This is a genomic window from Curtobacterium sp. ODYSSEY 48 V2 (genome assembly GCF_023712625.1).
In the GTDB taxonomy this organism is placed as follows: domain Bacteria; phylum Actinomycetota; class Actinomycetes; order Actinomycetales; family Microbacteriaceae; genus Curtobacterium.
In genome coordinates this window covers 1-56,790 of record NZ_JAMAXX010000004.1, presented here as the reverse complement: position 1 = coordinate 56,790, position 56,790 = coordinate 1, and the positions used below count along the sequence as shown (strand labels likewise).

At 70.1% G+C, this 56,790-nt stretch carries 56 protein-coding genes and 1 rRNA gene (1 of these 57 only partly in view); 27 read left to right on the top strand and 30 right to left on the bottom strand.

Annotated features, from left to right (window positions below; genetic code table 11):
• Both M3666_RS07310 and M3666_RS07305 read left to right on the top strand, forming a co-directional pair.
• Positions 1–1,081: the 3' portion of a glycosyltransferase gene (locus M3666_RS07310; RefSeq protein WP_251154903.1), read on the top strand. 122 nt of this gene lie to the left of the window's left edge; only the last 1,081 of its 1,203 coding nucleotides appear in the window; the start codon falls outside the window, past its left edge; the stop codon is at positions 1,079–1,081.
• Positions 1,078–1,839: a hypothetical protein gene (locus M3666_RS07305; protein WP_251154902.1), complete on the top strand. Its 762-nt coding sequence runs from the start codon at positions 1,078–1,080 to the stop codon at positions 1,837–1,839. The genes M3666_RS07310 and M3666_RS07305 overlap by 4 nt, the downstream gene beginning before the upstream one ends.
• A gap of 303 nt (positions 1,840–2,142) precedes the next feature.
• On the opposite strand, the gene M3666_RS07300 is transcribed toward M3666_RS07305, so the two are convergent.
• Positions 2,143–2,571 (bottom strand): hypothetical protein, encoded by a 429-nt coding sequence (locus M3666_RS07300; RefSeq protein ID WP_066653613.1) that lies wholly within the window; start codon positions 2,569–2,571, stop codon positions 2,143–2,145.
• A gap of 123 nt (positions 2,572–2,694) precedes the next feature.
• Here M3666_RS07300 and M3666_RS07295 point away from each other — a divergent pair, with 123 nt between their 5' ends.
• The gene (locus M3666_RS07295) at positions 2,695–4,200 is read left to right on the top strand and encodes an APC family permease (RefSeq protein WP_251154901.1); all 1,506 of its coding nucleotides are present in this window, start codon (positions 2,695–2,697) and stop codon (positions 4,198–4,200) included.
• Positions 4,201–4,455: 255 nt separating this feature from the next.
• The gene (locus M3666_RS07290; RefSeq protein WP_066653611.1) at positions 4,456–5,070 is read left to right on the top strand and encodes a hypothetical protein; all 615 of its coding nucleotides are present in this window, start codon (positions 4,456–4,458) and stop codon (positions 5,068–5,070) included.
• Positions 5,071–5,072: 2 nt separating this feature from the next.
• Here M3666_RS07290 and M3666_RS07285 read toward each other — a convergent pair whose 3' ends face one another.
• The 3 genes from M3666_RS07285 to M3666_RS07275 form a co-directional block, all read right to left on the bottom strand.
• Positions 5,073–5,513 carry a hypothetical protein gene (locus M3666_RS07285; RefSeq protein ID WP_251154900.1) on the bottom strand — a complete coding sequence of 147 codons (441 nt, stop codon included), beginning with the start codon at positions 5,511–5,513 and terminating at the stop codon, positions 5,073–5,075.
• A gap of 139 nt (positions 5,514–5,652) precedes the next feature.
• A complete protein-coding gene (locus M3666_RS07280) occupies positions 5,653–6,141 on the bottom strand; it encodes a hypothetical protein (RefSeq protein ID WP_251154899.1) in 489 nt (162 codons plus the stop codon).
• Entirely contained in the window at positions 6,141–6,527 is a 387-nt protein-coding gene (locus M3666_RS07275) for a hypothetical protein (RefSeq protein WP_066653598.1), read from the bottom strand. The genes M3666_RS07280 and M3666_RS07275 overlap by 1 nt, the downstream gene beginning before the upstream one ends.
• A gap of 112 nt (positions 6,528–6,639) precedes the next feature.
• On the opposite strand from M3666_RS07275, the gene M3666_RS07270 reads away from it, so the two are divergent.
• The gene (locus M3666_RS07270; RefSeq protein ID WP_251154898.1) at positions 6,640–6,972 is read left to right on the top strand and encodes a hypothetical protein; all 333 of its coding nucleotides are present in this window, start codon (positions 6,640–6,642) and stop codon (positions 6,970–6,972) included.
• Positions 6,973–7,048: 76 nt separating this feature from the next.
• Here M3666_RS07270 and M3666_RS07265 read toward each other — a convergent pair whose 3' ends face one another.
• Positions 7,049–7,540 carry a DUF427 domain-containing protein gene (locus M3666_RS07265; protein ID WP_251154897.1) on the bottom strand — a complete coding sequence of 164 codons (492 nt, stop codon included), beginning with the start codon at positions 7,538–7,540 and terminating at the stop codon, positions 7,049–7,051.
• A gap of 46 nt (positions 7,541–7,586) precedes the next feature.
• On the opposite strand from M3666_RS07265, the gene M3666_RS07260 reads away from it, so the two are divergent.
• Positions 7,587–8,996, top strand: coding sequence for an amino acid permease (locus tag M3666_RS07260; RefSeq protein WP_251154896.1), 1,410 nt, complete (start codon positions 7,587–7,589; stop codon positions 8,994–8,996).
• 538 nt (positions 8,997–9,534) lie between these two features.
• Positions 9,535–10,458, top strand: coding sequence for a hypothetical protein (locus tag M3666_RS07255; protein WP_251154895.1), 924 nt, complete (start codon positions 9,535–9,537; stop codon positions 10,456–10,458).
• Positions 10,459–10,511: 53 nt separating this feature from the next.
• Here M3666_RS07255 and M3666_RS07250 read toward each other — a convergent pair whose 3' ends face one another.
• The 3 genes from M3666_RS07250 to M3666_RS07240 form a co-directional block, all read right to left on the bottom strand.
• The gene (locus M3666_RS07250; protein ID WP_251154894.1) at positions 10,512–10,799 is read right to left on the bottom strand and encodes a hypothetical protein; all 288 of its coding nucleotides are present in this window, start codon (positions 10,797–10,799) and stop codon (positions 10,512–10,514) included.
• A gap of 72 nt (positions 10,800–10,871) precedes the next feature.
• Positions 10,872–11,321 carry a BLUF domain-containing protein gene (locus M3666_RS07245; RefSeq protein WP_235426535.1) on the bottom strand — a complete coding sequence of 150 codons (450 nt, stop codon included), beginning with the start codon at positions 11,319–11,321 and terminating at the stop codon, positions 10,872–10,874.
• A 64-nt stretch (positions 11,322–11,385) separates the two neighbouring features.
• Positions 11,386–11,949, bottom strand: a complete 564-nt coding sequence (locus M3666_RS07240) for a hypothetical protein (protein WP_251154893.1) — start codon at positions 11,947–11,949, stop codon at positions 11,386–11,388.
• Between the two features lie 95 nt (positions 11,950–12,044).
• On the opposite strand from M3666_RS07240, the gene M3666_RS07235 reads away from it, so the two are divergent.
• Complete coding sequence (locus tag M3666_RS07235) at positions 12,045–15,365, top strand: DEAD/DEAH box helicase (RefSeq protein ID WP_251154892.1); 3,321 nt, start codon at positions 12,045–12,047, stop codon at positions 15,363–15,365.
• 351 nt (positions 15,366–15,716) lie between these two features.
• A complete protein-coding gene (locus M3666_RS07230) occupies positions 15,717–16,133 on the top strand; it encodes a PIN domain-containing protein (protein WP_251154999.1) in 417 nt (138 codons plus the stop codon).
• Positions 16,134–16,152: 19 nt separating this feature from the next.
• On the opposite strand, the gene M3666_RS07225 is transcribed toward M3666_RS07230, so the two are convergent.
• Complete coding sequence (locus tag M3666_RS07225) at positions 16,153–16,932, bottom strand: aldo/keto reductase (protein ID WP_251154891.1); 780 nt, start codon at positions 16,930–16,932, stop codon at positions 16,153–16,155.
• Positions 16,933–17,026: 94 nt separating this feature from the next.
• On the opposite strand from M3666_RS07225, the gene M3666_RS07220 reads away from it, so the two are divergent.
• From M3666_RS07220 to M3666_RS07210, 3 genes are all read left to right on the top strand, one after another.
• Positions 17,027–17,923, top strand: coding sequence for an HNH endonuclease family protein (locus tag M3666_RS07220; protein ID WP_251154890.1), 897 nt, complete (start codon positions 17,027–17,029; stop codon positions 17,921–17,923).
• Positions 17,924–18,048: 125 nt separating this feature from the next.
• Entirely contained in the window at positions 18,049–18,840 is a 792-nt protein-coding gene (locus M3666_RS07215) for an SDR family oxidoreductase (RefSeq protein WP_251154889.1), read from the top strand.
• Between the two features lie 181 nt (positions 18,841–19,021).
• Positions 19,022–19,462, top strand: coding sequence for an SseB family protein (locus M3666_RS07210; protein WP_251154888.1), 441 nt, complete (start codon positions 19,022–19,024; stop codon positions 19,460–19,462).
• A gap of 149 nt (positions 19,463–19,611) precedes the next feature.
• Here the strand turns inward: M3666_RS07210 and M3666_RS07205 are convergent, their stop codons facing one another.
• The 3 genes from M3666_RS07205 to M3666_RS07195 all read right to left on the bottom strand — a co-directional run bounded on the left by M3666_RS07205 (position 19,612) and on the right by M3666_RS07195 (position 24,557).
• A complete protein-coding gene (locus M3666_RS07205) occupies positions 19,612–20,373 on the bottom strand; it encodes a nuclease-related domain-containing protein (RefSeq protein WP_251154887.1) in 762 nt (253 codons plus the stop codon).
• Positions 20,374–20,543: 170 nt separating this feature from the next.
• A complete protein-coding gene (locus M3666_RS07200; RefSeq protein WP_251154886.1) occupies positions 20,544–24,029 on the bottom strand; it encodes a TM0106 family RecB-like putative nuclease in 3,486 nt (1,161 codons plus the stop codon).
• A gap of 51 nt (positions 24,030–24,080) precedes the next feature.
• Positions 24,081–24,557, bottom strand: a complete 477-nt coding sequence (locus tag M3666_RS07195) for a hypothetical protein (RefSeq protein ID WP_251154885.1) — start codon at positions 24,555–24,557, stop codon at positions 24,081–24,083.
• Between the two features lie 1,227 nt (positions 24,558–25,784).
• Between M3666_RS07195 and M3666_RS07190 the strand changes: the two genes are divergently transcribed.
• The gene (locus tag M3666_RS07190) at positions 25,785–26,747 is read left to right on the top strand and encodes a site-specific DNA-methyltransferase (RefSeq protein WP_251154884.1); all 963 of its coding nucleotides are present in this window, start codon (positions 25,785–25,787) and stop codon (positions 26,745–26,747) included.
• Here M3666_RS07190 and M3666_RS07185 read toward each other — a convergent pair.
• The 7 genes from M3666_RS07185 to M3666_RS07155 all read right to left on the bottom strand — a co-directional run bounded on the left by M3666_RS07185 (position 26,744) and on the right by M3666_RS07155 (position 34,959).
• Positions 26,744–28,129 carry a hypothetical protein gene (locus tag M3666_RS07185; RefSeq protein ID WP_251154883.1) on the bottom strand — a complete coding sequence of 462 codons (1,386 nt, stop codon included), beginning with the start codon at positions 28,127–28,129 and terminating at the stop codon, positions 26,744–26,746. The genes M3666_RS07190 and M3666_RS07185 overlap by 4 nt on opposite strands.
• Positions 28,126–29,094: an McrB family protein gene (locus M3666_RS07180; RefSeq protein ID WP_251154882.1), complete on the bottom strand. Its 969-nt coding sequence runs from the start codon at positions 29,092–29,094 to the stop codon at positions 28,126–28,128. Before M3666_RS07180 ends, M3666_RS07185 begins: the two co-directional genes overlap by 4 nt.
• The gene (locus M3666_RS07175) at positions 29,087–29,701 is read right to left on the bottom strand and encodes a hypothetical protein (protein ID WP_251154881.1); all 615 of its coding nucleotides are present in this window, start codon (positions 29,699–29,701) and stop codon (positions 29,087–29,089) included. The genes M3666_RS07180 and M3666_RS07175 overlap by 8 nt, the downstream gene beginning before the upstream one ends.
• 456 nt (positions 29,702–30,157) lie before the next feature.
• Positions 30,158–31,000 carry a hypothetical protein gene (locus M3666_RS07170; protein ID WP_251154880.1) on the bottom strand — a complete coding sequence of 281 codons (843 nt, stop codon included), beginning with the start codon at positions 30,998–31,000 and terminating at the stop codon, positions 30,158–30,160.
• Positions 31,001–31,025: 25 nt separating this feature from the next.
• Positions 31,026–31,541, bottom strand: coding sequence for a MazG-like family protein (locus M3666_RS17035; RefSeq protein ID WP_308301844.1), 516 nt, complete (start codon positions 31,539–31,541; stop codon positions 31,026–31,028).
• 117 nt (positions 31,542–31,658) lie between these two features.
• On the bottom strand, positions 31,659–32,813 hold the full coding sequence (locus M3666_RS07160) for an McrC family protein (protein ID WP_251154879.1): 1,155 nt from the start codon (positions 32,811–32,813) through the stop codon (positions 31,659–31,661).
• A 25-nt stretch (positions 32,814–32,838) separates the two neighbouring features.
• Positions 32,839–34,959 (bottom strand): AAA family ATPase, encoded by a 2,121-nt coding sequence (locus tag M3666_RS07155; protein WP_251154878.1) that lies wholly within the window; start codon positions 34,957–34,959, stop codon positions 32,839–32,841.
• Between the two features lie 144 nt (positions 34,960–35,103).
• Here M3666_RS07155 and M3666_RS07150 point away from each other — a divergent pair, with 144 nt between their 5' ends.
• On the top strand, positions 35,104–36,369 hold the full coding sequence (locus tag M3666_RS07150; RefSeq protein WP_251154877.1) for a hypothetical protein: 1,266 nt from the start codon (positions 35,104–35,106) through the stop codon (positions 36,367–36,369).
• Positions 36,370–36,390: 21 nt separating this feature from the next.
• Here M3666_RS07150 and M3666_RS07145 read toward each other — a convergent pair whose 3' ends face one another.
• Together M3666_RS07145 and M3666_RS07140 are read right to left on the bottom strand one after the other, a co-directional pair.
• Positions 36,391–36,594, bottom strand: coding sequence for an HTH domain-containing protein (locus M3666_RS07145; RefSeq protein ID WP_251154876.1), 204 nt, complete (start codon positions 36,592–36,594; stop codon positions 36,391–36,393).
• A 60-nt stretch (positions 36,595–36,654) separates the two neighbouring features.
• On the bottom strand, positions 36,655–37,629 hold the full coding sequence (locus M3666_RS07140; RefSeq protein ID WP_251154875.1) for an AraC family transcriptional regulator: 975 nt from the start codon (positions 37,627–37,629) through the stop codon (positions 36,655–36,657).
• A 122-nt stretch (positions 37,630–37,751) separates the two neighbouring features.
• Between M3666_RS07140 and M3666_RS07135 the strand changes: the two genes are divergently transcribed.
• The 4 genes from M3666_RS07135 (at position 37,752) to M3666_RS07120 (ending at position 41,185) form a co-directional block, all read left to right on the top strand.
• Entirely contained in the window at positions 37,752–38,525 is a 774-nt protein-coding gene (locus M3666_RS07135; RefSeq protein ID WP_251154874.1) for an SDR family NAD(P)-dependent oxidoreductase, read from the top strand.
• Positions 38,526–38,655: 130 nt separating this feature from the next.
• Complete coding sequence (locus M3666_RS07130; RefSeq protein ID WP_066653505.1) at positions 38,656–38,934, top strand: hypothetical protein; 279 nt, start codon at positions 38,656–38,658, stop codon at positions 38,932–38,934.
• Positions 38,935–39,029: 95 nt separating this feature from the next.
• A complete protein-coding gene (locus M3666_RS07125) occupies positions 39,030–40,676 on the top strand; it encodes an alpha/beta hydrolase (protein ID WP_251154873.1) in 1,647 nt (548 codons plus the stop codon).
• 122 nt (positions 40,677–40,798) lie between these two features.
• A complete protein-coding gene (locus tag M3666_RS07120) occupies positions 40,799–41,185 on the top strand; it encodes a hypothetical protein (protein WP_144411268.1) in 387 nt (128 codons plus the stop codon).
• Positions 41,186–41,225: 40 nt separating this feature from the next.
• On the opposite strand, the gene M3666_RS07115 is transcribed toward M3666_RS07120, so the two are convergent.
• On the bottom strand, positions 41,226–41,441 hold the full coding sequence (locus M3666_RS07115) for a DUF1653 domain-containing protein (RefSeq protein WP_235426534.1): 216 nt from the start codon (positions 41,439–41,441) through the stop codon (positions 41,226–41,228).
• Between the two features lie 219 nt (positions 41,442–41,660).
• Here M3666_RS07115 and M3666_RS07110 point away from each other — a divergent pair, with 219 nt between their 5' ends.
• The 3 genes from M3666_RS07110 (at position 41,661) to vsr (ending at position 43,537) form a co-directional block, all read left to right on the top strand.
• Complete coding sequence (locus M3666_RS07110) at positions 41,661–42,413, top strand: hypothetical protein (protein ID WP_251154872.1); 753 nt, start codon at positions 41,661–41,663, stop codon at positions 42,411–42,413.
• Between the two features lie 49 nt (positions 42,414–42,462).
• Positions 42,463–42,984, top strand: a complete 522-nt coding sequence (locus M3666_RS07105) for a hypothetical protein (RefSeq protein ID WP_251154871.1) — start codon at positions 42,463–42,465, stop codon at positions 42,982–42,984.
• Between the two features lie 103 nt (positions 42,985–43,087).
• On the top strand, positions 43,088–43,537 hold the full coding sequence (gene vsr / locus M3666_RS07100; RefSeq protein WP_251154870.1) for a DNA mismatch endonuclease Vsr: 450 nt from the start codon (positions 43,088–43,090) through the stop codon (positions 43,535–43,537).
• Between the two features lie 28 nt (positions 43,538–43,565).
• Here the strand turns inward: vsr and M3666_RS07095 are convergent, their stop codons facing one another.
• The 5 genes from M3666_RS07095 to M3666_RS07075 all read right to left on the bottom strand — a co-directional run bounded on the left by M3666_RS07095 (position 43,566) and on the right by M3666_RS07075 (position 48,500).
• The gene (locus tag M3666_RS07095; protein ID WP_251154869.1) at positions 43,566–44,210 is read right to left on the bottom strand and encodes an ABC transporter ATP-binding protein; all 645 of its coding nucleotides are present in this window, start codon (positions 44,208–44,210) and stop codon (positions 43,566–43,568) included.
• Positions 44,204–46,090: a hypothetical protein gene (locus tag M3666_RS07090; RefSeq protein ID WP_209683262.1), complete on the bottom strand. Its 1,887-nt coding sequence runs from the start codon at positions 46,088–46,090 to the stop codon at positions 44,204–44,206. Before M3666_RS07090 ends, M3666_RS07095 begins: the two co-directional genes overlap by 7 nt.
• 29 nt (positions 46,091–46,119) lie before the next feature.
• A complete protein-coding gene (locus M3666_RS07085) occupies positions 46,120–46,500 on the bottom strand; it encodes a lactococcin 972 family bacteriocin (protein ID WP_066653484.1) in 381 nt (126 codons plus the stop codon).
• 174 nt (positions 46,501–46,674) lie between these two features.
• A complete protein-coding gene (locus tag M3666_RS07080) occupies positions 46,675–47,607 on the bottom strand; it encodes an NADP-dependent oxidoreductase (RefSeq protein WP_209683268.1) in 933 nt (310 codons plus the stop codon).
• 74 nt (positions 47,608–47,681) lie between these two features.
• Positions 47,682–48,500, bottom strand: a complete 819-nt coding sequence (locus M3666_RS07075; protein WP_251154868.1) for a hypothetical protein — start codon at positions 48,498–48,500, stop codon at positions 47,682–47,684.
• 106 nt (positions 48,501–48,606) lie between these two features.
• On the opposite strand from M3666_RS07075, the gene M3666_RS07070 reads away from it, so the two are divergent.
• Positions 48,607–49,071, top strand: coding sequence for a hypothetical protein (locus M3666_RS07070; RefSeq protein ID WP_209683273.1), 465 nt, complete (start codon positions 48,607–48,609; stop codon positions 49,069–49,071).
• 24 nt (positions 49,072–49,095) lie between these two features.
• On the opposite strand, the gene M3666_RS07065 is transcribed toward M3666_RS07070, so the two are convergent.
• Positions 49,096–49,419, bottom strand: coding sequence for a hypothetical protein (locus M3666_RS07065; protein ID WP_251154867.1), 324 nt, complete (start codon positions 49,417–49,419; stop codon positions 49,096–49,098).
• On the bottom strand, positions 49,394–50,236 hold the full coding sequence (locus M3666_RS07060) for a hypothetical protein (protein WP_251154866.1): 843 nt from the start codon (positions 50,234–50,236) through the stop codon (positions 49,394–49,396). Before M3666_RS07060 ends, M3666_RS07065 begins: the two co-directional genes overlap by 26 nt.
• Before the next feature lie 215 nt (positions 50,237–50,451).
• On the opposite strand from M3666_RS07060, the gene M3666_RS07055 reads away from it, so the two are divergent.
• The 5 genes from M3666_RS07055 to M3666_RS07035 all read left to right on the top strand — a co-directional run bounded on the left by M3666_RS07055 (position 50,452) and on the right by M3666_RS07035 (position 56,585).
• Complete coding sequence (locus M3666_RS07055; protein ID WP_251154865.1) at positions 50,452–52,887, top strand: excinuclease ABC subunit UvrA; 2,436 nt, start codon at positions 50,452–50,454, stop codon at positions 52,885–52,887.
• A gap of 158 nt (positions 52,888–53,045) precedes the next feature.
• The gene (locus tag M3666_RS07050; protein ID WP_209683285.1) at positions 53,046–53,891 is read left to right on the top strand and encodes an ABC transporter ATP-binding protein; all 846 of its coding nucleotides are present in this window, start codon (positions 53,046–53,048) and stop codon (positions 53,889–53,891) included.
• Positions 53,888–54,703, top strand: coding sequence for an ABC transporter permease (locus tag M3666_RS07045; protein WP_251154864.1), 816 nt, complete (start codon positions 53,888–53,890; stop codon positions 54,701–54,703). Before M3666_RS07050 ends, M3666_RS07045 begins: the two co-directional genes overlap by 4 nt.
• 53 nt (positions 54,704–54,756) lie before the next feature.
• Complete coding sequence (locus M3666_RS07040; protein ID WP_251154863.1) at positions 54,757–55,962, top strand: sensor histidine kinase; 1,206 nt, start codon at positions 54,757–54,759, stop codon at positions 55,960–55,962.
• Complete coding sequence (locus M3666_RS07035) at positions 55,959–56,585, top strand: response regulator transcription factor (protein ID WP_251154862.1); 627 nt, start codon at positions 55,959–55,961, stop codon at positions 56,583–56,585. Before M3666_RS07040 ends, M3666_RS07035 begins: the two co-directional genes overlap by 4 nt.
• A 114-nt stretch (positions 56,586–56,699) precedes the next feature.
• Here the strand turns inward: M3666_RS07035 and rrf are convergent.
• Positions 56,700–56,790, bottom strand: a 5S ribosomal RNA gene (gene rrf / locus M3666_RS07030); the annotation flags it as partial.

Genomic DNA, 56,790 nt, shown 5'->3' with positions numbered 1-56,790 from the left:
CCTGGCCGACCGCGGCCACCAGGTGGAGATCATCACGCGGCGGTCGGCGCCCACGCAGCCGGACAGCGTCTCGCTCGTGCCGGGCGTGTGCCTGCGGTTCCTGTCCGCCGGGCCAGCGGAGCCGGTGCCGAAGGGCGAGCACGACGCGTTCATCGAGCCGTTCCGGGCGGGCCTCGAGGAACTCGGCCCCTACGACGTGCTGCACTCGCACCACTGGTTCTCCGGCGTCGCCGCCCTGCCCGTCGCCCGCGAGCGGGGCATCCCGCACGTGCAGTCCTTCCACTCCATCGCGGCCGAGTCGGACACTCCCCTGTCCGAGGGCGAGCGTCCCGAGTCCGCTGGCCGTCCCGCAGGTGAGCGGATGCTGGCGCGCGACTCCGACGCCGTCGTCGTCGTGTCGTCCGCCGAGGCGTCGACCGTCCGCACGCGTCTCGGCGGCGACGAGTCGCGGACGTGGATCGTCCCGCCGGGCGTCGACGGGTCCGTCTTCCGCCCCGCCGGCGCCGGCGCGCGCCGTGCGGAGACGCCCTACGTCGTCGCGGCGGCACGCGTGCAGCCGCTGAAGGGGCTCGACCTGGCGATCGAGGCGGTCGCGGGCATCGGCGAGGAGGTCCGCCCCACCCTCGTCATCGCGGGCGACGCCTCGAGCGAGGCAGGCGACTACGTGGACGAACTGCGTCGGCTCGCCGCCGCGCACGGCATCGCCGACCGCGTGACCTTCGTCGGTCCGCAGTCGCGTGCCGACCTGGCGTTCCTGTTCCGTGGCGCAGCGGCCGTGCTCGTACCGTCGCACTCGGAGACCTACGGACTCGTGGCGCTCGAGGGCTCCGCCTCCGGGGTACCCGTCGTCGCGGCGGCTGCCGGTGGGCTGCGGGAGGCCGTGGTCGACGGGGAGACCGGGGTCGTGCTCGAGTCCCGCGAACCGGGCGACTGGGCTGCGGAGATCGAACGGATCCTGACCGATCGGACGTACGCGGCCGGGCTCGCCGCCGCGGGTCGGGAGCACGCCGAGCGCCTGAGCTGGGAGCGCTCGGCGGCCGGACTCGAGGACGTGTACCGGCGGGTGCTCGGACGCTCGTGACGGCCGGAGGCGCGGGGATCGAGCGGCCGGAGTCGGCTGGCGGGCTCGACCCGTCGGGGTCGGCTGGCGCGCTCGCCCCGGCGGCGTCGGCTGACGGGCTCGACCTGACAGGGCCGGCTGGCGGGCTCGACCTGTCGGGGTTCTGGGCTGCGCTCGACGCCGTGCCGGTGGCCGAGGACGCCGAAGCGCTCTACTCCACCGACTCGGCCGAGGGGCGACTCCGACGTACGAACCTGTCGGCCTACCTGTCCCACGTCGGGGCAGCGGCCGACACCGTGCTCGTCGCCGAGGCCCCCGGCTGGCGCGGCATGACCAACACGGGCATCCCCTTCACGAGCATGCGGGAGCTCGGCACGCTCGGCTTCGACGTCCTCGTGCCGCCGGAGCCGACCGCGCCGTGGGAGGCGTCGTCCCGGGTCGTGCACGCGGCGTTGCAGGACTGGTCGGGTCCGCTCCCCCTGGCCTGGGCGATCTTCCCGCACCACCCCTTCGTCGCGAGCGACCGGCAGACGAACCGGACCCCGCGTCCGGCCGAGGTCAGCGACGGTGCTCCGGTCCCACTCGCGCTGCTCGAGGCGCTGCGGGACGCTCGTGCCGCCGATCGTGCCGGTCGCCGCCGGGACGTGCGGGTCGTCGCGGTCGGGCGGAAGGCGCAGGGGGCGCTCGCGCTGGCGGGCATCGACGCCGTGGCGGTGCGGCACCCGGCGCAGGGCGGCGCGGCGCAGTTCACGGAGCAGGTGCGGGCGCTGCAGGGGTAGCGCGGTCCCCGCCGGGCGGCCGTTGCGCTGGGGCAGGGCGTGCACACGCGGACTTCGACACCGCACCCGTCGATCGACGGGTGCGGTGTCGCACCATGCGCACGTACCAGGTGCCTCCACATGGGTCGACGTTCCGCGTGTCGATCGAAGCGTGCAATGTCGCGCTGCGGTCCTGGGCGGGTGTGCGCGCACGCTCGCCGTGCGGGCGGAACGACGATGCCGCTGTCGGACGACAACCCCGGTGTCGCGCGGGCCCGCGCGCAGTGTGCGGCTGCGATGCCTCGGCGCCCGAGCGTCGCGGGCTCAGGCGGAGCGGACCTCGACGCCCTTGGCTGCCAGGCGCTCGGTCACGTGCGCGGGCAGGGGCGCGGCGGCGTACACGGTCGTCAGCGCGGGGAGGTCGAGCACGTCGTCCCAGTTCTGCGGGTCGTAGCGGTCGTCGGACCCGTCCCACCCGGGGTGGACGTCCTGGAGGACCTCGAGGTCGGAGTCGACGGTGAGCTCGGTCACCAGCGCCAGGTGCGACGGCAGCAGGTCGAGGTCGTCGTAGTACTCGCGAGCGCGGTCGTCCTGTCCCTCGACGTCGAGGTCCTCACCGGCGTCCTCGTCCTCGGCGCCGTCGTAGGGCTCCAGCACGTCGAGGTCGTAGCAGAGGACGTCGAGCACGAGCAGCTTGGCGTTGAAGTCGGCGAACTCGACGGGCTCTTCGGTGGTGTCGGAATCGTCGTGCATGCCCCGGAGCGTAGCCACCGGAGCCCGTGAGCGACCGCGCGATCGGATCACGGGCGTGTTGCAGCCGGCGTCGATCTTCCTGTGAGAGTAGACAGAGTGCCATCCCTCGGGAAAGGCTGACGTATGACCACCACCAAGTCGGACGCGACGCAGCAGGAGCAGCCCACGCTCAAGCGCGTCATCGGTCCCAAGCTGCTGCTGCTCTTCATCGTCGGCGACATCCTGGGGACGGGCGTCTACGCGCTCACCGGCCAGGTCGCCGCCGAGGTCGGCGGTGCCGCATGGCTCCCCTTCCTCATCGCCTTCGCGGTCGCCCTGCTCACGGCGTTCTCGTACCTCGAGCTCGTGACGAAGTACCCCCAGACGGCGGGCGCCGCGCTCTACGTGCACAAGGCGTTCGGCATCCACTTCGTCACCTTCCTCGTCACGTTCATCGTGATGTGCTCGGGCATCACGTCGGCGAGCACGGCCTCGCGGGCGTTCGCGGCGAACCTCGGCGCCGGCTTCGGCCTCGAGCTGCCGAACGGCGTCGTGATGCTCATCGCGATGGGGTTCATGCTCGCGGTGATGGCGGTCAACTTCCGCGGGGTCAGTGAGAGCGTCAAGACGAACGTGGTGCTCACCCTGGTCGAGCTGTCCGGTCTGGTGATGGTGATCCTCATCGGCTTCTGGGCGATCGCCGGTGGCAACGCGGACTTCTCGCGCGTGGTGATGTTCGACACCCCCGAGGACAAGACGCTGCTGCTGTCGGTGTCGACCGCGACCTCGCTGGCCTTCTTCGCGATGGTCGGTTTCGAGGACTCGGTGAACATGGCCGAGGAGACCAAGGACCCGTCGCGGATCTTCCCGAAGGTGATGCTCACCGGCCTCGGCATCACGGCGGTCATCTACGTGCTCGTGTCGATCTGCGCCGTCGCGGTCGTGCCGATCGGCGAGCTCGCCGGCAACGAGACCCCGCTCGTCACGGTCGTGCAGACCGCGGCGCCGGACTTCCCCATCGCCGACCTGCTGCCGTTCATCTCGATGTTCGCGGTCGCCAACACCGCGCTGATCAACATGATGATGGCGTCCCGGCTGCTGTACGGCATGAGCAAGCAGGGCGTGCTGCCAGGCTTCCTCTCGCGAGTGTCGCCGGCGCGTCGCACGCCGTCGACCGCGATCGTCTTCACCACCGTCATCTCGCTGCTGCTCATCGGCTGGGTCTCGCTCGACCCGGACTCCCCCATCGTCGTGGTCCTCGGCGGCACGACCTCGTTGCTCCTGCTCTCGGTCTTCACGGTCGTGAACCTCTCGGTGCTGGTGCTCCGTCGCGACCGCGTCGGGCACAAGCACTTCCGGGCCGGTGTCGTGATCCCCGTCATCGGCGTGGTCACCTGCCTGTGGCTCGTCCTCCCCTTCTCGTCCGGTCGTGACCCGCAGCAGTACCAGATCGCCGGCGCACTGCTGGGGCTCGGCGTCCTGCTCTGGCTCCTCACGTGGTTCACGCACGGCCGGAAGCAGACCGAGAAGGCGCCCACCGGACTCGTCACCGAGCCGACCGCGGTGGTCCGACCGGGCACCGGCCACCGGCACCACGAGGACGGCGACGGCGGACACGGCGACGCGGACGGCCACCGCCGGGACGGCTGATGGAGGCGTCCGAGGTCATCTTCGCGATCTCCATCGGGACGATCGTCCTGCTCTCGCTGTCGGCTGCGTTCCGATCCGGCCGCCGACGCAACTGACCGGAGACGGGCGCCGCCGACAAGACCGACCGGGAGCACGGGGCCGCCGACACCCCCGATCGGGCGGCTGCGGTTCCCAGCCGACGCCCGTACGCTCGTCGTGCCCTGCACCCGACCGTCCGGTACTCGCGACGGACCGCCCGCCCGGAAGGACCCCGACATGCGCCGCGCCGGCATCACCATCGCCTCGGTGTTCGGGGCAGGCGTGGTCGCGGCCGTCATCGGCGTGGTGGTCGTCGTCGTCATCGCGGTGCACTCGCTGACCGGCGCAGCGAAGACCGTGACCGCGGCGCCCGCCTGTCCCGACGTCGCCTCGCGCACGATCGGCGGCATCGTGGTGCCCGCAGGCCCGGTCGCCGGCTTCTGCCAGGACCGCCTGGTGAACGCCGCGTACGTGATCGAGGCCGCTCAGGCGCTCGGCATCGGCCCGCACACCCAGGCCGTCGGCGTGATGACCGCGATCGGCGAGTCGAGCCTGGTGAACCTCGACCACGGGGACGCCGCAGGACCGGACAGCCGCGGGCTCTTCCAGCAGCGCGACAACGGCGCGTGGGGCACGTACGAGCAGCGGATGGACCCGTACACGGCGGCGACGATGTTCTACGCGAAGCTCGTGAAGACGCCGGGGTGGAAGACGATGACCCCGACCCAGATGGCGCACGCGGTGCAGATCAACGCGGACCCGGACCACTACGCGAAGTTCTGGCCGGAGGCGAAGGCCGTCGTCGAGGGTCTCACGGGGCAGTCGGTGCCGGACACCGCTCCCCAGGGCTGAGGTCACCGCAGCACCGGCCCGAGCTCCTCGGCGTCGTGGAGCTCGACCATCGACGCCCCCGTGGCGTTCACGACGACCTGCCCCCGCAGCCGCACCGCCCGCTCGGCGAAGGCGCACGCGCAGGCGTCGATCCACTCCCAGTCGACCGGGAACAGCTGCGTCTCACCCGGCCGTTCCCACGCGAGCACGACCTCGGACGCAGCGTTGTCGACGCAGACCTCCGCGACCAGCGTGGCGAAGTCCTCGACGTGCTCGTCCGGCTGCAGCGGCAGGTCCGACACGGGCAGCAGGAGCGGGATCGGCAGCGCCCGTTCGTCGAGGAAGAGCACCCAGCACTGCCGCCGGATCGGGGGCCCGACGACCCCGGAGACGAGGGCGACGACGTCGGCGTCGGTCCGTGCGGACGTGGTGAACAGCTGGTCGAGCACTTCGGTTCCTGACATGCTCCGAGCCTGCGGCCCGAGCCCGGCGGGCAGCAGCGTCGACCGACGATCTGTGGACGACGATGCCGAGACCAAACCCTGTGCAGGAAGACCGGCAGCAGCCCGGCAGATCCCCGGCAAGAGCCCGGCAGGACGAGCGTCAGAACCCGTGCTGCACGGCGGAGTCGACGAGCAGCAGGGCAGCGAAGAACACGACGACCTGCGCGGCGATGCCGACCAGCACCAGGGGCCACGCGAGCCGTCGCCGGACGAGCCGCACGACGCAACCGACGACCGTCCCGACGAGCACCAGCACGACGAGCACCGGACCGACGGTCACCACCCCGCCGCCGAGCCCGGCGTCGCAGGTGTTCCCCGGCGCCGCACACGAGTGGAAGGCCATCGACAGGAAGACGATGCCGCCACCGACGGCCACCGACTCGACGGCCAGCAGGACGAGCAGCAGCACCGTGGCGACCACGTCCGCGACGCGACGGTGGGTGCGTGCAGCGAGCCGTGCCTCCCGGCCGACCGCGACCACCGCGCCCGACCCGGCCCCGACACGCGACGCGACCGCCCCGTCCGACCCGGCCACGCCGACGGACCCGGACGACACGTCCGGGTCCTGCGACGCCGCCGGGACAGCCATCAGCGCCCCGTACCGGACCCGCGGGTCGACCAGAGCGCCGCCCAGATGAGCAGCGGCTGCCCGAACAGACGGGCGACGCGCTTCTCGTCGGAGTCGAGGCCGAACGCGTCGCGGCGGTTCACCCACTGCGACAGGTTGCCCGGGAAGATCACCGTGAAGAACAGGGCCGCGACCGTGCCGACGGTCTTCCGGCGGCTGCGCGGCGTGAAGAGCAGCGCGCTGCCGAGTCCGATCTCCGCCACACCGGAGGCCAGCACGGTCGTGTCCGTGTCGAGCGGCACGAAGTCCGGCACCTGAGCGCGGAAGTCACGACGGGCGAAGGTGAGGTGGCTGGTGCCCGCGAAGACGAGCGCAGCACCGAGGAGGACACGGACGAAGGAACGCATGACCTCATCGTGCTCGCTCGCGCAGTGTCCGTCCGGCGCGTCGCGCGGCGATGCGCGGACCGGCCGTCCCCGGAGCGAGCGCACCGGGCCACGGGTCGGTACGTTCGGACCCATGGCAGCCGTCGCTCGCGACCACGAACCGCCCGCCGTCCTCGCGACCGTCGCCGCGCTGCTCGCTCCCCTCTCGCTCTGGATGGGCATCATCGTGCCCGCCGCCGACATGGCGCGGCACGTGCTCCTCGAGGCCGTGTTCGGCATCGTCTGCGTGCTCTGCGGCGTCCGCGCGGTCCGGATCGCCGGTCGGCGTCGCGCCGTGCGCGTCTGGGCGTGGATCGGGATGGTGCTCGGCGGCCTCGGCCTGGTGATGACGGCCTGGCAGCTGCTCACCTTCGCGACGGACGGCGGTTTCCCGCCGCCGTTCTGGTCGCCCTACGCGCGCCGCTGACCGCGGTCATCCACCACCGGTCGACGGCCTGGAGGCGCGGCGGACCTCCGCCCCGTCGCCGCCGCCGGGCGGGCGGTCACCAGCCGAGCGTGCCCGGCCCGCCCTTGAAGGGTCCGACCACCCGCGAGGTGATCCACCCGCCGTAGAAGTCGCCCTCCTGCGCCTGCACGGTCTCACCACCGACCTCGCACGAGTCCATCGCCGACGGGTAGATCGCCACCCGGTCGCGGAGGTCCTCGTACCCGGGCTCCGGCGTCGGGTAGTTCCACGCCGCCCGGGGCGCGACGACGCCGTCCCCGCCGACCACGTCGAAGTAGCGCGCACGCCCCTTGAACTCGCACATGCTCGACCCCTGCGCCGGACGCAGCTCGAGCCCCGCCATCGGGACGTAGTACACCGGCGGGTGCGAGGTCTCGAGCACCCGGACGGCGTCGGTCGTGTCGACCACGACCGTCCCGCCGAGCCGCACGACGACGCGTTCGGGTACCGCCTCGACGGCGGGAGGACGCGGGTAGTCCCAGACGGACTCCTGGCCGGGACCGGGTTCGACACGAGCAGCACGATGCATGCAGCCGGGTCTACCACCGCCGCCGCAGAAGGAGCAGAGTGGGCGCGTGACGACGACGACACAGGGGATCTTCCGGCGGAAGCCCATCGACACGATCGACGACGACCCCGAGGGCGAGGGCGGCCTGAAACGGCACCTCGGCCTCTGGCAGCTCACGGCCATCGGCATCGGCGGCATCATCGGCGCGGGGATCTTCACCCTCGCCGGCACGGTCGCGAACGGCGTCGCCGGGCCCGCCGTCCTCATCAGCTTCCTGATCGCCGGTGTCGCCAGTGCCGCCGCCGCACTGTCGTACGCCGAGTTCGCGGGGATGATCCCGAAGGCCGGCAGCGCCTACACGTACGGCTACGCCGTGCTCGGCGAGGTCGTCGGGTGGTTCATCGGCTGGGACCTGCTGCTCGAGTACACCGCCATCGTCGCCGTCGTCGCGATCGGCATCTCCGGCTACGTCGGGTTCCTCGTCGGCCAGTTCGGCATCGACCTGCCCGCGTGGATGCTCGGTGCACCCGGCACCGGCGACGGCCATGTGGTCGACGTCTTCGCGATCCTGCTCTGCCTGCTCACGGCCTTCGTCCTCACCCGGGGCATCCGCAGTGCCGCGCGGTTCGAGCTCGTGGCCGTCGCGATCAAGGTCGCCCTGGTCGTGCTCATCGTCGTGCTCGGGGTCTTCCACATCAACAGCGCGAACTACTCGCCGTACTTCCCGTTCGGCTTCGGCGGCGTGATGACCGGCGCCGCCACCGTGTTCTTCGCCGTGTTCGGCTACGACGCGATGTCCACCGCCGCCGAGGAGTCCACCGACGCGCGGAAGCACATGCCGAAGGCGATCCTGCTGTCGCTCGGCATCGCGATGGTGCTCTACGTCCTGGCGACGCTCGTGCTCACCGGCATGCAGAAGTACACCGACATCGACCCCGCCTCGGGGTTCTCGTCGGCGTTCGCGTCGGTCGGGCTCGGCGGGGTCGCGAACGTCATCGCGATCGGGGCGATCGTCGGCATCGTGACCGTGCTGGTCACCTTCATGCTCGGGGCCTCGCGCGTCTGGTTCTCGATGAGCCGGGACGGGCTCATGCCGAAGTGGTTCGCGAAGACCGACCCGAAGCGGCACGTGCCCACGCGGGTGACGTGGATCCTCGGCATCGCGTCGGCGGTGCTCGCGGGGCTGCTGCCGATCGGCGTCGTCGCGGAGCTGACGAACATCGGGATCCTGCTCGCGTTCGTCGTCGTCTGCTCGGCAGTGATCGTGCTGCGCTACCGGCAGCCCGACCTCGACCGGCAGTTCCGTCTCCCGTTCATGCCCGTCGTGCCGATCATCGGGGTCGTCGCCTCGCTGTGGCTCGTGACGTTCCTGCAGTGGGAGACGTGGGTGCGCTTCGCGATCTGGTTCGCGATCGGGCTCGGGGTGTACTTCGGGTACTCGCGGAAGCACAGCAAGCTGGCCACAGAGCAGCGCTGAGGCTCCTCGCCCCGAGGGCGACGGTGCGCGTCCTCCCGTCAGGAGGGCACGCGCACCGCCGGTCCTGGTCGAGCCAGCGGACCTCGGCCTGATCGGGAACGAGTCCATCCGCCCAGCCGACGTCCTTCCGCTCGCCGTCCCCCGACGGGGCCGTGATGTCGGACACCCACGCCTCCGTCGCCAGCCACTGCGCCGTCGCACCGCCGAAGAGCGCCGAGTACTCCCGCAGGAGGTAGCGTCGACCGAGTACCGGGCCGCCGGGCCGGTCCCGGTAGAGGATGACCGCCGCGTCCGGCGGCTGCACGCCACCGGCGACCCACTCCATGCCGTCACGCAGGAGTTCGCTCTCGTGGAAGCGGGCCCGGACAGCCGCCACGAACTCGTTCGCGAAGGGCTCGTCGATCGTCTCGGATGTGCTCACGACGGTCATCCTGGGCGTTGTTCGGCCGTGTTGTCACCTCGGCAGGACGTCGCCGCTGCGGTGCACCCGTGCTGAGCAGCCGCGTCGTCCTTGCTCCTCGACGGTTATGGTCGACCCGTGGTGGGGGAAACGGCACGGGCCGTCGACGGGGCGCGCCCGGTCACGGTCCGCGGCGGCGTCATCGCGCCGGTCGTGTGGACGGCACTGTGCGCGGGCGTCCTCGCGCTCGGGGTCTGGCTGGCCTCGACGCGCCTGGTGTTCGGAGGTGCCTGGTTCACCCAGCTGTGGACGAGCGGCCTGGTGCTCGTCGCCGGCGTCCTCGGCCTGTACCTGAGCGTCGGGAGCATCCGGAACCGCATCCGTGTGTTCCCCGATCGACTCGAGGTGGTAAGGCACATGCGGCGGACCGTGACGATCTCGCCCGGAGAACTCGTCGGGTTCAGCGCCTCGGGAACGGGCAACACCACCATCCGCGGCCGGACCGCACGTGGTCGTGGCTTCTCCACCGACCGGTTCCACCGCCACCACGACGTCCTCGTCCGCTGGCTCGAACAGAATGCCACCGGACCGTGGACGGCGTTCACGGCCTTCTTCGGCAAGCTCACCGTCGACCGGGAGCCCCGACGGGTGCGCAACCTGCTCTTCACGCTGTTCTCCGTGGCCTTCTTCGTCACAACGCTGTCGATGTTCCCGGGGCTGCCCGTCATGATCGCCTACGACGACGCGCACCAGGAGCAGGTGACCTGCACGATCACGTCGGCGCGAGCCGTCACCGTGTCCAACCGCTCGTTGAAGGGTGTGGGGTCCTCGCACCCGGCCGTGTCGCTCGAGACGACGGACTGCGGGCACCTCACCCTCTCCCGGGGCGTCTTCGCCGACAACCGGGATGCCGTCGCACGACGGTACGACCGGGCCCCCGGCCCCTACCGGCTCACCGTGGGCGGTGGCGGCTTCTGGCTCCGGCAGCACGCGTCCGTGCCCGTCCCGGAGCCGACGGTCTACAGCGTCGACGAACCCGCGACGGGCGCGCCCACCGGCTGAGGAACGAGCAGGAGGAGCAGGAGGAGTAGGAACGAACGAGGGCGCCGGACGCGCTACTCCGCCACCACCCACACGTGCTGCGCCTGCCACCCCTCCGGCACGGTGTTCCGGTACGCCGCCAGCGCCGCCTCGTAGTTCGGTCCGGACGCCTCGTGCTCCCGCGTCGCGGTCGACCGCGCAGTCGCCTTGATCGTGGTCTCCCCCGTCGCCTTGCTCTCGACCGCGTTCGTCTGCAGCAGCGCGAACCCGTCCAGGTCGAGTGCGGCGACGGCTGCCTCCTTGGCCGCCACGACGGAGTCCGCGTAGCCCTCGGCCTCGCGCGTCTCGGTCGAGCGGATCATGCCTCGCAGTGTCGTCACCGAACCAGTATGACCCGATCGATCCGGGTCTCCGAGCGCGACGGCGGCAGGGCGTCAGGCGTCGCGCCGGTGCTTGCCCTTCGCCGCCGTCGGGTCCGCCATCGGGTGGTTGCGGAACCACCGCAGCAGCTCGCGGGGGCGGCTCTGGTCGGCGCTGTCGTCTCCGCGGTCGAGGAAGGTGCTGAAGCCCTCGGGCACCTCGACACCGTCGGTCTCGCGGTCGTACGCCATCGACCACTCCGGGAACCGCCGCGTGTGGATGGACTCCTCGACGAGCAGCCGGACGTCGTCGTGCCGCTCGTCCGCGACGATGCGCGCGTACGTCGCCATCACCGCGTCGTACGGCCCCTCGAGCAGCTGCATGAAGCGCCCGCCGCGGTGCACGAGCATGCCGGTCAGCCCGTCGGCGGTGTTCCGTGTCCGGGCGTGGTCGAGCACCGCCTCGAGGTCACCCTCGTCGAAGGGCTCGGTGGCGGAACTCATGTACACCAGTGACTGCAGCACGCATCGATCCTGCACCTGAGCCGCTGTCAGCGACGCCCCCAGAACGGGACGCGGACAAGTCACGTCAGTCGAGCGGCGTCCAGTCGAGGACCTGGCCGTCCTGGGTGCAGTACGTCGTGTCCGAGTCCTCGGTGGTGGTCTTCGACCACGACGGCGACCAGTACGAAGCGTCGATGTCCCGCTGCTTGGGGAAGACACCGACCACGGTGCCGGCCGACGTGTCCGGGTCACCGGGCACCGGATCGACGTCGAGGGTGTCCGGGTCGAACCATCCGTAGGTGGTCGCCCCGGTGATGCTGTCGAACTCGATGTACATCGTGATGTGGTCGTCCTGCGACGCGGTGCCGAGCTGCACCTGGTACTCCTGCCGCGCCCCGTCGTCGTCCGTCGGCACGCCGGACCACTCGACGCGGTAGGCGTCCGCGGTCTCCTCGATCGACACCGACCCGGTCCCGGAGGCCAGGTCGCAGGACGCCGTGCCGGGCGTCGCCGCCGTCGTCGCGGTCGCGCTCGGAGCCGGCGCCTCGGCCGTCCGTGTCCCCGCGCCCAGCACGCTGCACCCCGACAGGGCGACCACCGTCGCCACCGCCCCTGCCACCACGACTGCGCCGCGCGCTGCGTTCCCCATGCGATCCCCCTCGTGTCGCGCGCCCTCCGGCGCCCGCCCACGCTAGCAGCGGAGGGCCAGCAGCGGAGGTCGGTGGCGCCTGGCACGATGGACCCGTGCCCGCCGCCCCGATGATCGACGCCGTCGACGTCATCCGGTTCGTCGGGCCGCAGACCTTCGGCCGTGCGCGCGACGTCGTCCGCGCGGGCCTGGTCGAGGACGCCACCTGGCACGACGAGGACGGCACGGTCACCGCGACCGTCTCCGGCTCCGCCGACGACCCCTACGAGCTCCGCGTCGAGACCACCGTCGCCCGCGGCGAGTTCGTCCGCCCCGTCCGCAGCACGTGTTCCTGCCCCCTCGGCGGCGACTGCAAGCACGTCGCCGCCGCGCTCCTCACCATCAACGCGCGTGCCCTCGCCGCCGAACCCCGAGCAGCGGCTCCCCTCGCCCGACCACCTGCCCCGGACTGGAGGCTCGACCTCGCCCGCCTCGCCGGTGACGACGACCGGGCGGTCACCCCGCAGGGCACCCCCACGGGTCTGCAGTTCGAGTTGCGCGACGCGGTCCCCGCCGCGCTCGCCTCCCGTGCGCGCGCCGCCGGCCGGGCGCTGCCGTCCCGTGCCCGCAGCGTCCGGCTCGGCGTCCGCCCGGTGACCCGCAGCGCCGCCGGCAACTGGGTCCGCGGGCAGCTCACCTGGGGCACGCTCCCCTACTCGATGAACCGGCTCGGCATCGCGCCCGAACAGCACACCTGGTTCCTGCAGTTCTCCGCGCTGCACCGCGCCGGGCAGCTCGCGGGACTCCCCGGCGAGAGCGACTGGGTGCACCTCGACGACTTCGGCAGCCCCCTGCTCTGGCCGCTGCTCCGGCAGGCAGCCGGACTCGGGATCGCCTTCGTGACGGGCAAGCGCGAGGGCGGCGCGGTCCTCGGCGGCGACGCGCGCGTACTCCTCGACGCGGCCCGGCACGACGGCGCGCTCGTCATCGGTGCGAGTGCGGTCGTCGACGGGCGCCCGGTACCCGACGGCTCGGCGCGAACGATCGGCGACCACGGTGTCTACGCCTTCCGCGAGAGCCCCGAGTTCCAGGTCACCCTCGCCCCGACCCCGGCTCCGGTCCCCGAGGACCAGCGCCGCATGCTCGTCGACGGCGCGCGCGTCACCGTGCCGGCCGATGCCGTCGACGAGTTCCTGGCCGACTGGTCGCCGCGGCTCCGCGGCGCGCTCGGTCTCGTCAGCTCCGACGGCTCGGTCGAGCTCCCCGAGCGGACACCGCCCGAGCTCGTCCTGACGGCGACGTTCGAACCCGCCCGGGCACCCCGGACCGACGACCGCCTGCACCTGCAGTGGCGGTGGCACGTCGACGGACGGAAGGACCCGGTCACCCTGCACGGTCCGCTCCCCGACCTCAGCGGGCTGCACGCCGCCGACGAGTCCGAGACGACCGGCCCTGGCGGCGGTCTCGCCTGGTTCGAGGACGGCACGGTCGACGGGGCGGACGTCGCCGTCTTCGCGGCCGAACTCCTGCCGGCCCTGCCCGCGCTCGGTGTCCGGACGGTCGTGCAGGGCGAGCCCGGCGACCACGAGCGGCTGACCGGGCGACCGCACATCCGCGTCACGACGATGCCGTCCGAGAAGCACGACTGGTTCGACCTCGGCATCTTCGTCACCGTGAACGGGCGGCAGATCCCGTTCACCCCGCTGCTCCGGGCGCTGGCGAAGCGTGATCGCCGCATGAAGCTCATCGACGGGTCGTACCTGTCGCTGGCCGACCCGACGTTCGACCGGCTCAAGGAACTCATCGAGGAAGCGCGCGAGCTCGACGAGTGGGAACCCGACCAGGCCCTGACGGTGACCCCGCTGCAGGCCGGGCTGTGGTCGGAGTTCGACCAGCTGGCCGACGAGACGGAGCACGACGAGCGCTGGCAGCGGATCGCAGCGGGTCTGCTCGACGCCGCACCGCAGGACGAGGTCCCCGTGCCGGACACCGTGCACGCCGAGCTCCGCCCCTACCAGCACGCCGGCTACGCCTGGCTCCGGTTCCTGCGGGAGCACGGCATCGGCGGGGTGCTCGCCGACGACATGGGCCTCGGCAAGACCCTGCAGGTGCTGTCCATGATCGCCGCCGCCCGCCGGTCCGAGCCCGACGCTCCGCCGTTCCTCGTCGTCGCGCCGACCTCGGTCGTCGGCAACTGGGCGGACGAGGCAGCCCGCTTCACCCCCTCCCTGCGGGTGACCGCCGTCACCGCGACCTCGCTCAAGGACCACGCCCGGGTCGCCCGGGCGGCGGCGGAGTCCGACGTCGTCGTGACCTCGTACGCACTGCTCCGGCTCGACGCCGCCGAGTACACCGGAGTGTCCTGGTCGGCGCTCGTGCTCGACGAGGCGCAGTTCGTGAAGAACCCGCAGTCGCAGACGCACCGGGTCGCGGCCGAGCTGCCCGCGCCGGTGAAGTTCGCGGTCACGGGGACCCCGCTCGAGAACGGGCTGACCGACCTCTGGGCGCTGTTCCACGTCGTCGCGCCCGGGCTGCTGTCGTCGTGGTCCCGGTTCGGCGACGACTACGTCAAGCCGCTCGGCTCCCCCGACCTGCGCGGGGACGCCCGCAAGGAGCTCACCGACCGGCTCCGGCGTCGGATCCGACCGCTCATGCTCCGCCGGACGAAGGAGAGCGTCGCCGCCGATCTGCCGCCGAAGCAGGAGCAGGTCGTCCGGGTGACGCTCGACCCCGCGCACCGCGCGCTGTACGAGCGGACCCTCAACCGGGAGCGCCTGAAGGTCCTCGACCTCATCGACGACCTGGCGCGCAACCGGATGATCGTCTTCCGGTCGCTGACCCTCCTCCGGATGCTCGCCCTGTCGCCGGCACTCGTGCAGCAGACGGACCACGACGCCGACGACGACGTCGCTGCCGGTGCGGATCCCATCCCCTCGGCGAAGCTCGACCTGCTGCTCGACGAGCTCGAGCAGCTCGCCGCCGAGGGCCGCCGCGCCCTGGTCTTCAGCCAGTTCACCACCTTCCTGCGCATGGTCGCCCAGGCACTCGACGCCCGCGGCATCGGGTACGAGTACCTCGACGGCTCGACCCGGAAGCGCCCGCAGGTCATCGACCGCTTCCGGACCGGCGCGGCACCGGCGTTCCTCATCTCCCTCAAGGCCGGCGGCTTCGGGCTGACGCTGACCGAGGCGGACACCGTCTTCGTGCTCGATCCCTGGTGGAACCCGGCCGCCGAGTCCCAGGCGGTCGACCGGACGCACCGCATCGGGCAGACCCGCTCCGTGAACGTGCAGCGCTTCATCGCCGAGGACACCATCGAGGAGAAGGTCCTCGCCCTCGCCGCCAAGAAGGCCGAACTCTTCGCGACCATGATCGACGACGACGCCCTGTTCGCCGACGACCTGACCGCCGAGGACATCCGCTCGCTCCTCACCTGAGCCGCGACATACGAACTCCTTCGCGTCCGGACGCCCGTGTCGGTACCGTCGCCGCATGTTCGTCGAGACCAGCAGCTCCGCCCAGCCCCGTCCCGCTCCGCAGGTCCCGGTCGCGGGCCTCCTGACACCGACTCCGGCCGATCCGGACGTCGAGCCGCACGCCGATCTCGAGTCCGACGCCGATCCTGCGCCGCCGCGAACAGGAGTGGTCCGGCGCGACGGCGCCACGGCGACGTCCACCTTCCGGCTGCGCAACGGCGCCGAGGTCACGCTCGGCGGCTCCTTCGGCGGCAGCCGAGGCGTCTGGTCGAGCGCGTCCGAGGGGCATCGGCGGAGGCGGCCGGCACGGTGATGGTCCTCGACGCGAACGTCGTGATCGCGCTGCTCGACGAGGGCGACGGCCTGCACGAGCGGGCGTACGACCTGGTCGAGGACCACGCGTGGGACGAGTTCTGCACCTCGGCCCTGACCCTCGCCGAGATGCTCGTGCGACCGGCGTCCCGTGGGCACGCCGACCGTGAGCGCGGCACCATCGAACGACTCGGCGTGTCGGTCGTCCCGGTCACGGGCTGTACCGCACGCCGGGCGGCGGACATTCGCGCCAGCCGCCGGCTCGGCATGCCGGACGCGGTCGTCCTCGTCACGGCGCAGGCCGTGCACGGCCAGCTCGCCACCTTCGACCGGAAGCTCCGCCGCATCGCCCAGGCCGAGGGACTCGACCTCGCCGAGCCCTACGACGACGGCGGGCCCTGGCCGTTCCCGACCTGAGCCCGCCGTCGCGACCGGGTCAGCCGGCGAGACCGTCGATCCGCGACACCTGGTCGGCGGTCAACTCGAGGTGCGCCCCGAGCGCGTTCGACCGGATGCGCTCCGGGTTGGACGACTTCGGGATCACGACGAACCCGTGCGCCACGTGCCACGCGACGACGACCTGCGCGCTGTCGGCGTCGTGCGCCTCCGCGATCTCGACGAGCGTCGGGTCCTGCAGGTTGCTCGCCTTGAACGGGCTGTAGCCCTCGAGCACCACGCCACGTTCGTGCAGCCCCGCGGCGACCTCGGCGTCGTACTCGGCGGGGCTCCACCGGATCTGGTTCACGGCCGGGGTCGTCCCGGTCGCGTCGGTCAGCTCGTCGATCTGCGCGAGCGAGTAGTTGCTCACGCCCACCGCCCGGGTCAGCCCGTCGGCCTGCGCCTGGACGACCTGCTCCCACACGTCGGGTCGGGCCTCGCCGTTCGGCGGCCAGTGCACGAGCCACAGGTCGAGGTGGTCGAGCCCGAGCTGCTCGAGGCTCTCCTCGATGGTCTGGCGCACCCGGTCGGCGTTGTCCGGCGGGAGCTTCGTGGTGACGAAGACGTCGTCGCGGGCGAGGCCGGCGTCGGCGAGTGCCTTCCCCACGCCGCGCTGGTTCGAGTAGCCCGTGGCGGTGTCGATGTGGCGGTAGCCGGCCTCGAGCGCAGCGCCCACGGCGGCGGGAGCGTCGGCGTCGGGGATCTGCCAGGTGCCGAAGCCGAGGAGCGGCATCGGTCCACCGGTGACGGGCACGGAGGGGTTCGCGTGATCGGTCATGCCCCGTGTCTACGCCCTGGTTCGTCGGTGCCGCACGGGATGATCGAGGACGGTCCACCCGGGCCCGCTCCACCGCACCACCGAAGGCCTCCCCATGACGTCCCGTCGACGCCGTCCGCGTTCCACCCGTTCCACCTCCTCGCGCCGCAGGGCTCGGGCATCGCTGACGTCGCTCGGCCTCGTCGCGGTCGTCGCCCTCGCCGGCTGGCTGCTGCACACCACCGGCGTGACCGACGCGGACGCCGACGCCGCCGCGGACGGGACGTCCTCGTCGACGGCCGCACCGACGATCACCACCGCACCGACGGCCGACGCGGGTGGTGGGGTCGAGGCGGGCGGCGCCTCCCGGCCGACCGTCGACGCGACCGAGCCGACCAGCCCGACCGAGGCGACCGAGGCGCCCAGCCCGACCGACGCGACCAGCCCGACCGACGCGACCGCAGCCGCGACCGCCCGCAGCGAGCTCGCTACCCTGCCGGTGAAGGGCAAGGCCGCCGCGACCGGCTACGACCGCGAGGCCCGCTTCGGCACCGCCTGGCTCGACGTCGACCACAACGGCTGCGACACCCGGAACGACGTGCTCGCCCGCGACCTGACGGACATCGAGCGGCAGGGGCCCTGCAAGGTCCTGCGCGGCACGCTGGTCTCCCCGTACACCGGCGAGCGGGTGGACTTCGTCCGCGGGAACCGGACCTCGACCCTCGTGCAGATCGACCACGTCGTCGCGCTCGAGAACGCGTGGCGCACCGGCGCACAGCAGCTGACGCAGGAGCAGCGCGAAGCCCTGGCGAACGACCCCGCGAACCTGTTCGCCGTCGACGGCCACTCGAACGCGCAGAAGCGTTCGGGCGACGCGGCGACGTGGTTGCCCGCGGACACGGCGTTCCGCTGCACCTACGTCGAGCACCAGATCACGGTGAAGACGACGTACCGGCTCTGGGTGGCGCCCGCGGAGCGCGACGCGATGGAGCGGGTGCTCGCGCGCTGCTGAGCGGATGACCGCGGAGCAAAACGACAGGTGTAGCCTAGAGCTATCGATGCAGATGCATCGAACGGACTCGTCGACCCACCGCTGGACCCGAGCCCTTCATCGTCGAAGACCGCAGGAGGCCATCCATGACATCCACCACCCGCTTCACCGACCGCGTCGTCCTCATCACCGGCGGCGGCTCCGGCCTCGGCCGCGCGACCGCCGTCCGCCTGGCCGCCGAGGGCGCGCAGCTCTCACTCGTCGACGTCTCCAGCGAGGGACTCGAGGCCACGAAGGCCGCCGTCCTCGAGGCGACCCCCGACGCCCAGGTGCTCACCACCGTCGCCGACGTCTCCGACGAGGCCCAGGTCGACGCCTACGTCACCGCCACCACCGAGCGCTTCGACCGCATCGACGGCTTCTTCAACAACGCCGGCATCGAGGGCAAGCAGAACCCCACCGAGTCCTTCACCGCCGCCGAGTTCGACAAGGTCGTGTCGATCAACCTCCGTGGCGTGTTCCTCGGGCTCGAGAAGGTGCTGCGCATCATGCGCGAGCAGGGCTCGGGCATGGTCGTGAACACCGCGAGCGTCGGTGGCATCCGCGGCATCGGCAACCAGTCCGGCTACGCGGCCGCCAAGCACGGTGTCGTCGGCCTCACCCGCAACTCCGCCGTGGAGTACGGCCAGTACGGCATCCGCATCAACGCCATCGCCCCCGGTGCGATCTGGACGCCGATGGTCGAGAACTCGATGAAGCAGATCGACGCGGAGAACCCGCGGAAGGCCGCCGAGGAGTTCATCCAGGTCAACCCCACGAAGCGCTACGGTGAGGCCCCCGAGATCGCCGCCGTCGTCGCCTTCCTGCTGTCCGACGACGCCTCGTACGTCAACGCGACGGTCGTCCCGATCGACGGCGGGCAGTCGGCCAAGTACTGAGCGTGGTCCGTCCGGCGCCCGGCCCACCTCGTGGGTCGGGCGCCGTCGTCGGTCTGGAGGCACGCCCCACCGCCGCAACGCCGATCGCGTCCGGTGGGGAGCTGGCTGTGACGGTGCCGCATTCGGTTCCGCCCGCACCACGTGGGAGCATGGCCGGGCACACCACGGCGGAGGGAACCCCATGAGCAGCAACGACACGAGCGGGTCGGCGTTCGGCCCCGGTGCCGGCAAGACCGAGTCGCCCGCCGGAGCCCTGCGGCGCCGCATGGCATCCTCCGCGCAGGGATTCCTCGGCAGTGCCGCGTGGGTGCCGTGGAAGCCCGCGGGCGACCCCGAGGGCGGGAGCATCGCGCACGTGATGATCCGCGACCTGCCCTTCGTCCCGGTGTTCACCGACCCCGCCGAACTCACCGAGGGCGTCCCCGGCACGGAGGCCCGCCCGGTCCGCATGGCCGAACTCGTGACCGCGGTGCCCGAGGAGTTCGGCATCGTCGTCGACCCGACCAGCGCCGAGGACGCCAACTTCCTGCACGCCGACGTGCTCGCGGGGATCCGGGCGCAGATGCGCGGCGAGATCCCCGGCGACGGCGACGCCGAGGCCGAGGACTCCACCCAGGGCTAGGCCACTGCCGACCAGGCTGGCCCGCCGGGGACTGGCCTGGCGGACCTGCTGACTGCGATCTGCAGCTGACGATCCTGGTTCACGATTCCCGGCGATCGCGAACCGAGATCGTCACGCCACGCGAAGCGGTGTCCCTGGCCGCGGGATGGTCACGAACCGAGCAGCGCCGTCGCGATGCCTGCCATCGCGACGAGACCCGCGACCGGGAGCCCGACCGCCCCGAGGACCACCGCGAGCGCAGCACGACGCCGTCGTACGCGAGCACCTTCGACCTCGCGGACCAGCCGATCGAACCGCTGCTCGAGCCGCAGCGTGTCGTCCGGCACGAACGCTGCCGCGTGCCAGGTGCCCCGCTCCTCAGCCACCATCGACAGGTACCGGACGGCTTCGTCCGAGTGCGCCCGTCGTAGCCCGAGGATCCAGTCGCGCACCTGGTCCGGCCGGAGCACGACGACCGAGGGGCGCTTCTTGCCGAACGTGATCCGATCCGCGGCGACGACCAGCAGCGGCTGGACGAGGATCGCTCCACCAGCCGCCGCCGAGAGCAGTCGCGTCGCTCTGCGCCCCTCGCCCTGGGCGGCACCGATGTGCGAGGTCTTCTTCCCACCGATCATGAACGAGCCTCCACCGACGAAGACACGCTGACCGCTGTGGTTCTTGGTGTTGATCGAGAACACTCCGGTCGGGCCGATGACCAGGTGGTCGATGTCCGTCGAACCGTTCCCCACCGGCACTGCGTGGAACACCGTGAAGGCTGGCCCCAGACGGTCGAGCTCGGCAGCGACACGGCGCTCCCCCAGGGCTCCCTTGAACCAGGAGCGCGCGGGCTGCGCGACGGGATCGACGCCCCAGAACCGTTCCGCACGCGTCCGAGTCGGTGCCTCGGACTGGAGCCGGAGACACTCCTGCATGACTGAGTAGCCGGGACGTCGTGCGCGCAGCGTCATCGGGAGCGCTCCGATCGCGGTCGTTCGAAGCGCCCCGCCCCTCACCGGTTCGTCCTGGCCGAGCGTGGTCGTTCGTTCCGTCACATCTCGACCGTGGCAGCACGACCGAGCCGAGCAAACCCCACGTTCGGGCGTCAGCGGGGCGGCTCGACCAGCTCGATGAACCGGGAGAGCAGGGAGAGCCCACTGATCGACGGGGGCAGGCCGGTGGTGAGCGCCGGCGAGTAGACGAGGTACGCCGCCCACTGCGCCCGCGACAGCGCCACGTTGAGCCGGTTCGGCATGAGCAGGAAGTCGAGCCCGCGCGGGATGTCTGCCGCGCTCGAGGCCGCGAGCGACGTGATGGACACCACGGCCTCGCGCCCCTGGAACATGTCGACCGTGCCGACCTGGGTCCCGCGGAGTCCGGCGCGGTCGAGGGCCTCGCGGATCAGGGCGCCCTGCGCGTTGTAGGGCGCGACGACGATGACGTCCTCGTCCGTGAGTGTCCGTGACACCTCACCGTCGACCCACCGACGGCCGATCAGGCCCTGGGCGAGCTCGACGACCCGTGCTGCCTCTTCCTCGGACGACGTCGTGTTGCCGCTGTGCACGACCGGCACCGGGTGGACGCCCGGGTCGAGGTCGTCGAGGTGCCGACCACTCACGATCGACGTCAGCTGCCCGTCGTACGACAGCCCCGAGACCGACGCGGTCAGCGCGGGTTCCATCCGGCGGGTGTGTGCGAGGAAGTAGCCGAACTCCGGCGGGAGCACGTGTTCCCCGTCCGCCAGCCACCCGAGCGCTGACTGGTCGACCGGCTCGGGGTGCGACCCCTGCGACACCTGGGGCAGCTGCTGCGGGTCGCCGAGCAGGAGCAGGCGCTGCGCGGCGATCGACGACGCGATGGTCGGCGCGAGCGAGAACTGCCCGGCCTCGTCGACCACGAGCAGGTCGAGGGAGCGCCGCGGGATCGTGCCCTCGTTCGCGAAGGTCCACGCGGTGCCGCCGACGACTCCCCCGGTGCCGGTCTCGGCGCACGACGACAGGAAGGCCGCGACGGCGGCGTTGTTCTTCACCGGGGTCCACGCGGCGGCCTCGAGCTCGTCCTCGGTCGCACCGGACTTCGGCACCTTCACCACGCGGTCGGCGGGCACACCGGCGCGGACCACCGACGACAGGAAGTTCTCGCTCGTCGCGTGGGACTGGCCGACGACCCCGACGCGCCAGCCGTGCTCCCGGACGAGCCGTGCGACGACGTTCGACCCGACGTAGGTCTTGCCCGTGCCGGGAGGGCCCTGGATCGCCAGGTACGACCGGTCGAGCCCGAGCAGCGTCGTGACCACCGCGGAGACGGTGTCGTCCCCGGCGATCGGGGCGAGGGCACCCCGCGGCGGGACCCGGCGGAGCAGGTCGAGCGCGGGATCGGGCAGCATCTCCGGCAGGGCGTCGAGGACCTCCTGCCCCCACTCGGCGATCGCCTCGGGCTGCGGCTTCGCCCGTGGCGGGGCAGCCGGCGCGAGGGCGACCGGGTAGTCGTGGTGCGGCTCGCCGCCGCCGACCGGCAGGCTCTCCTTCACCAGGACCTCGAACGCGTCGCCGTTGTCGGCCGCGTCCAGCACGACGGCGCGAGCCGACGCGCCCTTCGAACCCGGCGCCGGAGCGGTGACCGACGGCGGGAGTGGGTCGTCGTAGACGAGGTGGGGCGTGCCTCCCGGCCGGATGCGTGAGCCGGGCGCGAGGGTCCCGGACAGGCGGATCTCGCGCGACTGCGAGCGGGCACGCGGCAGCGTGTCCCAGTCCCGCTCGACGGAGGCGCGCTCGACGACGAGGACGTCGCGGGTGTCCGCCCAGTCGTCGACGGGGTTGCGGAGGCGGTCGAAGTGGTCCTGCCAGAAGGTCTTGGCCTCGCGGCGGTGGTAGTCGATCGCGGCGGCCGCGAGCGCCAGGGCGGTCTGGTCGGCGTCGCGGTCGAGGGGGTCGACGTCCGCGATCTGCGCGGCGAGTGCCGTGTACACGGGGTTCGGCTCGCGCTCGACGGGGATCGGCGGCAGGAGTTCGGCCTCGTCGGTCGCCGGCTCGGTCTGCGGCGGCCGGAGCGACAGCAGCCAATCGCGGAGCCGCAGGGTCGAGCGGCAGTCGTAGGCGTTGTAGTCGGCGACCTGGTCGAGCATGCGCTGGCCGGTCGCGGGGTCGCCGTTGCGGAGTTCCTCGATCGCCTCGACGTAGGCGGTGATGCTGTCGGCGGCATTCGTGACGTCGCTCGTGCGGAGGTCCTCGCCCATGTACAGCGGCTCGAGCTTCTTGATCGAGTAGCTGCGGCTGCCGACCACCAGGGCCTTGCGCACGATCGGGTACAGGTCGACGAGGACGCCGGCGCGGAGCAGGTCGTCGACGTCGTCCTCCCCCACGCCGTGCCGGGCGGCGAGGGACAGCAGGTGCGTCCGCTCGTACGCGGCGTAGTGGTAGACGTGCATGCCCGGGTGCTGCGCGCGGCGCTCCTTGACGAAGGCGAGGAAGTCGATCAGCACCTGTCGCTCGTCGCGGATCGTGTGCGCCCAGAAGGCGGTGAAGTCGGCGCGGTCGTCGACCAGGCCGAACAGGTAGTCGAGGCCCCAGTGGACGCCGTCCTCGGTGTGCAGTGGGTCGCCCTCGAAGTCGAAGAAGACATCGCCCGAGTCGGGCTCCGGGATCGCGTCGAGGGCGCGGGGGTCGTGGAGTTTGAAGCGCGGCTTGGTCTTGTTGGTGCGGCCTGCTTGCTGCTCGGCTTCGGTCTCGGTCTGGAGGCGCGCTTGACGGACCAGCCGCTCTTGCGTGGATCGCGACATGCCTGACACGGCCGCGGTGCGGTCCGCCAGGTCGTCGATCGTCCGCACCCCCTGCCGGATCAGCTTCGTGCGCTGGTCGAGGCGCATGCCGGCGACGAGCACCAGGTCGCGGTGCTGTTGCACCTGGGTCTGGCAGATGGTGCAGCGGCCACAGCTGGAGTAGCGGGGGTCGCCCCACTGCAGTTCCTCGTCCTCCTGCATCCGCTCGGCGATGACCCGCTCGAGCTCGGCGCGCTGCGTGCGGTACACCGGCGCGATGTCGGCGAGGTCGTGCGTGGTGGTCGTACGGTCGCCGAGGACGAGGTGGACCTGCTCGCCGGTGGGGATGCCGTGCGCCTGCATCTGCTCGGCGTAGGCCGCGAGCTGGAGCAGGGCGCTGATCTTGGCGTGGCGGGCGAGCTTGGTGTCGTAGACCTCGTAGGCGCCCTCAGCGTTGCGGAGGATGAAGTCCGCGAAGCCGATGAAGCCCGGGCGGGCAGGGGTGGGCGGCTCGTGGAAGGTCGGTTGGTACAGGACGTCGGCACCGTCGTGGAAGGCCTGGATCGCTCGTCGAGCTTCTGATCCGTAGTCAGAAGGTTGGGGTCGCTCGAACTCGACGACGTCGCGGGTCTGCTTGAGGATCTCGAGGTAGTCGAGCTCGTGCTGGTCCCCCAGGCGTGCGGTGCGCTCGAGCATGTCGTCGTGCTCGTCGGGCAGGGGGCCACCGCGGCCGAGCTTGCCGTCGAGGCGGCGGAGGAACGCCCACTCGCAGGTCGCCCACGTGCTGAGGTCACTCGGGCTGAGGAGGACCTGCCCGTTGGTGGTGATCTGCACACGCTCCCCCGTCGCCTGTTGCCTCGAGGAGAGCATACGGTGCACCGCCGACTATGACTTCGGGAGGAACGCTTCGTCGCCCGGCCGCGGTACTGATGCTAAGTCGAGCGGCAGCTGGCGGAGCTGCTCGTGCAGATGGTCGCGGAGCTCGGCGGCAAGGAACCAGTAGCGGTGAGGAGCTCGATCGCTCTGCTCCAAGTAGTTGTTGCAGGTTTGGATCATCCGGGTCAACGTCATTTGTGCTGCGGCCCCATGCACAAGAATCAGGCGCGTCCCACGGACGTCCTCACGCGCAGCGACGACGCTTCGGTTCAACCGGTCGAAATCCGGGCTACTTCGCGCGTCGGGGATCTCCAGCGGCCTATCAATTCGAAACGCCCGCCGCTCGCTCAAATTACGAGCGAGTTCTCGGAGTGCGTTGCGCTCGACGCGCCTTCGCTCGATTAGGTATGCGAAGTACCCGCCTCCTGACGTCAGGATCGCACCGACGGCGGCGCCGATCAGCGCGCCGATCCAGTCCACGTTCATTGAGTCCCCTCGCCGGGAAGGAGCGTAGCTGGACCGCGCTAACTTTCACCCGATCCGGACGAAGCGCGGCCTGTCGTACCCGCCGCGCGCGTCATGCGCCTCGGCGAGTGATCGCAACCAGTGCCCACGCTAAGCGCAGCGCAGCCAGCTCGATCGCGCACGACCCGCACAACGCCCTCACCCTCGCGAGCGTCGTCACCGGGCGGGAAATCGTCGTGCTCGAGTCGCGCTCCAGCACCACGGTCGATGCCCTCGAGGTCGCACCCAAGGCGAAGATGCACGAGGCGTCCGTCCTCGCGTTCGACGGCCACGCGCCTTCGCCCGCTGACGCACCACACCGACCAAGTGCTGCTCGGAGTCGCCGGTGCCGAGAGCGACCTCCGCGCTGCGGCGATGAGCAGCCGGATGGGCCAGCTCGCCATCATCGGCGCCCTCTTCATCGTGGTGGCACAGCGCACCGCCGAGGAGCCCAGGCCGCTCCTCGGCGCAGCCGCAATGCCGTCAGTTGAAGAACGCCATCGCAGTGATCCTCGCCGGCGCCTCGGCTGCCGATGTTGTCCGGGGTGTCCGATGCGGTGCGGGCTGACCGCGAAGCGCAGTCGGCTGCGCTGTCCTGCGACCCCGTCGCTCCGAACGCACCGCTTGAGGTGCAGGTCACGTCTACCAACTCGGTTGGAGTTGCTCACTGCTGCAGTTGGGCCGAATGACGCACCTCACCATGAGCCGCTGCCTCCCGGTCGTTTGGGGCCGCCCACGTAGCGACAGCGACGGTCGCGATCGCGTCGTTACAAGCCCCGGCGCGCTCGCCCTGGAAAGTTCGAGCTGCAGCAACCGCGAGCTCAGACGCGGTCCGCCCCAGAGTTGGCCAGCGTCCATGTCTCTCGCACCACCGCTCGGCTACTCGGGGGACCGACGCACCACGACGGCCAAATCGTACGCTTCGAGCGCTACATCCCAGGCAAGTAGCCTGTCCTGCGGCCGAGTCGCGAGGCAACGTCCGACGTGGCACCTAGGCTCAGTTCCAGACCTACCTACCCCTATGCGATCTGAGGTTCGATGACCCCGGCGACATCCCCCGGTCCTGCTGACAAGCGCGCTGCCAAGACAAGCGCCCCCCTCGGGCTTGTCACCACGAGTCCGCTCGAATCTTGGACCGACGATCTCGCGCCCGCCCGTCAGTCCGTCGTAGTCGGCGACGCGCGGCACACCGGACTAGACGCAGAGTCCGTGGACCTTGTCGTGACTTCGCCGCCCTATTGGGCGAAGCGAGACTACGGGCATGAGGACCAGATCGGTCTGGAGTCTACGCCGGATCAGTACGTTGCCGCCATCATGGATTGTTTGGCCGAGTGGGGGCGGGTACTACGGCCGACCGGCTCCATCTTCCTCAACGTTGGTGACACTTATCACAAGCGATCACTCGTTGGCATCCCCGCTCGTATCGAGTATGAAGCTATCAAACACGGTTGGCGAATCCGCAATCGAATCATTTGGGCGAAGACAAAGGGAATGCCCGACCCCGTAAAGAATCGACTCGTCAACCGACACGAGTATATTATCCATCTGACCATGCGAGAGACCTACTACTACGATCTGTTCGGTTATTCCGCCGCCTATGGCAACGGGAGCAATCCCGGGGACGTCTGGACGATCAACCCTGAGAGGAACATGGGTGAGCACCTCGCGCCGTTCCCTCAGGAGATTGTAGAAAGGGCAATCACGCTTGGCGCACCAGAGCAGATCTGTTCGGTCTGCCACACGCCTCGTCGCCGAGTCCTCGAGCGCACTTCTGAACTTGACCCCACCCGCCCGCAGGCAAAGCGCGCGATGGAACTAGCAGAGGCTCACGGCCTGACCCAAGCACACATTCGTGCGATTCAGGCAACGGGCGTGTCCGATGCGGGCAAAGCCCTCAAAGTTCAGACTGGGACTGGGCGCAATTCCGTCGAAGTGCAGCGCCTTGCCGCCGAGGCCAAAGCAGCATTGGGTGGGTACTTCAGGGAGTTCACTTTTGCCAAAAAGCGAACAGCCGGCTGGACCGACTGCGGCCACGACGCGCCTGCACGCGGAGTTGTTCTCGACCCCTTCATGGGAACCGGTACGACACTCAAAACTGCTACTCGCATGAACAGAGACGCGATCGGGGTTGATCTCGTACCTTTGATGGAGGCGCCGGTTCTCGGTTCTTAGGGGCGTCGGAGTCCTGCGAGTAATGCGAAGGATTCAGCCATGTCCTCAATATGACGGTCGATCAGCTCCCCTTCCGAAAGATCGAACCGGAAGTCATATACGTCGACGGATTCGATCCGGCCCACATAAACGAGTCCGCGTTCGCCGCTCAACCACGGGTGCACGAGAAGGGCGAAGGGTAGTTTGAATCTCAACGCGTAGGTGACCGCCTGTTCAACTTCCTTGCGCTCGGGTAAACGCGCAGTGGAGCCGTGAACGGTGTTCTTTGCCTCGGCAACCAGCGGAACTGATCCGTCCAGCGCGCGGAAAACCAAATCGGGTTGCGCCGCTCCTGCGTCATCTGCCGCCAACGGACGCATAGGAACGCCGAGCGGTGCAGGCAATGCCGACTCTTCGACAGTCGTGTACAGGCTGACCTTACCCTCGGTATTACCGTCTAGCACTTCAATCGGCCATGCATTCGCCGCTGCGTATCGCGCTAGGCTTACTCGCACGAAGTTCTCGAACAGTTTGTTGGTGTCGATAAGGAGGGATTCGAGTTTGATGTCGTTGCTAGGAGTAAGATCTAGTGCAATGCCGCGGCCACTCAGAATCAGAAGAGCAAGATCTATCAAATTGCGGTAGTAACTTCGCGAATCTGGAAGCGGAACGAAGCCCAGCACTTCTGGGTCCTGTAAATACATTGCAGCCCTATCTTCCGTGACCTCCGCAAGAGAGTGCAAGAATCCTGCTAAACGGGCTACTTTAGCGCGATCACCCATGCGCGGCTTGTCGCGTGACTTGTGCAGATGAGCCATGAGCACTTCGACCGCTGCCTTTACGCAGCGATTGGCCGGCGTATCGATAGTGCGGCGGTGCCAGCTATAAGCCGCTTTATTCCTGACTCCGCGTGCCGCGAACCTTTGAATGGTGCGAGTGAAATCTATTTTGCCCCGAGGCACCGACCCCTCGTCGTCGTTACGCTCGTACTCGCGCCACAAACCTCGGTCGGAAGCTTCCTCGAACCTCGCGATGAAGGCGTCCGTATAGATGTCCATTGCCCAATCGCCGGCTTCACCGCGTCCGGCATACTCGCGGAAAGCCGATAGGGCAAGCACTCCATGGCCAGTGTCGACTACCATCCGCGTGAGGTTCGCCAGGGGCACCCGAGGTCGAACGCGCACTACTACGTGCTCATTGATGGGGATGACACCGACAAACGACGTTGCGGTCAGTCGCAGACGACCGGACTTATCAAAATTCGCGCGCAGTACATCCTTCCCGTCGATTTCTGTGTTGAGCATCCACTGGTGATGCTCGCCGACCCACAAGCTTGGGTCGATATCGATCGTCCCATACTCCTTGCAGTCGATTATCTTGACTACTTTCTCTGCCCCGCTCACGGCCGCTGCGCATCGCCCTTTTCGGTCCCGCTGGTGCTAGCTTCACCTAACGCCGGGTTCTCGAACACGTTGTTCCAAGCCGTTTCGATGTCGCGACGAGTGTTCTCATCACGGCGGAATGCCCGCTCCACGAGGAACTTGAGCTGGTAGTCCCAGATATCGCGAAGCGACTGTTCGTCCGTCACTGCTGAGAAGTACGCATGCCCAACTGCGGCGGCGGGATTCCTCCGTGACTGACCATTGATCCTGTCGAACCAATGTAGGAGCTTCGTCTTCAAGGTCGCGTCAACCTCGTTCCCATCGAGGATGCTCCCGAGCACGGAACGGTCGGGGTCCATGGACACCTTCGCGAAGCGTCGCTCGAACGCAGCGTCCACCTCGTCCACTCCCCGGTCGAACGGATTCATTGTTGCGATTATGACGAGGTTCGAGGGGATGTGAATCTCCTCGCCGTTGGCAATCGTGAAGCGGAGCTCGCGCTTGGTGCGCTCAACGTAGGTGAGCGCTTCGCCGAAGACCCGACCTACGTCAGCCCGCGAGAGCTCATCGATCACAAGAACGTAGCAATGGTCCGGATCAGTCGTGGCTGCTCGCACGAGGGCGAGGAACGGACCGTCTTTCGGCACGAAGGAAGTCTCGGTCGGCGCGAAACCGAGGATGAAGTCCTCGTACTGGTAGCTCGCGTGGAACTGGACGAACTTGTAACGTGCCTCGTCCCCGTCGGTGAGCAGCTGAGCAACAGCAGCGGCGTAGTAGCTCTTCGAGGTACCGGGAGGCCCGCTCAAGAGCACGCCGCCGAACAGCTCCGCCAGTCGCGAGATCTGCAGGACGCGAGGGTCTGACCGCGCTATAGGCTCAGCGTCGGGCGCCGATGAGGCGAGGTTGGCCGTCGCCATTGCTTTGGCCCCAATACGGAGGTCGTCGGCGGTGACGGTGCGAACATTGGGCACTAGCTGTTCATACATTGAGGCCTGCCTCACTCGTCGTCGGATCTCCGTCCACGCCGGCACGCTCAAAGAATGGGAAGTCGACGTCGCTGGGCGGCTCGACCGTGAAGAGCGTTGCAAATTCTTCTGCGCTCTGATCCGGGTAGTCAAACTTCTCGCAAAAGCCGGAGACGATGTCGTCCGGCTCGGGATCGCCAAGGAGAACAAAGCCGTCGTTACGAAGGAAGAACATCCCCAACGCGACCGCAGAAACTCGCTGGTTGTACAGCAGCTCCGCGAGAGCCAGCGCTACGTGGTCATCCGGGAGCGAATAGGTTCCGTCGCTACCGCCCAGCCAACTTCCACCACCGAGTCTATGGAGCGAAGCCGAAGACCAGCTGCCGGCAATGTTTGGAGCACGCCACAGGGAGGAAGGGAGGCCATTGCCCCGCTTGCCCCGATCAATCAAGGGGAAGTAGTACGGCTTCGCCGGATTACCAGGCAGCTCAATCAGCGAGAGAAGCTCGGACGATGAAGCCGAAGCTTGCGTCAGCCTTCCCGCTCGCGCTTGCTTGCGAAGATAGAGGTACATCACGAAGGCGGGGTGAAGCCTCTGCGATGCCAGCGTCTCGATCGACCAGCGCACAGCGTCGTGGCTAAGAACATACATCGGCGAGGGAAGTGGGTCCGACACACCGCTAGCCTAGCGAGGCGTAGCGGATCTTGCCGTCTCGTCAGCACCGCCTCGTGTCGGAGAGGTACTGGACGGGTTTGATTGATGCGCTTGCGCGACGAGTAGGCGTGCCTCGGCGAGGCCCGTTCGTCAGGCGCCAGAGAGGAGTAACCGAGCCGGACGTAGCCCTGATAGCGCAATCTGCCAGACATCTTCGACGTGGCCGGCTCCGACGCCGTGGAGGAAGGCGAAGACAGGACCAGCACTCAGCCCGGAACCTTCCGAGAGAAGCGAACGACCTGTACCTCGCTCAGGCTAACGCGTCTCAGTGGTCGCTCTGCTTCGAGCAAGCGGCGAACCTTGGGCGTTGAGCTGAGTGAGCCCGCTCAGCAACGGAACACGCTGTTTCGCTCAGCGAGAGTGCAGGTCCTACCGGAGCTCGCGGGCCAGTCGGTTCTTGACCGAATCGGGCAGCTGATTGTCGATGAAGGCGTTCAACCGCTCCGGATCCGGCTCGACTCGCTCTGCAGGAGCAAGTTCTTCCCAGGTGTCGTAGTCGCTCGGATCGGCGAACGTCACCACGCCGACACCGTGCGAACGCGCTACGGCCAACACCCCTTGAAGGACCTCGGTGAGTGCGGCTTGCTCCGACGCCGGCACGTGCAGGACGACATATGCGTGGGTTGCAGCGCGCCGATGCGCGAGCGATTCGTAGACGCATTGCACGTCGATCGCATCTGCCGGCTTGACCTCAAACGTTACAACCTCGAGAATCTTCGTCGGCACGTACAGAAGGTTGAGCACCTCCACTGACACGATGTCTGGCCGCGACCATGTGCCGCCGGTCGCGCGGCGCCCTTGCCGCGCGACGATTTCTACCGCAAGAAGGTTCGACCGATGGTCGCGGGCCCACGCGCCTCGGATCACGCCAGCCAGAGGTTCGTAAAGCCCGTCTTCGCGCTGCACTGCCGCGACAGCTGCGACGGCCGCGGCTTCCACGGTCGCGGGGGTCGCGGAGGTCGCGAGCGGCACTACAACTTGAACCTCCGGCTCTTCGTGGTCGTCCGAGACTCGGAAGAGGGTTCCGCCACGACCCACGCCGCGGCCGATCAGGCCTCGATCCACGAGAGCATCCCTAGCGGACCAGTACCGGCCTTCATCCCACCCCAGCTGCTTCTGAGCACGAATATTGCCGATCGTAGCCCCACCCAGAGGAACAATCTCGAACAGCTTTCGCTCGTCATCGTTCCAAGTCTCGTCGTTGTTCAACACTCTTCCCCGCTCGCTAGGTCTATCGTCATCCTGGCAGACTCCGAATCGCAACCACGGATGCCCCTCCTGGCGCGCGTCCGCCGATTTCCGAACTCTCAGCGGTCGCCAAGTATTTGTCCTTGAGTCCCTGCACAGCACACAAACACCCCACAACGGGTCTTCCCCAGCCAGTCTTCACCCACGATTGTGGTTCGACACTTCTTTTGCCGGGACGAGACGTGCGCGAGTACCAACAACTTCCCCAAGAGACAACACCATGACGATGGCCGCTGAACGCGCAGGGGTCGAGGCAAACCGCCAGCGCATTCGTGCTCCGCGCTCGCGGTCGTTCCACCGGATACTTGGCCTTCCTGATCGACAGCTTTTTGCGGATCAGGGTCTGCGGCGACATGCCGATGCGGTCCGCGAGGAGCAAGCAGTACGTGAGCACGTTTTTAAGCTCGCTCCGCACGCGCGGGTCGCCGGCCTTATCCTCCCACTGGAAGCACTCGAGCAACTCCGCCGCCTCGAGCTCAAGAGCTCTTCGCGAGGTTCTCCTCACTGTGGAACTGAGCCCAATCGCGTTCGTCAACGAAAGCCGGTAGCTCGTCGCGCAGCCCCTCTTCCGCCATGCTGCGACGCTAGCAGCGCAGCTGGCGACACCGATACGAGCGCGCGGTCAGTCGGTCATCGAAGCGCTCGCACTGCGCAATCCCTGCCGAACGAACGACGACAACTGGTCAGCCACCGCCACCATGGGACGGCTGAAATCGAGCGCGTGCTGCTCGACCACCGGCCCGTCGACCACCTGGATCCGGCGCGCCTCCGACTCCCCCGCTGCATACACGAGGTGCCCCTTCCTCAACCCGAACCGCCGGCAATACGCCGCTATCTGGTACAGATCAGCGTTCGGGTACTGCCCGTGCTTCTCTACCTTGTACTTCACGTCGATGCAGGCCCGGACCTCCCCGTCGACCACCCACACGAGGTCCGGCGCTATCTTCACCGTCCCCGCAAAATCAAGCGTCGACGCGTATTGAGAGACGAGCACTCCCCCGTACGGCTTAAACGCCTCGCGCAGGGCAGCCGACACGAAGTCCTCGAACACCGACCACATGTCGACGAGGAACCCCGACGCGACGACGGACCCGGCGCGTTGCTCGACCGAAGACCCCGACAGCACGAGCGCCCCCAACGCCAGCGCCAACGAGTACCGCTGGTTCCGCCGATCCGCCCGGACGACCGGCACCGGAGCCCCGACCGGGATCACCGACACCCCGTCGAGGACCCGCACGATCCGCCGCAGCGCCCCGAGCACGTCAGTCGGCACCCCGGGCAGCCGGAGGAGCCGAGTCGCAGCGGTCAGCAGCACCTGGTTCTCCGCGATGTCCTCGACGTAGTCGTCGAACGACACCTCGACCGGTAACGGCTGGCCGCCCCGCCGCGTGAGCTGGTCCGCGATCCGCCACCGCCCACGCACGAGCGGCAGTGCGTCCTCCCGATTGACGTACCCGCGGAGCGGCCCTCCGGCGAGAGCCCGCGAGGCCTGTCGGACGAACGCGTGCGCCAGCGCCGGCACGAGGTCCTCGTCCTCCTCGAACCCGAAGTCGTCCTCGGTCCAGATCTCACTCCCGGCGCGCGCGTACCCGAGCATCGCGAACAGCCGTCGGACGGGCGTCTTCGGCTTGAGCCACACGGTGTGCCCTGCGATCCGTACGACGCCAACCTTGCGGACGCCGCTGACGCGGTACTCGTCCGCGCCGAGCGTCGGCGCGACCGACGCGATGTTCGCGGCGGCCAGCCCGACGGCGACCGCCCGCGGGAGTCGGTGCACGACCGGCTGGTCTGCCTCCCGCAGCTCAATCGTCGGCGGAAGCACCTTCGGCCCCGTCCGCCACTGAGGGCGTGGCCTGGCGACGCAGCGTCGTCAGGCCGTACCGCGCCTCCAGGTCGACGCCATCGCCGTAGTGGTGCTCCGCCAGGAGCGGCAGGATCTCGTACCGCCAGACGTCCTGCAGGCCGGTTCCGGCCAGGTCGCGCATCAGGAAGGACGGGCCCACCTTCGCGTCGTGGTCTTGGATCTGCGCGTTGAGTCGCGTCAGCAGGTCGGCGCGGTCATCCTGGAGGCGATTGGTCACCACCCAGCGCGACAACACGTTTCGCACGGGCTCACGTTCTGGGTGCAGTTCGACGAAGGCGAACCGGCGCCGCATGGCGGCGTCGAGCATCGCGATCGAGCGGTCGGCGGTGTTCATCGTGCCGATGACGAAGATGTTGCTCGGCAGGGTGAACGGCTCGTCGCTGTAGAGCAGCGAGATCTCGCTGTCGCGGTACTCGAGCAGGAAGTACAGCTCGCCGAAGACCTTTGCGATGTTACCGCGGTTGATCTCGTCGATGACCAGGAAGTAGTTCGCCTCGGGGTTGGCGGCAGCGGCGTCGGCGAGGCGGCGGAGCGGGCCCTTTCGGAGAGCGAAGGCGAGGTTGCCGCTGTCGTCGTTCGCGACGGGGCGGAAACCCTCGAAGAAGTCCTCGTACGAGTACGTCGGGTGGAATTGGACGATGGTCGTCTCGCCGTCTGTCCCGTCCGTCACGTGCTTTGAGAGCGCCTGGGCGAGGAACGTCTTGCCGGTGCCGGGCGGGCCGTAGAGGATCACCTGCTTGCGGCGTTCGATGAGGTCGAGGGTGTCCTGCAGCCAGTGTTCGGGCAGGTGGAGGGCAGCCGCGAGCTGACCGTCCACACGGGTGAACGGTGCCCGGACGCCGTGCCCCGGATCGGGGTTGACCGGAACGGGATACGGTCGGGACACCGACTTGGGAAGGGTCGTCGGCTTTTGCCGCCATCGTGAGGACAGCGGCTCCTGGTAGAACAGAGCCGGCCCCCTCGCCTTCTGTTGCAGGGCGATGGTGATCTGCTGGAACGCCTCGTCCTGGTCGTCCTCCATCTGCCCGTCGACCTCGCCGGCGAAAGCCGAACGGATTGCCTCGCGGTCGTCACTCGAGACGACCTCCCCGAAAAACCCCGGGTGTACGAGCAGAAGGAGTTCGTTGCGCTGGATGGGCAGCAATGTCCCCGGCAGCGCCACGACAATATCTCTCCAAGCCGTGGGGTTGTCGAGCGCCCGCTCGCGCTCCTCCTCGCTGAGCCCGAGCCACGCGTCGACGCACTCGATGACGATGGACGTCGCTGCGAACATGTGACCGGAGATGCCCTGGCCGGGGTTGAAGGACCACGAGCGGAACGCCTCGTCGACCTCGGCCGGGATCGTGATGGGGTGCACCATCCGGTCGAGCAGGAACGTCACGCGCTCGCGCTTCTTCCGCTCACCGGGTTGCTCGAGGGGCAGCACTTGCCAGCACAGGAGCTCGGCCATGAGCAGCTTCGCGTCGTCGCTGGCGCCGTCGAACTGGGTCGCGAGCTTCTCGAGGAAGACCGCGCCGTCGACCTCGGGCCGGCCGATGAACCGCTCGCGGAGTTCCGCGACGACATCGCTGCGCCAGACGCCGCGGCCCGGAGCGAAGGCGGAGTCGAGCTGGCGGAGGCCGCGGTCGACGAAGAGCGCGCTGGTCGAGCGGATCGTCTCGGCTCGGCGGTCCGGCGGAAGGATCTCCGTCGCGAGCCGCAGCTGGAGATCTTCCTTGCGCTGCCGGTCGAAGTCCCGCTGGCGAGCGTTGAGGATCGTGGCGAACTCGTCGGGCGCGATCCCCGGCGCGCTGTACTCGCGACCAAGGTCCGTCACGCGCCACTCGCCTCGCCGAGGCTTCTCCATGAAGCCCGCGTTGACCATTGTCGACGATCCCCAGAAGAAGTCGGAGTCGCCGAGCGGCTTGCCCTTTGTGTTCGGCGCGAGCTCGTCGCCTTCGAGCGGGATGCGCTCGAGGACGCCGTTCCACACGTCCAGACGTCGGGCCGTTCCGCCGTTCTGGCCGAGGTAGCGGAGTGCTTCTTGAAGCCTTCGGAGTCGGTTCTCTGCTCGAAACACTGCTGTTCCCCTCGTCGTCGCGGCCGCGGTGCCGTCCGTTTGCCATTCTGCCGGGTCCGCTGGAGCGCACGGCGTTTCAAGAGCGATCGTCAGCGCCCTAGGATCAGCTCACCCGACCCGACCCGAGACGAACACGGAGCGCACATGACCGACGAGATCGACGTGGTCCGCGACGAGGACGGCGCGACGTTCTTCGGATCCGAAGCAACCATCGAGCGCTTCCTCGCCGCCAACGATCTGCCGTCCCGCGAGTTCGATCTCCCCAGGCTGAGCCAGACACTCAGCGGCGCGTCCGGCGTGGCGAGCGCCGCCGCTCAGGTCGCGGCGGGATCTGGCCGCTGGGTCCAACTGACAAAGGAGTCGGCCAAAGCGCTCGACAAGTTCTCTGCGATGAAGGGGTCGAGCGCGGGTGTGAGCCGCGCCATCGTCACCGAGAACGGGAAGATCAAGAACATCCTCGAGTTCACCAAAGCGGGCTCGATGCTCACCAGTCCTGCGATGCTCACCGGCGTCGCCGGACTCATGGCGCAGCTGGCCATGCAGCAGGCGATGGACGAGATCACGGACTACCTCGCGAAGATCGACGCGAAACTCGACGACGTGTTGCGCGCGCAGAAGGACGCTGCAGTCGCGGATCTCATCGGCGTTGAACTGATCATCAACGACGCGTTGCGCGTGCGTGATCGTGTCGGTCACGTGAACGCGGTGACGTGGTCGAAGGTGCACGGAACAGAGTTCACCATCGCCCGTGCGCAGTCATACGCACTCCTGCAACTCGACGCTCTGGCCGAGAAACTCGAGCGCACGTCGAAGGTCGGCGAGCTCGCGGACCTGACGGAGAGCGCCGAGCGATCCGTGCATGAGTGGCTTGCGGTCCTGGCACAGTCGTTCAAGCTGCAGGAGGGGGTGGCGATCCTGGAGCTCGACCACGTGCAGCGCACCGCGCCGGACGACCTCGACCACCACCGGGAGTCGCTCCGCGATGCACGCCGTGCACGCCGTGATGCGATCACCCAGCGCACCGAGACGCTCCTGCTGCGGATCGATGCGGCGGCTCGGATCGGCGACGTTTCGGTGGTGCTGCACCCGCTCGACTCCCGCACTGTCGTCCGCTCGACCAACGCCGTCGCCGGTCAGGTCATGGCGTTCCACGGCGGGATGGGCGTCGATGGGTCTCGCGCCGAGCTGGAGTCGAAGCGGTGGCGAGCTGCGTTCGGTGACGCGGCCGAAGGTGCCCGGGACCGCATCGTCGAAGGCGGTACGGACGGTGTCGAAGTGGCGCGCAAGCTCGGCGGTCAGGCGCTGGAGCAGGCGGGCAACGCTGCAGAAGCTGCGTCAGCCCGTCTCGGAAGTTGGGCGAACAAGCTACGTCGACAGGCCGACGACAAAGACCGCGGCGATGCCCAGTGAGATCCCGAGCGGATCGCCGCTTCACCGAAGGTGGATTTGGCTCGTCGTCCGAATGAAGAGCCGGTCGTAGTTCCGTGCCCGAGCGCTCACCTGCCCGGCGGCCAGCGGGCGACCGTCCCTCCGTCGGTACAGCTGTCGAGCATTGAGGACGTCTGCGATCTCACGGCTGGTCATCGGCGCTCCGGCGTCACGCAGTACCTCGATCATCGCTTCGTGCAGGGTCATGACGTCATCATCCCTTGTGCAACTCCCGCGGCCAACGAAGCACTTGAAGGTAGCGACTACCTAGACGGCGGCCGCGACCGCCAACTGCGCTCTCGCCACCACCGCATCCGCCGCCGGCGGCCTCCCGTACGCCTCCCGGTAGTCCCGCGAGAAGTGCGACGCGCTCCGGAACCCCACCGCGGCCGCAGCCCGCGCCGCGGTGTCCCCGTGCACGACCATCCGCCGCCGCGCCTCCCCCAGCCGCGTCCGCTTGAGGTACTGCGCCGGCGTCATCCCCGTCGCCTCCTTGAACCGGGCGAACAACGTCGACTCGCTGACCCGGAGCTCCCGCGCGAGCCGCTCCATCGACCACCCCTCCGCCATCCGCCCGTTCAGCAGCGCCGTGGCTCCGGCGACCACCGAGGGCCCGGTCCCGTCGAGCGCCGCCGTGATCCGCGGCGCCTGCTCCGTCTGCAGCAACCGCAGCACGATCTCCCGTGACACCAGCGGGAAGAGCACGGGAATGTCCTCCGGCGCGTCGAACAGCCCGATCAGCCGGGCGAACGCGTCGGCGAGCGGCTCTGTCCAGCTCCCCAACCGAGGCAACGACGTCACCGCACCGGACGGCGACGAACCAGGAGCAACCGCAGCAGCAGCCGGCACCGACATCGAGGCGACGACCTCCCCGACCACCACCGGGTCCAGTCGCCAGACGACCGCGACGAACCCGTCCTCCCCCGCTGCGTCCACGACCCCGGCGACGACCGGCAGGTCCACCGGCGTGATGATGAACCGCTCGCGCCCCCACACCTGGTCGTCGTCCCCGACGATCGAGCGCTTCCGCCCCCGCAGCACGACCGACATCGACGGTTCGTAGCGCCGGTCGAACAATCCGGCCGGCTCGTGCACCTTCGACACCGTCAGCCCGAGCGCTTCCGCGTGGTGCGCCGACCCGACACGAGCAACCGCATCCTGCCGGTCCCGCCCCGGCACGGCTGCGTGCGCGGATGCCGTCGCCGCCGCACGGTCGAGGTGCTGCGCGATCCGCTCGTCCACACCGCCACGCTAACCACGCGTCGAGCGCTGCGACAGCGTGCAGGGGTGCCGCTGCGGGATCCGGCAAGGTCCTCGCGGATCAGGGCAAGCCGGGGCGACCGAGCACGCCGGAGCATCGACCCATGACCACCACACCCACCTCCCAGACCGAACCCCGCACCGCCCTCGTCACCGGCGCCTCGAGCGGCATCGGCGAAGCCATCGCCCGCGAACTCGCCGCCGCCGGCCTGACCGTCGCCGTCCACGGCCGCGACGAGCAGCGCACCCGCGCCGTCGCCGAGGACATCGAGCGCCAGGGCGGTCACGCCGTCGCCCTCACCGCCGACCTGTCGCAGGGCCCCGACGTCGTGCCCGCACTCGCCGCCGAGGCCCGGGACCAGCTCGGCGGCCACGTCGACGTCCTCGTGAACAACGCCGGTGTCTACCCGGGAGGCCCGACCGAGTCCCTCGACGACGACACCGTCGACGCCCTGCTCGCCACGAACATCCGCGCACCCCACGTCCTCGTCGCGGCCCTCGCCTCCGGCATGGCGGAGCGCGGCAGCGGCCACATCGTCAACATCGGCTCGTGGATGGCCCGCGTCGGCGTCCCCTTCATGGCCCTCTACCCCGCCACGAAGGCCGCCGTCGAACAGCTCACCCGCGCCTGGGCCGCCGAGTACGGGCACCGCGGCATCCGGGTCGTCACCGTCGCCCCGGGAGCGACGGCGACCCCGGGCAACGCCGACTCGGCCGACGTCCTCGCCGCGATGACGCAGGGCACCCCTGCAGGCTGCCCGGTGCAGCCGGTCGACATCGCCCGCGCCGTCCGCTGGGTGGTCTCCGACCACGCCGCGTTCGTCACCGGCGGCACCATCGACGTCGACGGCGGGATCGCGTCGACGGGACTGGACTGACCGGACCGACGCACGCGGACAAGCGGAGTCTCTGACGGACAGGAGGCGCGGTGCCGGCCGACACCGCGCCTCCCGTCCGCGCAGCGCGCTGATATGCTGCCGGACGTACCACTTCGGGGGAAGGAACACCGTGACGGATGTCGTCATCGACGCGAGGGTGATCCGCGGCATCGCTGGCAGGATCGAACAGAGTCAGACGCAGCTGAGCAGCATCGCAGTCACCGTGCTCGGTAGTGCGGACTTCGGCGCAGCCGAGGTGCGCTCCGCGTTCGAGACCGCACTCCGCGTCCAGGCCGATACGATCGCCGTCCTCGAGAACAACACCTGCGCAGTCGCGAAGCAGGCGCACGGGGTCGTCTCTGCGTTCGAGGACTGGGACGCTTCCCGAGCTCGCGCGGCCGGCCGGTGATCGCAGATCCGACCGCTGGCGATCCACGGTCCATTCGTTCCGTCGCACTGCGTCTTCAACAGCGATCGTCGGGGATCCGCTCAGCCTCGAATGAGGTGCGCCAGCAGGCGGCGGTCATCACTGACGGCGAGTGGAAAGCGAAGAACAAGACGTCGTTCATCGCCGCAGCAGTCGAAGTCGGCGCCGGCGGCGAGCGCATCGCCAGCCATGTCGATCGAGCTGCCACAGTCCTGATCGCCTACGCGACGAGGATCGAGCAGATCCAGTCTGAAGCCCAATCGATCAAGGCGGCTCAGGACCGGAACCACGACGACCTGAGTGCGAATGCCCGGGCGGTCGAGAAGTTGCGGGAGTCGGACGCCGATGACGCCTCGGTCCGCATGCTCGGTCTTTCCGCGGTGGCAGCCGGACTGCAGGTGTCGAAAGTTGCGCTCGAACAGTCGTGGCAGGACCTCGTCGTTCGCCGCCGGGCGGCTGATGCGGAGGCCGCGTCGAAGCTCGGTGAGTCCGAGGTGATCGGCGCGTTCGCGACGAGTGCTGCCGCGATCACGGGGATGACCGACGAGCAGCTGCTCGCCTTTCTCAGCGGCTTGGGACCCGAGGAGATCGCCGCGTTCGCCGGCAACACTGCACTCGCTGACCGGCTTCGCAAGGTCCTCGATCCGAAGGCAGTAGCAGATTGGTGGTCCGGGCTCGGCGGCGACGACGGGAAAGGCTCGCGGGATGCGCACTCGGCCGTCCAGGAGGCGTTCATCGCGGCCTTCCCTGTTGTGGTCGGCAACCTCAACGGCGTCGCCTACTGGGCGCGTGACTCCGCGAACAGGATCACGCTGAAGTCTGCGCTCGCCGACGCGAAGCAGCGAGTGCAGGCACTGGAAGCGCAGCGCAACGGACCCGGATGGTCTCCTGCCCTGGAGGCGCAGCTGGCTGACGCCACGAAGTACCGCGACCAGTTGCAGAACTTCGACGCGGGTCGCAGGAAGCACTACGACCTCAACCGGGAGGGCGTCCGTCAGCTCACGTCCCTCACGCTGGGTCCTCCCCCACTCGGCGCGATAAGCATCGGCGATCTCGATACCGCAGCGAACGCCACGTACGTCGTGCCCGGGATGGGGACGACCCTGCAGGACTCCACGCGGCTCCTCCTCGCTGCGGCGAACCTCCGGAATGCGCAGTCCCTCTTCACGACCGACGACACCGCGGTCGTCGCATGGATCGGATACGAGACGCCCGGACCGATCGCGGGCGGCGACCCCTCGGTCCTGTACGACGGCAAGGCGCACAAGGGCGCTCCGCTGCTCAGCGCCGAACTGGAGGGCTACCGCGCCTCGGTTGGTCCGGACACGAAACTCAACGTCGTCGCGCACTCTTACGGAACGACGATGAGCAGCATAGCCGTCAGCCAATCGCCAGACCTCGGCGTGAACAGCTACGTTGCTCTCGGCTCTGCGGGCATCCCCATCGACGTCCCGAATGCTGCTTCGCTGCACGCTGACCACGTGTACGCGGGCACCGGCGACGAATGGGTCGCTCCGGGTGGGCGCATCGGAAGTGGTCGGAACGACCCTGACTCGTTCGGCTTCGGCGCCGAGCACCTCGATGTGGGTCCTGGCAGCGGGAACGAGGGCGTCAACGCTCATGATCCGCTGCGGCACGATGACGACGAGAACCGAGACAAATGGGGATACTTCGATGAAGGCACGAAGTCACTCCTGAGCACGGCGGAGGCCACAACTCGATGAACGCTCTTCAGAGACACGGAGCGACGGCACTCGTCGTCGCCGCTGCGCTTCTCACGGGCGGCTGCGCGGGCCAGCCAGGAACTCCACAGACCACACCGACAATCACTCGATCGGAATCGCGCATGACCCCGGACGAAGTTCGCAGCGAGAGCCTGACGATCGTCGAGAAGCTCCGCGCACTGGATGAAGCGGCCCTACCGGAGCTGCGGCAGCCGACCGCGACCGAGTGCGGACCACGCTCCGACGAAGGAGTGCAGTTCAGCTGGTCGGTCGAAGGCAAGTCACCCTCCGACCCGCAGGCCTACATCGACCGCGCCGAGGCCGTGCTCAAGGAGAACGGCTACTCCACGCACCGGACCACGACCTCGCTGAACGACGGCCGACCCCTGCACTACCTCGGCGCCGACGGCGACGGACGCCCGAAGATCGGGTTGGGCTCCAGCGCCCTGAACACCGTCCTCCAGCTCTCGTCGGACTGCGCCGACGGCAATGCCAGCGACTTCGGGTGAGCCCTGCACCGGCGCACTCGTCCTGACGGGCGACCCACGCTCAGCCGTGGCGGACGAACCTCGGCCCCTCGTACCCGTCCCGCGACACGTGCGCCGTGAATTCGGCAAGCGACCGCACCCAGTGCCCCTGCTCCCCGTACAGCGCCTGGTACACGACGACCGGCTCCTCGGTCTCGACGTCCCTCGCCACGAGGACCACCTCGTACTCCCCGCCCTTGAAGTGCCGGTACCGCCCAGGCATCACGTCGCTGCTCACCCGCACGATCGTAGGGCTCCTCGCGGGCGCCGCCAGCCGTCGAGGGGTGACCACCCGTCGGACGGGAGGCACGCTGCAGTCCGCCACCGCGCCTCCCGTCCGCCACACGGTCACGTCCGATCCGACAGACCAGCACCGCCGGTCCTGCTTGACTGGACACACCAGGGGAACAACGGCGGGCGCTGCGCGCCGCAGCTCGACAGCACGAGGGGGAACGACATGGCCACGCTCAGCACCCGCGAGCGAGACCGTCGCGGCGGACGCATCGTGCTCGCCGTCATCGCGCTCATCGCCGCGGCCGTCTCGGTATGGCTGCACTTCCACACGGGCACGATCCGCCCGTCGGCGTTCTGGGTGCCGACGCTCGTCGGGCTGGCGTACGGAAGCGTCGTGTGGCCGATCGGTCAACGCCGCAGCTCCGGGTGGTGGCCCGATCTCGTGTGGGTCGGATTCCTCGGCGTCTTCTTCGTCCTGATCGCGAGCAAGACGTTCTCCGCGCCGGCATGGTTCCTCGCCGTCCTCGTCGGGGCGCTGCTCACCGAGGCCGTCCACCCAGCGAAGCGTGCCGCACCGTCCGCGGTCGCGAAGCTCCCCCTCGACCAGGTCCGCCCCTGGTCCGGCTCCGGCGTCACCGCGGCGGTGACCGAGCGCCCCTTCGGGCAGCCGCACGCGAAGCCAGCCGTCCTCGTGACCACACAGGACGGGAGCACCGTCTTCCTCGTGATGGACCTCGCAGCGTTCTTCGACGGCGAGACCGGCATCGCGGAGTCCGCGAACGGGGAACAGCTGACGTTCCTCTCGCGCAAGGGTGTGGCGCCGAGGTCCTCCGTGCTCGACGATGCGACGCCGGGGCTGGCAGACGGGACGCTGTTCCTCTTCACCGGCCGACAGGACGCCCGGCCGTCCGCCGTGTTCAGCAACGAGGACGCGCTCGCCTTCGAGCAGTGGGTCCGGACGATCCCGGAGGACTGAGGGGCGAGCGGAGGACCCGTTCGGTACGGTGGCCCTCGGAGGGGGAACGATGAGCGACAGCATCAACACGTGGGGTGGCACCGAGGCGAAGGCGGCCGGCGAGCCGCTGTTCGTCGTCCAGCGGCCGAGGTTCCCCCAGCAGATCCTCATCGTGCTCGGCGGAGCCGCAGTCGTCTTCGGGCTGCTCGGAACCGTGATCGAGCAGTTGGTCGTCCCGGGCTCGGACAGCACCGCGTTCGTGCTGATCGGCCTGGTGGGTGCCTTGTTCCTCCTGATCGGTCTCGCACTGGCAGCCGGACGCGTGACCGTGTTCGACCGGCACTACCTCGTGAAGTCCGGCTTCGGGAAGGCCCGTCGTCGCGAGGTCGACGACATCCACGTGCTCCGGTACGGGACGCAGTCGGCCGGCGGTGGGCCGACCTTCATCAGCCTGACCGCGTGGAACGACCGCAAGAAGAAGCAGTTCACGGTCTTCACGAACTTCCGCGGGTACGACGAGTTCACGGCGTGGTTGGCGGAGCGGCGACCCGAGCAGTGGACGGAGTGCGAGCGGCTCGGGCTACCGGAGTGAGCAGCGGCTTCGGTCGTTCCTGCACAGCCGGCAAGCGGCGCACCTCCCCCACATCGTCGTCGTCCGCGACCGCGATCACGCCTCGGCACGACAGGCTCGAGTGGTGGAGCAGTGGGAAGCCGACGACGCACGCCGTCGCCACATGGCCCGCTTCGGCCGGCGTGACACGGCACCCGAGCTCGCACTGCGCCGGGAGCTGCACCGCCGCGGCCGTCGATTCTTCATCGACCGGCAGGTCAGCCGCCGGTGCCGCGTCCGCCCCGACCTCGTGTTCCCTCGTGCTCGAATCGCGGTCTTCGTGGACGGCTGCTTCTGGCACCTCTGCGAGGAGCACACGCACCTACCGAAGGCGAACGCCGAACTGTGGCGGCGGAAGCTCCTCGCGAACCGGCAGCGCGACGCCCGGAACCAGGCGATCCTGACGGCCGAGGGCTGGCGGGTCCTCCGCTCGTGGGAGCACGACGATCCCGCAGCGGTCGCAGACCGCGTCGAGGACGAGCTCGACCGCTGGGCCGTCATCGTCGGCCGACCGGAAGGGCGGGGACGAGAGTGACGAGTGGCTGTGCTCCGACCGACGGGCGTCAGAGGGCGATCCGACCGCCTGCCCACGCCTGCATCGTGGCATCGTGCGTCGCCACCACGATCGCGCTCCCCGCACTCCGGAGCTGCTCGAGTGCGTCCCGCACCAGCGCCGCGCTCATCTCGTCGAGCGAGGCCGTCGGCTCGTCCGCGAGCACCAGCAACGGCCGTTGTACGAGCACCCGCGCGGCGGCGACCCGCTGCTGCTCCCCACCGCTGAGGAACCCCGCCCGCATCCGGAGGCGGCCCCCGAGCCCCACCGCGTTCGCCGCCTCCTGGACCCGCTCGTCGCGCTCACGCCGAGGGACACCGCTCGGCCGCACGACGCCGAGGTTCTGCTCGATCGTCCACTGCGGCACGACCGCGTGGTCCTGCACGACGAACCCGACGCGGTCCCGCCGCATCAGCCGCCGGGCGCGACGAACACTCCGGTGCACGTCCTCGCCCCGCAACCGGACAGCCCCTCGCGTCGGGGTCTGCAGTCCGCCGAGGCATCGGAGCAGCGTGCTCTTCCCCTGCCCCGACGGTCCGAGGACTGCGACGGCGTCCCCCGGACGGACGGACAGGGACAGCTCGTCCCACAACTTCCGGGGCCCGATGTCGAACCCCAGTCCGTCGACTTCGAGCACCGGCGCTCCGATCACCATGTCTTCCTCCACGCTTCCGCTCGACGCGTCGGCATCACGGCGGACACCACGCCGAGCAACACGAGGGCTCCCGCTCCGCTGGCGACGCCTGCGGTGAGGATCACGTCCCCACGAGCTCCCGACAACGCACTCGTCACCGCGGCGGTGGTCAGGGCTGTGCCGCTCGCGCCGACGAGGAACCACCGGTGCCGGACCAGCGGGTGCCGTCCGACCAGGTACTGCACGCGCCCGAGTCGAGCAGTGCGGACGCGGTGTTCACCCACGAGCGAGATCGCTGCGAGCACGAGGGCCGACAACGCAGCACCGACGGCCAGCAGCAGCGTGTGGCGCTCGGTCCGGAGTTCTCCGAGTTGCCGTTCCACGCGGGCCCCCACGCGGTCGACCTGCAGGACGATATCCGCGAGCCCGGCAGCTCGCAGCTGGCGTTCGAGAGCCGCACGGTCGGCGAAGCGCACCTCGCCGTTCGCGACGCCGGTCCCGACCTGGTTCGGTGCGAGGTCCTTCGGGTCGGGAACGACCAACACGGGGATGTCCGGCCACGTCGGCAGCAGCGGTTCGATCCCGTTCGTCCAGAGGATCGCGGACTCGGTGACGGCTGCGGTCGAGCGCACCGGTCGGATCCGGATGTCGAGTGGTCGCGGAGGCTGACGTCCTTCCACCTGCCAACCGGTTGCGATGTCCGCCGCTGCCGCATCGCGGAGCGCGTCGCTCTCGCTGGCGAGGGCATCGGGCACGAGCAGGAGTGGTTGCCCGTGCGGAGGGAGGCCGCCCGGCACGAGTGCACGCAGGGACGCGCTGGCGTCGCCGACCAGTGTGAACCGATCCGTGAAGGAGGAGTAGGCCATGCTGGCGTCCCCTCGCGCGAGTGCTCCGGTCGCGATGGCCCCCAACGCCTGGTCCTGCTCGAGGGTCGTCGACGCTGTCCCGAGCACGACGTCGTCCCCGTGCGCAGCTTCGGCGACCAGGATCCGTTCGGCCTCGGCGGTGGTCCGCTGACGGTCCTGCAGGCACTGCACGTCGGCGACGGCCACGATGACGAGTGAGATGCCGGCGGCGGCGACGAGGACCATCGGCCATCGAGCCTCCGCAGCGCGGTGGGTCGCGGCAGCGCTCAGCAGGGCGCAGCCGACGTGCAGCACGAGGGCGGCCAGCAACGCCGCGAGGACGCACACCACGACGACGACCGTCGTGAACCGGAGCGCCGGAGCGCCGGCCCCGTGCACCGCGAGCGCCACCGGCGGACCGACGCATGCTGCGGTCGCCACCGGGCCCGCCAGGCGACCGAGGTCCAGGGCTTCCGCGCAGGCCACGCTCCCTCCGGACCAGCCCGCTCGCAAGCGAAGGTCCTGCCGTCCGGCACGGCGTCTCGACTCGGCGACGAGCGCGATCCCCAGTCCGAGCAGGACGGCGACCGCGACGAGCGCGATGGTCGGCCGTGCCAGGACCACGACGAGCGCCTCGACCGGAGCGGGCGTCGTGTCGACCGTCGTGTACCCGGCCTGCCGCAGCTCCTCGGTGAACCGTCGGACCGACCGTCCGTCGCCCTCGACCGCCATCGGACCGAGCAGGTCGAGCGTGCCACCGTCACCGATCGGCCGTGTGCTGATCGCCGCGCCGATCCCGGGTTGCGTTGCCGGCCCCCGGAACGTGTAGGCGGTCCACACCCCGGGCCGTCCGTCACGATCCGGAACCAGGAGCGAGACTCGCACCCCGGAACGCTCAGCCGCAGCGGTGATGTCCCGGATGTGTTCGACCTTCGTCTCGCCGACCGGCAGCTCAGCGAGCTCGAGCGTCGCCCGCCCGGCGAGGAGCCCGAGTGCCTCGACCTCGCCGACGACGGACACCGCGAGCACTGCCGACAGCGCGAGGACGGCTGCCACCGCCAGGACGGTGGCAGCCGCGAAGTTCCTCATCCGCGGCGGGCCCAGAACGCCTGGTTTCCGGAAACCGCCTTCGGCCGGTGGGCGTACGCGACCTTCGTCGGTGGCTGCCACGCCGATCGGGTCACGACGCCGTGCGACTTCACCGATGCACGGTGCGTAGAGCCGTTGTGCTGGTAGACCGAGTGCACCTCGCCGCTCCACACGCCGTAGGTCCACGTGCCGCCCTCCGGGTAGGCCGTCCCGTTCCGGGTCTCGCCGACCCGGTCAGCGGACGCGCCTCCCTCGACCACCCGTCCGGACGACGCCGGAGAGTCCGACGCCACCGCCACCGCCGCGGTCGCTCCGACCGGCCCGATGGCGGCCACGACGACCGCGGCGGCTGCGATCGAGATCAACTTCTTCCCCACGCTTGCTCCTCCTCCACTCCTGACGGGTTCCCGTCAGGAGCGCCACCGTAGCAACCGGAACACCGCGGGTCACGCATGGTATATCAAGCTGGTGCGAGGAGAACGGACGGGAGGCGCGGTGCCAGCCGGCACCGCGCCTCCCGTCCGTCATCCGGTCGCGACCGCGACCCGCACTCACCAGGTGAGCACGAACCGCCCCCGCGTCCCGCCGACCTCGAGCCGCTCGTGCGCCTCCGCAGCGCGCGACGCGGGCAGCACCTCGGCGACCCGCGGCACGAGCACCCCGTCCTCCACCGCCTGCCGCAGCTCCTCGAGCAGGTCGAACGACGTGTACTCGGAGAACACCATGATCCGCTCGAACCGGATCCCGCGAGCACCGTTGCCCTCCCAGCCCCGCACGTCCGCGAAGAACCCGCCGTCGCGCACCGCGTCGACGACCTCGTCCCGCTGCACCGCGGCATCGGCGAGCGCGTCGACGCCGTCCGGCACGATGCCGCGCACGGCTGCGGCGAAACCGTCCCCGCGGCGCACCATGTGGTCCGGCCCGAGGGACCGCACGAGGTCCTCGTCCTTCGGCGCTGCGTCGGCGATGACCGTGATGCCCCGCTGCTTCGCGAGCTGCACGACGTAGTTGCCGAGCAGCCCCGCGGATCCGGTCACGGCGAGTGTGTCGCCCTGCGAGAGCTCCGCGCGGGCGAGGATCTGCAACGCGGTCAGGCCGTTCATCGGGACGGTCGCGGCTTCCTCGATCGACAGCCCCGCCGGGATCCGTGTGAAGGACCCGACCGGCGCGACGAGGTGCTCCACGTAGGCGCCGCCGTGCTCGGAGAGCGGCAGGGCCATCGCCATCACCTGGTCCCCGACCTGCCAGCCCTCGACGTCGTCGCCGACCTCGTCGATGACGCCGGCGGCGTCCATGCCCGGCACGTACGGCGGCGAGGCCTCGGACGAGTCACGCTGCCCTGCGCGCACGCCGGTGTCCGTGGGGTTCACGGCGAACGCCTGCACCCTGATGCGGACGGTGCCGGAGCCGGCGTGGGGCTCCGGGACCTCGTGGACGGCGAGGGCTTCGGGCCCTCCGAACGTTTCGACTCCGACGACCTTCATGTCCCCCGGTCTACCCGCCCCCGGGTCCGTGGACTCAGCGGACGTTGCAGGAGCGAACAACCGCTCGGGTACCGTCAGCCGCCCGTGTCGACCAGGCAGGGCGATCCGAGTTCGACGCGGTCAGCGCTGTACAGGTCGACGGAGACCCCCTGATCACGGTCGAGCATCACGACGCCCCCGCCCACGAACCGGGTGCCGACCGCGAAGTCTTCGGCCTGCAGGAACCGGACCGCCGGTGCGATGGCAGCCTTCGTCTGCTCGGGCGTCCCAGCCGAGTCGTCGGCGCCGGGACCACGCCAGGAGTAGTGGACCAGGACGCCGTCGTCGGAGTTGTCGAGCCGACACGGCTGGACGTCGACGCTGACCTGGTCGTCGGTCGGTGCCTCCTGTCCGAGCGCGTCGACGACCCGTCCTCCCAGCGCGACGAGTCCGGCCCCCGCCTGCTCGGGCGTCCGGCTGGTCTCGAGTGCGGTCGGCGGTGCTGCCCGTCGCGCTGCGTCAGCCTGCGCCTCGCCCACGGACAGCAGCGCGAAGGGCACCATCGTCAGCATCGCGACCGCGCCGAGCGCCCCGCAGACGGCGATGCCGGCAGCGGCCCCGGTCCGCCCTCGCTTCGCGGCGATCACCAGGGAGACGATCGCGGTCGCCGGGACGAGCACCGCGATGAGTCCACCGGTGACGAACGCCGCGGCGAGGCCCTGCACGGTGGCCCGCTGCTCGACCGTCGGCGCCGCCGTCGTCGCGATCGCGTACACGATGACGAGGCTCCCGACCACGAACGCCAGGATGCTCCCCGCGATCCACGCACCGCTCGGCGCCCGTCGCGACGGGTGGTCCGAGCGCCCGGTCCCGGCTGGCTCCTCGGTGCCGGCCGGCTGTCCCGCGTCGTTCATCCGTCCCCCTCGCTCGTCGAGCGCCCCGCCTCCACGCTACCGAGGGATCGGCGCTCCGGCCGCGCTCCCAGACTGCACCGCCAAGCTCGAGCACAGGGGGGTCCACATGCACGAACACCGCCGCCACTGGCCGTGGCCCGTCGTCCTGCTCGCCGGCGCGCTGATCGGCGCCGCCGAACCGTTCGGCATCATCGGTGAGGCCTGGATCGCCGACCCGACCGTCGACGAGCCGATCGTGACCCCGACCGACTGGTGGCCGCCGGACTCGTCGTTCCTCGGCCTGCTCGCCGTGCTCGGTGTCCCCCTCGGAGCAGTCCTCGGCGTCCTGGTCGCGGCGACGCTGTTCGCGCTCGCCCGGGTCGTCGACGATGCGCTCGGTGTCCTGCCCGCGGCCGTGGTCTGCGGTGTGCTCGCGGCGGGTGTGGCCGGGTTCCTGGGCCTGCCCCTCGCCGCCGTGGTGCAGCCGCCGCCGGTGACGATGCCCTTCGTCCTCACCGCCGCAGGTCTCGCCGGCTTCCTCCTGACCGCGGGGGCGCTGGGGACCCTCCGCCGCCCCGTCGCGAACGACTGACCACGCTGAGCCGATCGCCACCGCTCAGTGCCACGTCCGCATCGCCACGACCACCGCGACCGGCAACGACACCGCGAGCACGATCCCCACGACGATCGCCAGTGCCCGCGCCACCCGGATCCCCTGCTGCCCCACCCAGATCAGCAGCAGGATCGCCGCCAGGTAGAGCGGCGGCACGAACAGCAGCGGCACGAAGCCGAGCCCGGTCCACTCGACGAGAGCGCCCGCGAGCAGCTCGTACACGGTGCAGCCGGCGGCCACCACGAGTGCGACCCACACGCTGACGGGTGCTCGACGTCCCGGCGCCGCGGCCGTCACGCGCTCACGCATCGTCGTCGTACCCGTCACCGGGCCCTCCGGCCAGACAGGTCGTCTCGATCATCACGTCACCCGAGGTCCGGGTCACGCCCGCGTTCCCCTCCGCGAGCCAGTCGTCACCGACCACCCTGATGTCCCACCCGAGCGGATCGGCGTCACGGAGCCCGGCGTCGAGGAAGACCTCGCGGACCGGAGCCAGACGCCCTTCGGCCTGGTCCTGCGGCAGGAGGTCGGCCTTGCGCTCCGCCTCGGTCTGCGGCTCCTCGTCCGCGTCCTCATCGGCAGGGAACGACCACCGCCACGTGTACTCCGTGCCCTGCTCGAGGTTCGACAGCGAGCAGCCGCGTGGGAACTGCACGACGTCGCCGGTCTCCGGGTCACCGCCCATCGCCCGCACCGCGCGCTCCCCCACGGCCGCGAGGTCCCGCTCGGCCTGCGCCGGCGTCCGGCTCGTCTCGGTCGCGGTCGGCGGCTGCGCCCGCTGCTCCTCCTCCGCCGCCCAGCTCTGCGCGACCCGCGTCGTCGGGTACCCGAGCGTCACGGCCGCGAGGACCACGAACACCGCACACCCGATCGGCCCGACCAGCGTCACCGACCGGTCGCGCCGACGCTGCACGAGCAGCAGGACCAGTCCGGTCAGCGGCACACCGGCGCACACGACCGTGACGACGATGCTCCCCCCGGTCTGCCCCGAGAGCGTGTGGGTGGAGTTCCCCGCGCCGTTGTACCCGGCGAGCGCGACGAGCAGCCACGCGATCCACCCCGCGGGCAGCAGCAGCCCGCTCGCCACGATCCACCAGGTGCCGTTCCGCCGCCTCGGCGGCGACCACGCGACGTCGTCGACCATCGATCCCCCGTTCCCCACGACCACCGTACCGACCGGCCGGGAGGCACGTGACCAGCCCGCCCCGCGTCTCCCGTCCGCACGCACCGGCCGGGAGGCCCGCTACCGGCCCGCCCCGTGCCTCCCGTCCGTCTCCCGGTCGCCTGCCGAACAGCACCCGCCGGGTGCGGACGAGCGGTCCGGAACGGCGCCCGGCCGATCCGCCTACGCTCGAACGAATGCCCGCCCCGCACCACCCTGCCGACCAGCCGTCGTCGTCCGACGGGTTCATCCGCGTCCGTGGCGCCCGTGAACACAACCTGCAGGACGTCGACGTCGACATCCCCCGCGACCGGATCGTCGCCTTCACGGGTGTCTCCGGCTCGGGCAAGTCGAGCCTGGCGTTCGGCACGGTCTTCGCCGAGGCACAGCGTCGCTTCCTCGAGTCCGTCGCGCCGTACGCACGGCGGCTCATCGCGCAGGGTTCGACACCGCACGTCGACGTGATCACGGGTCTGCCCCCGGCGGTCGCCCTGCAGCAGCGCCGCGGCGCCCCGAGCACCCGCTCGACCGTCGGCACCCTGACGACGTTGAGCAACTCGGTCCGCATGCTCTACTCGCGCGCCGGCACCTACCCCGAGGGCGCCGAGCAGCTGTACTCCGACTCGTTCTCGCCGAACACCGTCGCCGGGGCGTGCCCGCGCTGCCACGGCCTCGGCACCGCGCACGAGGTGACGGAGGCCTCGGCGGTGCACGACCCGTCGCTGTCCATCCGCGAGGGCGCGATCACCGCCTGGCCCGGTGCATGGCAGGGCAAGAACCTCCGCGACGTGACGGCGGTGCTCGGCTACGACATCGAGCGTCCGTGGCGGGAGCTCCCGCAGGAGGACCGCGACTGGCTGCTCTTCACCGAGGAGCAGCCCGTCGTCGAGGTCCACCCGAAGCGCGACCGGGTGGCGAAGCCGTACAAGGGCCGGTTCTGGAGCGCCCGGCAGTACACGCTGCACACCCTCGCCGACTCCCAGAGCGAGACCCAGCGGAACAAGGCCCTGCGCTTCGTCGAGTCCGGCCCGTGCCAGCTCTGCCACGGCTCCGGGCTGACCCGGGCAGCCCTCGCGGTGACGTTCGGCGGCCTGTCGATCGCCGCGTTCAACGCACTGCCGCTCGCACAGGTGGCCGAGGTCCTGCGCCCCGCAGCCGAGCTGAAGGACCCGTCGCCCGCGCAGAGCCGTGTGACGTCCGGGGAGCGGTCCGAGGTCGCGAAGTCGATCGCCACGGACCTGCTCGGTCGGGTCGAGGTGCTCGTCGGACTCGGCCTCGGGTACCTCGGGCTCGACCGGGCGACGCCGACGCTCTCCCCCGGTGAGACGCAGCGCCTGCGGATCGCGACGCAGCTCCGGTCGGGGCTGTTCGGCGTGGTCTACGTGCTCGACGAACCGAGCGCGGGGCTGCACCCGGCGGACGCGGAGTCCCTCGTGCAGGTCCTCGACGACCTCCGCGCCAGCGGCAACAGCGTCTTCGTGGTGGAGCACGACATGGACATCGTCCGGCGTGCGGACTGGATCGTGGACGTCGGCCCCGGGGCCGGTCCGGGCGGCGGGCGCGTGCTGTACAGCGGCCCGCCGGAGGGCCTGGCCGACGTCCCCGAGAGCGTCACGCGGCGCTACCTGCAGCCCCGGACCTCGCCCGTCGAGTACGAGCTGCGCGAACCCGTGGGCACGCTCGAGCTCCGTGACCTCACCCTGCACAACCTGCGCGGCCAGGACGGGAAGGGGCTCGACGTCGACCTGCCCCTCGGGGTGTTGACCGCGGTGACCGGGGTCTCCGGCTCGGGCAAGTCCTCGCTCGTCGGTGGCGTGCTGCCGTCGGTCGCCACGCAGCACCCGCTCGTGTCCCGCGTCGTCGAGGTCGATCAGAAGCCGATCGGCCGCACACCCCGCTCGAACCTCGCGACCTACACGGGCATGTTCGACGCAGTGCGCCAGGCCTTCGCCGCGACCGACGACGCCCGGGAACGCGGCTGGACCGCCGGCAGGTTCTCGTTCAACGTCGAGGGCGGCCGCTGCGAGGTCTGCCAGGGCGAGGGCTCGGTCTCCGTCGAGCTCCTGTTCCTGCCGGGCAGCTGGGCGCCGTGCCCGGAGTGCCACGGTGCCCGGTACAACGCCGAGACGCTCGAGGTCCGCCGGGCCGGCTCGACCGTCGCGGACGTCCTCGGCATGACCGTCGACGAGGCATCGGACGCCCTCGCCGACCTGCCCGCCGCCGCCCGCGCGCTGGATGCCCTGCGCAGCGTCGGCCTCGGCTACCTCCGACTCGGGCAGCCCGCGCCGGAGCTGTCCGGCGGCGAGGCCCAGCGCATCAAGCTCGCCACCGAACTCCAACGCGCACGGACCGGTCACACGCTCTACCTGCTCGACGAGCCGACCACGGGCCTGCACCCGGCGGACGTCGAACTCCTCACCGCGCAGCTCCAGCGGCTCACCGACGCAGGGAACACCGTCGTCGTGGTCGAGCACGTGATGACGGTCGTCGCGCAGGCGGACCACGTCGTCGACATGGGTCCGGCCGGTGGTGACGAGGGCGGCCAGGTCGTGGCATCCGGGACACCGCGCGAGGTCGCGGCGTCCGCCACGAGCCGCACGGCGCCGTACCTGCGGGCAGCGCTCGGGAGCTGACGAACGGGGGCGCCCCGCCGGGAGACGATCCACGGAACGGCAGATGACGATCCTGGTTCACGGAACCCGGCGCTGAACGCGGCATCCTCCGATCGGAGGATGCACCTCCGCCCGCCCCTCCGATCCGCCGGAGCCCACGCACCCGTCAGGCTGGACGCATGTCCACCACACCGGCCGTCACGGTCGAGCACCTCACGAAGCAGTACTCCGGCGGCAAGACCGCCGTCGACGACGTCTCCTTCACGATCGACGCCGGCGAGACCTTCGCGCTGCTCGGCCCGAACGGTGCCGGCAAGTCCACCACGGTCGAGATCCTCGAGGGCTTCCGATCCCGCACCGGCGGCGAGGTCCGGGTCCTCGGGCACGACCCCGCGCACGCCAGTCGCAGCCACAACGCCCGCGTCGGCATCGTCCTGCAGACCAGCGGCGAGTCCCCGAACGTCACCGTCGCCGAGGAGCTGCAGCACTTCCGTCACATGTACCCGCGCAGCCGCCCTGTGGACGAACTCCTCGCCGCCACCGGACTCGAGGCTCAGCGCAACACCCGCATCAGCCGCCTCTCCGGAGGGCAGCGCCGCCGCGTCGACGTCGCCCTCGGGATCATCGGCCGACCCGAGGTCCTGTTCCTCGACGAGCCGACCACCGGCTTCGACCCCGAGGCCCGCCGGCAGTTCTGGCAGCTGATCCGGAGCGTCAGCGCCGAGGGCACCACCGTCCTGCTCACCACGCACTACCTCGACGAGGCCGCGCACCTCGCGGACCGCGCTGCCGTGCTCGCCGGCGGACGACTGCTCGACGTCGCCCCCATCGACGCGATCGGCGGACAGGACGCACGCACCCCGATCGTCCGGTGGCAGGACGACACCGGCGCGCGGCACGAGCGCCGGACGACCGACCCGACCGCACTGGTCCGGAGCACCACGACCCCGATGCACGCGCTCGAGGTCGTCCGACCCTCGCTCGAGGACGTCTACCTCACCATGATCTCGGAGCACGCAGCATGAACCCCGCAGTCAGCATCCGCCTCGGCGCCCACCGCATCGCGTACGAGCTCCGGTCGTACTTCCGCGCACCGGACTCGGTCTTCTTCACCTTCCTCTTCCCGATCGTCATGCTCGCGCTGTTCTCCGTCGCCTTCAGCAGCGCCGACGACATCCAGGCGGGGCCGGGCGTCAGCGTCGACTACGCCACCTACTACCTGCCCGGACTCGTCGCCGCCGGCTTCCTGCTCTCCGGCACGCAGGCACTCGGCGTGGACATCGCCGGCGAGCGCAGCGACGGGACGCTCAAGCGCCTGGGCGGCACCCCGCTGCCGGTCGTGAGCTACTTCGTCGGCAAGATCGGCATGGTCCTCGTGACCTCGATCGTGCAGACCGCGCTGCTCCTCGTCGTCGCGGGCGTCGTCTTCGGCGTCGACTTGCCGACCGACGGCGGTGCGTGGGCGCGGTTCGCCGGCATCATGCTCCTGGGTGTCGCGACGGCGAGCGTCCTCGGCATCGCGATCTCGGCGCTCCCCCGCGAGGGCCGCCGCGCCACCGCCACCGTCGTCCCGATCGTCCTGGTCCTGCAGTTCATCTCCGGTGTGTACCTCCCCTTCACCCAGCTGCCCGACTGGCTGCAGACCGTCGCGAGCGTGTTCCCGCTGCGCTGGATGGCATCGGGGATGCGCTCGGTCTTCCTGCCGGACGCGTTCGCGTCCGCCGAGCCGGGAGGCGCGTGGCACCTCGGACTCGGAGTCCTCGTCCTGGCAGCATGGCTGGTCGTCGGCACCGTCGCCTGCCTCCTGACGTTCCGGTGGAACCGGCGGGACTCCTGATCGTGGCTGTGGAGAACGCCCGCACCGGCCGCACTCGATGGGATGCTGTCGGCATGGACCGGATCACCAGGCACCGCAACTGGGGACTGCACGTCGCGGTGGCAGTCGCCGTCGCGCTCGTGTCGGTGATCGCAGCGACCGACTGGTCGCCCTGGCCGTCACGCTGGCCTGCCTTCGTCGCCCTCGGGTTGCTCACCCTGGCGTACGTGACGTACGGCTGGCGTGGGTACGACGAGCCCCGCGCCGCAGCAGCCTTCGTGCCGTTGCTCGTGGTCGTCGCCCTCGCGCTGCCCGCGGTCGTACCGAGCACCGCGTTCATCCAGTCCGTCCTGTTCCCCGTGGCATGGTGCCAGGTCGAGCGCGTCCGTACCGCCGTCTGGGTCTCGGTCGCCATCGGCATCGCGTCGGGCGTCGGCCTGCAGATAGCATCCGGCCTGGACGCCCTCGCCGGCACGATCATCATCGAAGCGATCAGCGTCCTCGGCGCTTGCGCGCTCGGGCTCTGGATCTCCCGGATCGCCAGGCTGTCCGACGAGCGCCGCAGGCTCATCGAGCAGCTCGAGGCGACGCAGCAGTCCCTCGCCGAGGCGAACCGCGCTGCCGGGGTCACGAGCGAACGGGAACGCCTGGCCCGCGAGATCCACGACACCGTGGCGCAGGACCTCGCCGGCATCGTCATGCTCACCGAGCGGGCACGCGCCGACCTCGCTGCCGACCGGTCCGACCGGCTCGACGAGCGCCTCGCCGTGCTCGAGGAGTCCGCCCGGACCGCGCTCGAGGAATCGCGGACCCTGGTCGCGGCCGGCGCCGCGGGGGTCGCCAGCGACGGCCTGGGTGCTGCGCTGCACCGGCTCGGCGAACGCTTCACCCGCGAGACAGGCATCCCGGTCGCGGTCGACGCGCCGGACTGCCCGCTCGACCGCGACGCGCAGGTGGTCCTGCTCCGCGTCGGTCAGGAGGCACTGGCGAACGTCCGCGCACACGCTCGGGCCACCTCGGCGCGCGTCGCACTGCACGTGGACGGCCGGTGCGTCGTCCTGCGTGTCGAGGACGACGGCGTCGGCTTCGACGCCGCTGCACCGACCGTCGGGCACGGCCTGCGTGGGCTGCGCGACCGACTCGCCCTGGCGGGCGGGACCTGCGTCGTGACGTCGACACCGGGGACCGGCACCGCGATCGAAGCGTCGGTCCCGGCCGGAGCCGAACCGAGCCTCCCGGCCGCACCGGAGCAGTCCTCCGTCTTCGGAGCGACGCGGTGATCCGGGTCGTGGTGGCGGACGACCACCCGATCGTCCGCGCGGGCATCGTCGCCCTGCTGCAGGACGCCGACGACGTCGAGGTCGTCGGGCAGGCCAGCGATGGTGACGGAGCCGTCGCGACCGTCCTGGCGGAGCGTCCCGACGTCGTGCTGATGGATCTCCGGATGCCCGGATGCACCGGAGACGCGGCAACGGCACGCATCCTCGCGCGTGAGCCGGGCATCCGTGTGCTCATCCTGACCACGTACGAGTCCGACGACCAGATCCTGGCGGCGATCGAGGCCGGCGCCTCGGGCTACCTGCTCAAGGCGGCTCCCGAGTCCGAGATCCTCGCGGGCCTCCGTGCGACCGCCCGAGGCGAGACCGCGCTCGCGCCCTCCGCAGCTGCAGCGCTCGTGCGCCGGACCACCGCCAGGGCCCCGGTCGGGCCGGCGCTGAGCCCGCGCGAGCTCGAGGTGCTCCAGCTCGTGGCGCAGGGGAACTCGAACCCCGCCATCGGGCGCGCCCTCTTCGTCAGCGAGACCACGGTGAAGACGCACCTCGGGCACGTGTTCGAGAAGCTCGGCGTGAACGACCGCACCCGAGCGGTCACCCGCGCGATGGAGCTCGGCTTCCTGCGCTGACGACCGGAGCGGCTCGGGACGGCGAACAACGCAGCCAGATCCCTGGTCGGCCCGGAAACGCAGGAAACCCCTGACCGATCACGGTCAGGGGTTTCCTGGTGTTGCTGAAGTTGAGTCCGGCGGCGTCCTACTCTCCCACAAGGTCCCCCTTGCAGTACCATCGGCGCTGAGAGGCTTAGCTTCCGGGTTCGGAATGTGACCGGGC

Excerpts from the sequence above, each read along its gene's own strand:
- M3666_RS07250 (WP_251154894.1), bottom strand. The coding sequence starts at position 10,799 with ATGATCCGCTCGACCGAGACGCGCGAGGCCGAGGGCTACGCGGACTCC.
- M3666_RS07195 (WP_251154885.1), bottom strand. The coding sequence starts at position 24,557 with ATGAACGTGGACTGGATCGGCGCGCTGATCGGCGCCGCCGTCGGTGCG.
- M3666_RS07275 (WP_066653598.1), bottom strand. The coding sequence starts at position 6,527 with ATGCGTTCCTTCGTCCGTGTCCTCCTCGGTGCTGCGCTCGTCTTCGCG.
- M3666_RS07270 (WP_251154898.1), top strand. The coding sequence starts at position 6,640 with ATGGCAGCCGTCGCTCGCGACCACGAACCGCCCGCCGTCCTCGCGACC.
- M3666_RS07070 (WP_209683273.1), top strand. The coding sequence starts at position 48,607 with ATGCACGAACACCGCCGCCACTGGCCGTGGCCCGTCGTCCTGCTCGCC.
- M3666_RS07215 (WP_251154889.1), top strand. The coding sequence starts at position 18,049 with ATGACATCCACCACCCGCTTCACCGACCGCGTCGTCCTCATCACCGGC.
- M3666_RS07240 (WP_251154893.1), bottom strand. The coding sequence starts at position 11,949 with ATGGGGAACGCAGCGCGCGGCGCAGTCGTGGTGGCAGGGGCGGTGGCG.
- M3666_RS07230 (WP_251154999.1), top strand. The coding sequence starts at position 15,717 with ATGGTCCTCGACGCGAACGTCGTGATCGCGCTGCTCGACGAGGGCGAC.
- M3666_RS07300 (WP_066653613.1), bottom strand. The coding sequence starts at position 2,571 with ATGCACGACGATTCCGACACCACCGAAGAGCCCGTCGAGTTCGCCGAC.
- M3666_RS07055 (WP_251154865.1), top strand. The coding sequence starts at position 50,452 with ATGCCCGCCCCGCACCACCCTGCCGACCAGCCGTCGTCGTCCGACGGG.
- M3666_RS07225 (WP_251154891.1), bottom strand. The coding sequence starts at position 16,932 with ATGACCGATCACGCGAACCCCTCCGTGCCCGTCACCGGTGGACCGATG.
- M3666_RS07265 (WP_251154897.1), bottom strand. The coding sequence starts at position 7,540 with ATGCATCGTGCTGCTCGTGTCGAACCCGGTCCCGGCCAGGAGTCCGTC.
- M3666_RS07220 (WP_251154890.1), top strand. The coding sequence starts at position 17,027 with ATGACGTCCCGTCGACGCCGTCCGCGTTCCACCCGTTCCACCTCCTCG.
- M3666_RS07280 (WP_251154899.1), bottom strand. The coding sequence starts at position 6,141 with ATGGCTGTCCCGGCGGCGTCGCAGGACCCGGACGTGTCGTCCGGGTCC.
- M3666_RS07060 (WP_251154866.1), bottom strand. The coding sequence starts at position 50,236 with ATGGTCGACGACGTCGCGTGGTCGCCGCCGAGGCGGCGGAACGGCACC.
- M3666_RS07105 (WP_251154871.1), top strand. The coding sequence starts at position 42,463 with ATGAGCGACAGCATCAACACGTGGGGTGGCACCGAGGCGAAGGCGGCC.
- M3666_RS07135 (WP_251154874.1), top strand. The coding sequence starts at position 37,752 with ATGACCACCACACCCACCTCCCAGACCGAACCCCGCACCGCCCTCGTC.
- M3666_RS07145 (WP_251154876.1), bottom strand. The coding sequence starts at position 36,594 with ATGACCCTGCACGAAGCGATGATCGAGGTACTGCGTGACGCCGGAGCG.
- M3666_RS07095 (WP_251154869.1), bottom strand. The coding sequence starts at position 44,210 with ATGGTGATCGGAGCGCCGGTGCTCGAAGTCGACGGACTGGGGTTCGAC.
- M3666_RS07180 (WP_251154882.1), bottom strand. The coding sequence starts at position 29,094 with ATGTATGAACAGCTAGTGCCCAATGTTCGCACCGTCACCGCCGACGAC.
- M3666_RS07120 (WP_144411268.1), top strand. The coding sequence starts at position 40,799 with ATGACCCCGGACGAAGTTCGCAGCGAGAGCCTGACGATCGTCGAGAAG.
- M3666_RS07150 (WP_251154877.1), top strand. The coding sequence starts at position 35,104 with ATGACCGACGAGATCGACGTGGTCCGCGACGAGGACGGCGCGACGTTC.
- M3666_RS07050 (WP_209683285.1), top strand. The coding sequence starts at position 53,046 with ATGTCCACCACACCGGCCGTCACGGTCGAGCACCTCACGAAGCAGTAC.
- M3666_RS07040 (WP_251154863.1), top strand. The coding sequence starts at position 54,757 with ATGGACCGGATCACCAGGCACCGCAACTGGGGACTGCACGTCGCGGTG.
- M3666_RS07290 (WP_066653611.1), top strand. The coding sequence starts at position 4,456 with ATGCGCCGCGCCGGCATCACCATCGCCTCGGTGTTCGGGGCAGGCGTG.
- M3666_RS07210 (WP_251154888.1), top strand. The coding sequence starts at position 19,022 with ATGAGCAGCAACGACACGAGCGGGTCGGCGTTCGGCCCCGGTGCCGGC.
- M3666_RS07080 (WP_209683268.1), bottom strand. The coding sequence starts at position 47,607 with ATGAAGGTCGTCGGAGTCGAAACGTTCGGAGGGCCCGAAGCCCTCGCC.
- M3666_RS07110 (WP_251154872.1), top strand. The coding sequence starts at position 41,661 with ATGGCCACGCTCAGCACCCGCGAGCGAGACCGTCGCGGCGGACGCATC.
- M3666_RS07075 (WP_251154868.1), bottom strand. The coding sequence starts at position 48,500 with ATGAACGACGCGGGACAGCCGGCCGGCACCGAGGAGCCAGCCGGGACC.
- M3666_RS07045 (WP_251154864.1), top strand. The coding sequence starts at position 53,888 with ATGAACCCCGCAGTCAGCATCCGCCTCGGCGCCCACCGCATCGCGTAC.
- M3666_RS07285 (WP_251154900.1), bottom strand. The coding sequence starts at position 5,513 with ATGTCAGGAACCGAAGTGCTCGACCAGCTGTTCACCACGTCCGCACGG.
- M3666_RS07205 (WP_251154887.1), bottom strand. The coding sequence starts at position 20,373 with ATGCAGGAGTGTCTCCGGCTCCAGTCCGAGGCACCGACTCGGACGCGT.
- M3666_RS07295 (WP_251154901.1), top strand. The coding sequence starts at position 2,695 with ATGACCACCACCAAGTCGGACGCGACGCAGCAGGAGCAGCCCACGCTC.